The sequence below is a fragment of the Streptomyces sp. NPDC002574 genome (assembly GCF_042889545.1).
GTDB lineage: Bacteria > Actinomycetota > Actinomycetes > Streptomycetales > Streptomycetaceae > Actinacidiphila.
Window position 1 is genome coordinate 109718 of record NZ_JBIARB010000009.1, and the last position, 57540, is coordinate 167257.

General features: G+C 71.8%; 50 protein-coding genes, 1 tRNA gene and 1 pseudogene (2 of these 52 only partly in view). 18 read left to right on the forward strand and 34 right to left on the reverse strand.

Going from position 1 to position 57540, the window contains the following annotated elements; all coding sequences use genetic code 11:
* Positions 1-497 carry the 3' portion of an ABC transporter permease gene (locus ACFYXS_RS23035; RefSeq protein ID WP_389251068.1) on the forward strand. The gene continues 274 nt to the left of window position 1, outside the view, so the window shows 497 of its 771 coding nt (coding positions 275-771); its start codon lies beyond the left edge, outside the window; it ends in the stop codon at positions 495-497.
* A 36-nt stretch (positions 498-533) separates the two neighbouring features.
* Positions 534-1043 carry a DinB family protein gene (locus ACFYXS_RS23040; protein ID WP_389251070.1) on the forward strand — a complete coding sequence of 170 codons (510 nt, stop codon included), beginning with the start codon at positions 534-536 and terminating at the stop codon, positions 1041-1043.
* A 1-nt stretch (position 1044) separates the two neighbouring features.
* Here the strand turns inward: ACFYXS_RS23040 and ACFYXS_RS23045 are convergent, their stop codons facing one another.
* Positions 1045-2325 carry a glycosyl hydrolase family 28-related protein gene (locus tag ACFYXS_RS23045; protein WP_389251072.1) on the reverse strand — a complete coding sequence of 427 codons (1281 nt, stop codon included), beginning with the start codon at positions 2323-2325 and terminating at the stop codon, positions 1045-1047.
* A 61-nt stretch (positions 2326-2386) separates the two neighbouring features.
* On the opposite strand from ACFYXS_RS23045, the gene ACFYXS_RS23050 reads away from it, so the two are divergent.
* Entirely contained in the window at positions 2387-3400 is a 1014-nt protein-coding gene (locus ACFYXS_RS23050; RefSeq protein ID WP_389251074.1) for a heme A synthase, read from the forward strand.
* 16 nt (positions 3401-3416) lie between these two features.
* On the opposite strand, the gene ACFYXS_RS23055 is transcribed toward ACFYXS_RS23050, so the two are convergent.
* From ACFYXS_RS23055 to ACFYXS_RS23070, 4 genes are all read right to left on the reverse strand, one after another.
* A complete protein-coding gene (locus ACFYXS_RS23055) occupies positions 3417-4529 on the reverse strand; it encodes an amidohydrolase family protein (RefSeq protein WP_389251668.1) in 1113 nt (370 codons plus the stop codon).
* The gene (locus tag ACFYXS_RS23060) at positions 4526-5887 is read right to left on the reverse strand and encodes a glutamine synthetase family protein (protein WP_389251076.1); all 1362 of its coding nucleotides are present in this window, start codon (positions 5885-5887) and stop codon (positions 4526-4528) included. Before ACFYXS_RS23060 ends, ACFYXS_RS23055 begins: the two co-directional genes overlap by 4 nt.
* 66 nt (positions 5888-5953) lie before the next feature.
* On the reverse strand, positions 5954-6313 hold the full coding sequence (locus ACFYXS_RS23065; protein WP_389251078.1) for a hypothetical protein: 360 nt from the start codon (positions 6311-6313) through the stop codon (positions 5954-5956).
* 24 nt (positions 6314-6337) lie between these two features.
* Positions 6338-7282, reverse strand: coding sequence for a heme o synthase (locus ACFYXS_RS23070; protein WP_389251080.1), 945 nt, complete (start codon positions 7280-7282; stop codon positions 6338-6340).
* Positions 7283-7688: 406 nt separating this feature from the next.
* Here ACFYXS_RS23070 and tkt point away from each other — a divergent pair, with 406 nt between their 5' ends.
* The 5 genes from tkt to pgl are packed head-to-tail and all read left to right on the forward strand — an operon-like array spanning position 7689 to position 14291.
* Positions 7689-9764, forward strand: coding sequence for a transketolase (tkt, locus tag ACFYXS_RS23075; protein ID WP_389251082.1), 2076 nt, complete (start codon positions 7689-7691; stop codon positions 9762-9764).
* Positions 9765-9800: 36 nt separating this feature from the next.
* The gene (gene tal, locus ACFYXS_RS23080; protein ID WP_389251085.1) at positions 9801-10919 is read left to right on the forward strand and encodes a transaldolase; all 1119 of its coding nucleotides are present in this window, start codon (positions 9801-9803) and stop codon (positions 10917-10919) included.
* A gap of 5 nt (positions 10920-10924) precedes the next feature.
* On the forward strand, positions 10925-12448 hold the full coding sequence (gene zwf, locus ACFYXS_RS23085) for a glucose-6-phosphate dehydrogenase (protein WP_389251087.1): 1524 nt from the start codon (positions 10925-10927) through the stop codon (positions 12446-12448).
* On the forward strand, positions 12445-13512 hold the full coding sequence (gene opcA, locus ACFYXS_RS23090; RefSeq protein WP_389251090.1) for a glucose-6-phosphate dehydrogenase assembly protein OpcA: 1068 nt from the start codon (positions 12445-12447) through the stop codon (positions 13510-13512). The genes zwf and opcA overlap by 4 nt, the downstream gene beginning before the upstream one ends.
* The gene (gene pgl / locus ACFYXS_RS23095; protein ID WP_389251092.1) at positions 13509-14291 is read left to right on the forward strand and encodes a 6-phosphogluconolactonase; all 783 of its coding nucleotides are present in this window, start codon (positions 13509-13511) and stop codon (positions 14289-14291) included. The genes opcA and pgl overlap by 4 nt, the downstream gene beginning before the upstream one ends.
* A 92-nt stretch (positions 14292-14383) precedes the next feature.
* Here the strand turns inward: pgl and pgi are convergent, their stop codons facing one another.
* The 15 genes from pgi to uvrA all read right to left on the reverse strand — a co-directional run bounded on the left by pgi (position 14384) and on the right by uvrA (position 32072).
* Positions 14384-16066, reverse strand: a complete 1683-nt coding sequence (gene pgi, locus ACFYXS_RS23100) for a glucose-6-phosphate isomerase (protein ID WP_389251095.1) — start codon at positions 16064-16066, stop codon at positions 14384-14386.
* Positions 16066-17367, reverse strand: a complete 1302-nt coding sequence (locus tag ACFYXS_RS23105) for an MFS transporter (RefSeq protein ID WP_389251097.1) — start codon at positions 17365-17367, stop codon at positions 16066-16068. Before ACFYXS_RS23105 ends, pgi begins: the two co-directional genes overlap by 1 nt.
* 138 nt (positions 17368-17505) lie before the next feature.
* A complete protein-coding gene (locus ACFYXS_RS23110; RefSeq protein WP_389251099.1) occupies positions 17506-18273 on the reverse strand; it encodes a sugar isomerase domain-containing protein in 768 nt (255 codons plus the stop codon).
* 68 nt (positions 18274-18341) lie between these two features.
* Positions 18342-19322, reverse strand: coding sequence for an N-acetylglucosamine kinase (locus tag ACFYXS_RS23115; RefSeq protein ID WP_389251101.1), 981 nt, complete (start codon positions 19320-19322; stop codon positions 18342-18344).
* A 128-nt stretch (positions 19323-19450) separates the two neighbouring features.
* Positions 19451-19786, reverse strand: a complete 336-nt coding sequence (locus ACFYXS_RS23120) for an RNA polymerase-binding protein RbpA (RefSeq protein ID WP_078862516.1) — start codon at positions 19784-19786, stop codon at positions 19451-19453.
* A gap of 161 nt (positions 19787-19947) precedes the next feature.
* Positions 19948-20184 carry a preprotein translocase subunit SecG gene (gene secG, locus ACFYXS_RS23125; protein ID WP_326576958.1) on the reverse strand — a complete coding sequence of 79 codons (237 nt, stop codon included), beginning with the start codon at positions 20182-20184 and terminating at the stop codon, positions 19948-19950.
* A 130-nt stretch (positions 20185-20314) separates the two neighbouring features.
* Complete coding sequence (tpiA, locus tag ACFYXS_RS23130; protein ID WP_389251104.1) at positions 20315-21091, reverse strand: triose-phosphate isomerase; 777 nt, start codon at positions 21089-21091, stop codon at positions 20315-20317.
* A 3-nt stretch (positions 21092-21094) separates the two neighbouring features.
* A complete protein-coding gene (locus ACFYXS_RS23135) occupies positions 21095-22306 on the reverse strand; it encodes a phosphoglycerate kinase (RefSeq protein WP_389251106.1) in 1212 nt (403 codons plus the stop codon).
* Positions 22307-22458: 152 nt separating this feature from the next.
* Positions 22459-23463, reverse strand: a complete 1005-nt coding sequence (gene gap, locus ACFYXS_RS23140; RefSeq protein ID WP_389251108.1) for a type I glyceraldehyde-3-phosphate dehydrogenase — start codon at positions 23461-23463, stop codon at positions 22459-22461.
* A 182-nt stretch (positions 23464-23645) separates the two neighbouring features.
* Positions 23646-24623 carry a DNA-binding protein WhiA gene (whiA, locus tag ACFYXS_RS23145; protein ID WP_319661180.1) on the reverse strand — a complete coding sequence of 326 codons (978 nt, stop codon included), beginning with the start codon at positions 24621-24623 and terminating at the stop codon, positions 23646-23648.
* A complete protein-coding gene (gene yvcK, locus ACFYXS_RS23150) occupies positions 24614-25621 on the reverse strand; it encodes a uridine diphosphate-N-acetylglucosamine-binding protein YvcK (protein WP_389251111.1) in 1008 nt (335 codons plus the stop codon). The genes whiA and yvcK overlap by 10 nt, the downstream gene beginning before the upstream one ends.
* Complete coding sequence (gene rapZ / locus ACFYXS_RS23155; RefSeq protein ID WP_389251113.1) at positions 25618-26541, reverse strand: RNase adapter RapZ; 924 nt, start codon at positions 26539-26541, stop codon at positions 25618-25620. The genes yvcK and rapZ overlap by 4 nt, the downstream gene beginning before the upstream one ends.
* On the reverse strand, positions 26538-28601 hold the full coding sequence (gene uvrC / locus ACFYXS_RS23160; RefSeq protein WP_389251115.1) for an excinuclease ABC subunit UvrC: 2064 nt from the start codon (positions 28599-28601) through the stop codon (positions 26538-26540). Before uvrC ends, rapZ begins: the two co-directional genes overlap by 4 nt.
* 39 nt (positions 28602-28640) lie before the next feature.
* Positions 28641-29075 (reverse strand): Rieske 2Fe-2S domain-containing protein, encoded by a 435-nt coding sequence (locus ACFYXS_RS23165; RefSeq protein WP_389251117.1) that lies wholly within the window; start codon positions 29073-29075, stop codon positions 28641-28643.
* A gap of 78 nt (positions 29076-29153) precedes the next feature.
* A complete protein-coding gene (gene uvrA / locus ACFYXS_RS23170; protein ID WP_389251121.1) occupies positions 29154-32072 on the reverse strand; it encodes an excinuclease ABC subunit UvrA in 2919 nt (972 codons plus the stop codon).
* 238 nt (positions 32073-32310) lie between these two features.
* Here uvrA and ACFYXS_RS23175 point away from each other — a divergent pair, with 238 nt between their 5' ends.
* From ACFYXS_RS23175 to ACFYXS_RS23185, 3 genes are all read left to right on the forward strand, one after another.
* Complete coding sequence (locus ACFYXS_RS23175) at positions 32311-33042, forward strand: maleylpyruvate isomerase family mycothiol-dependent enzyme (protein WP_389251123.1); 732 nt, start codon at positions 32311-32313, stop codon at positions 33040-33042.
* Positions 33043-33047: 5 nt separating this feature from the next.
* The gene (locus ACFYXS_RS23180) at positions 33048-33704 is read left to right on the forward strand and encodes an MBL fold metallo-hydrolase (protein ID WP_389251125.1); all 657 of its coding nucleotides are present in this window, start codon (positions 33048-33050) and stop codon (positions 33702-33704) included.
* An 88-nt stretch (positions 33705-33792) separates the two neighbouring features.
* A complete protein-coding gene (locus ACFYXS_RS23185) occupies positions 33793-35121 on the forward strand; it encodes an MFS transporter (protein WP_389251670.1) in 1329 nt (442 codons plus the stop codon).
* Between the two features lie 31 nt (positions 35122-35152).
* On the opposite strand, the gene ACFYXS_RS23190 is transcribed toward ACFYXS_RS23185, so the two are convergent.
* From ACFYXS_RS23190 to uvrB, 4 genes are all read right to left on the reverse strand, one after another.
* Positions 35153-36151, reverse strand: coding sequence for a TerC family protein (locus tag ACFYXS_RS23190; protein ID WP_389251127.1), 999 nt, complete (start codon positions 36149-36151; stop codon positions 35153-35155).
* Positions 36152-36425: 274 nt separating this feature from the next.
* On the reverse strand, positions 36426-38228 hold the full coding sequence (locus tag ACFYXS_RS23195; protein ID WP_389251129.1) for a TerD family protein: 1803 nt from the start codon (positions 38226-38228) through the stop codon (positions 36426-36428).
* 31 nt (positions 38229-38259) lie between these two features.
* Positions 38260-38838, reverse strand: coding sequence for a TerD family protein (locus tag ACFYXS_RS23200; RefSeq protein ID WP_319661168.1), 579 nt, complete (start codon positions 38836-38838; stop codon positions 38260-38262).
* A gap of 113 nt (positions 38839-38951) precedes the next feature.
* On the reverse strand, positions 38952-41048 hold the full coding sequence (gene uvrB / locus ACFYXS_RS23205) for an excinuclease ABC subunit UvrB (RefSeq protein ID WP_389251131.1): 2097 nt from the start codon (positions 41046-41048) through the stop codon (positions 38952-38954).
* A 262-nt stretch (positions 41049-41310) separates the two neighbouring features.
* Here uvrB and ACFYXS_RS23210 point away from each other — a divergent pair, with 262 nt between their 5' ends.
* Complete coding sequence (locus ACFYXS_RS23210) at positions 41311-42369, forward strand: chitinase (RefSeq protein WP_389251133.1); 1059 nt, start codon at positions 41311-41313, stop codon at positions 42367-42369.
* Here the strand turns inward: ACFYXS_RS23210 and ACFYXS_RS23215 are convergent.
* Both ACFYXS_RS23215 and ACFYXS_RS23220 read right to left on the reverse strand, forming a co-directional pair.
* Positions 42316-43158: an MHYT domain-containing protein gene (locus tag ACFYXS_RS23215; RefSeq protein WP_389251135.1), complete on the reverse strand. Its 843-nt coding sequence runs from the start codon at positions 43156-43158 to the stop codon at positions 42316-42318. The genes ACFYXS_RS23210 and ACFYXS_RS23215 overlap by 54 nt on opposite strands.
* A 131-nt stretch (positions 43159-43289) precedes the next feature.
* On the reverse strand, positions 43290-44228 hold the full coding sequence (locus tag ACFYXS_RS23220; protein WP_389251137.1) for a hypothetical protein: 939 nt from the start codon (positions 44226-44228) through the stop codon (positions 43290-43292).
* A 177-nt stretch (positions 44229-44405) separates the two neighbouring features.
* Between ACFYXS_RS23220 and ACFYXS_RS23225 the strand changes: the two genes are divergently transcribed.
* Together ACFYXS_RS23225 and ACFYXS_RS23230 are read left to right on the forward strand one after the other, a co-directional pair.
* Entirely contained in the window at positions 44406-44978 is a 573-nt protein-coding gene (locus ACFYXS_RS23225) for a methylated-DNA--[protein]-cysteine S-methyltransferase (RefSeq protein WP_389251139.1), read from the forward strand.
* Positions 44979-45025: 47 nt separating this feature from the next.
* Positions 45026-45844 carry an N-formylglutamate amidohydrolase gene (locus ACFYXS_RS23230; RefSeq protein ID WP_389251141.1) on the forward strand — a complete coding sequence of 273 codons (819 nt, stop codon included), beginning with the start codon at positions 45026-45028 and terminating at the stop codon, positions 45842-45844.
* Between the two features lie 63 nt (positions 45845-45907).
* On the opposite strand, the gene ACFYXS_RS23235 is transcribed toward ACFYXS_RS23230, so the two are convergent.
* The 5 genes from ACFYXS_RS23235 to rpsA form a co-directional block, all read right to left on the reverse strand.
* Positions 45908-46276, reverse strand: coding sequence for a tetratricopeptide repeat protein (locus tag ACFYXS_RS23235; protein ID WP_389251143.1), 369 nt, complete (start codon positions 46274-46276; stop codon positions 45908-45910).
* 100 nt (positions 46277-46376) lie between these two features.
* Positions 46377-47288, reverse strand: coding sequence for a slipin family protein (locus ACFYXS_RS23240; protein WP_389251145.1), 912 nt, complete (start codon positions 47286-47288; stop codon positions 46377-46379).
* Positions 47289-47367: 79 nt separating this feature from the next.
* A complete protein-coding gene (gene coaE / locus ACFYXS_RS23245; RefSeq protein ID WP_389251147.1) occupies positions 47368-47970 on the reverse strand; it encodes a dephospho-CoA kinase in 603 nt (200 codons plus the stop codon).
* 95 nt (positions 47971-48065) lie between these two features.
* Entirely contained in the window at positions 48066-49001 is a 936-nt protein-coding gene (locus ACFYXS_RS23250; protein WP_389251149.1) for a PAC2 family protein, read from the reverse strand.
* A 149-nt stretch (positions 49002-49150) separates the two neighbouring features.
* On the reverse strand, positions 49151-50653 hold the full coding sequence (rpsA, locus tag ACFYXS_RS23255; RefSeq protein WP_389251151.1) for a 30S ribosomal protein S1: 1503 nt from the start codon (positions 50651-50653) through the stop codon (positions 49151-49153).
* 304 nt (positions 50654-50957) lie between these two features.
* Between rpsA and ACFYXS_RS23260 the strand changes: the two genes are divergently transcribed.
* Positions 50958-51809: a class I SAM-dependent methyltransferase gene (locus ACFYXS_RS23260; protein ID WP_389251153.1), complete on the forward strand. Its 852-nt coding sequence runs from the start codon at positions 50958-50960 to the stop codon at positions 51807-51809.
* Entirely contained in the window at positions 51806-54373 is a 2568-nt protein-coding gene (gene hrpB, locus ACFYXS_RS23265; RefSeq protein WP_389251155.1) for an ATP-dependent helicase HrpB, read from the forward strand. The genes ACFYXS_RS23260 and hrpB overlap by 4 nt, the downstream gene beginning before the upstream one ends.
* On the opposite strand, the pseudogene ACFYXS_RS23270 reads toward hrpB, so the two are convergent.
* Together ACFYXS_RS23270 and ACFYXS_RS23275 are read right to left on the reverse strand one after the other, a co-directional pair.
* Positions 54342-55080 (reverse strand): annotated as a pseudogene (locus ACFYXS_RS23270) (helix-turn-helix domain-containing protein). The gene hrpB and the pseudogene ACFYXS_RS23270 overlap by 32 nt on opposite strands.
* Positions 55081-55190: 110 nt before the next feature.
* Positions 55191-55265: transfer RNA gene (locus tag ACFYXS_RS23275), tRNA-Leu, on the reverse strand.
* Positions 55266-55362: 97 nt separating this feature from the next.
* Between ACFYXS_RS23275 and ACFYXS_RS23280 the strand changes: the two genes are divergently transcribed.
* The gene (locus ACFYXS_RS23280; protein WP_389251157.1) at positions 55363-55995 is read left to right on the forward strand and encodes an ANTAR domain-containing response regulator; all 633 of its coding nucleotides are present in this window, start codon (positions 55363-55365) and stop codon (positions 55993-55995) included.
* Positions 55996-56023: 28 nt separating this feature from the next.
* Here ACFYXS_RS23280 and ACFYXS_RS23285 read toward each other — a convergent pair whose 3' ends face one another.
* Positions 56024-56605 (reverse strand): hypothetical protein, encoded by a 582-nt coding sequence (locus tag ACFYXS_RS23285; protein ID WP_389251159.1) that lies wholly within the window; start codon positions 56603-56605, stop codon positions 56024-56026.
* A 222-nt stretch (positions 56606-56827) separates the two neighbouring features.
* Here ACFYXS_RS23285 and ACFYXS_RS23290 point away from each other — a divergent pair, with 222 nt between their 5' ends.
* Positions 56828-57540, forward strand: partial view of a branched-chain amino acid ABC transporter substrate-binding protein gene (locus tag ACFYXS_RS23290; RefSeq protein WP_389251161.1) — the 5' portion only. Its footprint extends 457 nt past the window's final position; 713 of the gene's 1170 nt are visible here — the first part of the coding sequence; its start codon is at positions 56828-56830; its stop codon lies beyond the right edge, outside the window.

A 57540-nucleotide genomic window follows, 5' to 3' on the forward strand; every position in this document is an offset into this window, starting at 1 on the left:
TCGAGCGCCGCTACGGCGTCCTGAAGCGGCTCGCGGCCTCCCCGCTGCCGCGCTGGGCGCTGATGACCGCCAAGACCGGGTCCGTCCTGGTCACCGAGGTGCTGCAGGTCGTCCTGCTGACGGCCATCGCCTTCGCGCTGGGCTGGTCCCCGCACGGCGACCCGCTGTCCGTGCTGCTGCTCCTGGTCCTGGGCACCGCCGCGTTCTCCGGACTCGGCCTGCTCATGGCCGGCACCCTCAAGGCGGAGGCCACACTGGCCGCCGCCAACCTGGTCTTCCTCCTGCTGCTCGTGTGCGGCGGGGTCGTCGTGCCGCTCGACAGATTCCCGGACGGCGTCCGTTCCGTGCTCGAACTCCTGCCGGTCTCCGCCCTGTCGGACGGCCTGCGGGACGTCCTCCAGCACGGCGCGGGCGTGCCCTGGGGCGACCTCGGCATCCTCGCCGTCTGGGCGGTACTGGGCCTGGGCGCGGCGGCCCGCTGGTTCCGCTGGGAGTAGTCTCCGGACCTGATCACCCGAACGGGGGACCCACTTGTGACCGCGGACCACCGCGTAGGACCGCCGAGCCTCGGCGACGAGCGCGAGACGCTGCGGGCGTTCCTGGACTACCACCGGGCGACGCTCGCGATGAAGTGCGAGGGCCTCACCGACGAGGAGCTGCGGCAGCGGTCGATGCCGCCGTCCACGCTGTCGCTGCTCGGCCTGGTCCGGCACATGGCCGAAGTGGAACGCGCCTGGTTCCGCCGGGTGTTCGAGGACCACGACGCGCCGATGGTCTGGTCCGACCGGATCGACTTCCAGGCGGCGTACGACGCGAGCGCGTCGACCCGCGCCGAGGCCTTCGGCGCGTGGGAGGCCGAGGTGGAGACCTCCCGCCGCATCGAGCGCGAGGCCGCCTCGCTCGACCTCGCCGGGCATCAGCCCCGCTGGGGCGAGGACGTCTCGCTGCGGATGGTGATGGTGCACGTCCTGCTGGAGTACGGCCGCCACAACGGGCACGCCGACTTCCTCCGCGAGGGCGTCGACGGCACCGTGGGCGCCTGACTCACGAGGGCGTGACGCAGTCCACGAAGCGCGCGAAGCCGCCGTCCTGCCCGTCGTCGAGGACCAGGAAACCGTCCTCGGGACCGTGGCTCGCCAGCAGGCACATGTCGTAGCGGACGCACACCGGCGGCCGCGCCTCGGCCCGCGTGCGGAACTGGTGCGCGCCGGTGAGCTGGCACGAGTCGTACCGGACCAGGGGTCCGCGCGGGCCGAGGGTGTAGCGGTGGGCCCGCAGACCGGGGGCGAACGACTTGAAGGCGTTGGCGGTGTCGTCGCAGTCGTTGAAGTGGACGGTGCCGCCGGACCACTCGCAGTCGATGACGACGGTGTCCGGGCCGCGCAGCTCGAAGCGGATGTCCTCGGCGTGGAAGCGCTGGACCGAGCTGAAGTGCTGTGAGCGGGGGAAGCGGAAGAAGGCGCTCTCGTACCCGTAGTCGGGGTGCGGGACCGGGCGGCGGCCGGTGACGACGTAGCTCCCGGCGCGGCAGGTGACGGAGCCGCCGTAGGGGAACTCCAGGAAGTTGCCCCACTCGTAGGTGACGTTCATGTCGGTGAACCAGTAGTTGAGGAACTGGTCCTGCTGCTCCGGGTGGGCCGAGCGCCTGGAGAGTCCCGAGTACAGGAACGCCTTCCGGTAGGCGCCGCCGACCCGGCACGCCTCCCAGCGCATCTCGGAGTTGGTGTTGGTGCCGTCGAGCGCGATGCCGTACTCCCACTCCCCCATCCACTCGCAGTCGCCGAAACGGTAGTTCGCCGCGCCGCCGGTGGAGTAGGAGGAGAAGAACGAGGCGCCGGGCGTGCCGGAGGTGAAGCGCAGGCCCTCGAAGGCGATGTTCTGCCACATGTCGTCGTTGACGCACAGGAAGGCGCCGTCGGCCTTCTCCGGCGCGAAGACGATCTCGCTGATGCGCAGCCCGGCGCCCCGGAAGCGCAGGCCGTTCGCCTGGTTGCGGGGGTTGTCGCCGGCCAGCAGCGCGCCGGGCTCGGTGATCAGGTACTTGCCGGGCGGCACGTCGATCACCGTGCGGCCGGTGTGGTCGTCCAGGCGGGACTCGGCGTAGCGGTAGGCGTCGGCGAAGGCGCGGCTGTCGTCGGTGGTGCCGTCGCCCTTGGCGCCGAAGTCGGCGACGACATCGACCACACCGGGGCGGGTGGTGCTCCTCGGCCGCGGTACGGCCTCGGCGGCGGGCGTAGCGGCCGCGCTGCAGGCGGCCGCGCCGATTCCCGTCAACGCCGCGGCGGCGCCCCCGTAGATCAGTTTCCGCCGGTCGACCCCGCTCATGGCCCGATCCCCTCCCCCTGGCCGTCCCCCTCGTGAAGGATTGCACAAGGGGGCGCCTACGATGGTGGCCGTGCCGAATCTCAGCCAAGCAGGCCAAGCCGTGCGAAACCCGCTGGCCTTCATCGCCCAGCGCTGGACCCCGTCCCCCGCGACGGTCCGGCGGGCCGCCATGGCGGCGCTCGTGATGAGCGTGGTCATCGTGGTGACCGGCGGCGCCGTCCGGCTGACCAGCTCGGGGCTCGGCTGCCCGACCTGGCCCAAGTGCACGGCCGACAGCCTCACCGCGACCGGTGCCATGGGCGTGCACGGGGCGATCGAGTTCACCAACCGCATGCTGACGTACGTGCTGTGCGCCGCCGTCGGCTGGGCCATCGTCGCGGCGCGCGCCGCGCAGCCGTGGCGGCGCGGGCTGACCCGCCTGGGCTGGGCGCAGTTCTGGGTCGTCATGGGCAACGCGGTGCTGGGCGGCATCACGGTGCTGACCGGGCTCAACCCCTACACCGTGGCCTCGCACTTCCTGCTGTCCAGCGCCCTCATCGCGGTCGCGCTGCTGACCTGGCAGCGGGCCGGCGAGGGCGACGCGGGCCCCCGCCCGCTGGTCGGCAAGCCGGTGCGGCAGCTGACCTGGCTGCTGGTCGTCGCCTCCGCCGTGCTCATCGCGGTCGGCACCCTGGTGACGGGCGCGGGTCCGCACGCGGGCGACAGCAGCGACGTGCCGCGCGTCCAGGTGAAGTGGGAGACCATCGCCCAGCTCCACGCCGACCTGGCCTGGGTCGTGTGCGGCCTCACCGTCGCGCTGTGGTTCGTCCTGCGCGCCGTCGACGCCCCGGCGGGACCGCGGGCGCGGGTCCGTGACCTCGTCGTCGTGCTGCTGGCCCAGGGTGTCATCGGCTACGTCCAGTACTTCACCAAGCTCCCCGAGGCCTTGGTCGCCGCGCACATGCTGGGCTCGACCCTGGTGTGGATCGCGGTCCTGCGCGTCCTGCTCTCGCTGCGCGAGCGTCCCCTGACCGAGCCGGGCGCGGCCCCCGTGCCCACCGCCGTCTCCGCTCCGGAGCCCGCCCCGGCCGCGTGACGGGCCCGGCTCCGCGTCAGGCCAGCCGGTAGACGCGGCGGGCGTTGTCCGCGGCGACGAGGGCGGCGACGCGGCGCGCGTCGGCGGCGGAACAGGCGCCGTCGGCTACCCAGCCGCCCAGCACGTCCCGCACCGCGGTGCGGAAGGCCTCGGCGCCCACGACGTAGAGCTCGGGGAGCCCGTAGGCGTCGGTCGAGAAGAGCAGCTTGCCGAACGGCGCCAGCTCCAGGAACTCCGCGAGCACCGCGCCCGCCCGGGTGCCGACGTGGGTGAGGGCGAGCCCCACGTCGGCGTGGACGTGCGGGAAGACGTTCGCAAGGTAGGCGGCCTGCCGGTGGTACGGGTAGCAGTGCAGCAGCACCAGATCCGTGCCGAGGCCCGCGGTGGCCCGGACGAAGTCCGTCAGCAGGGCCGGGTCCGCGTGGTCCAGCCGCAGGTCGGGATCGCCGAGACCGGTGTGGAGCTGCAGCGGCAGACCCGTGGCGACGGCCGTCCACAGCAGGTGCCGGATCAGCACGGGGTCGGTGAGCCGGCCGCCGTGTTCGTGCCGCGCGTCGAGCCAGGCCGCGGCGGCGCGCACCACGTCCGCGGTGTCCGGGGGTTCGGGGGCCAGGGCGAGGCCGTGGCGGTAGGCGGCGACCGACTTGAAGCCGAGCGCGGTCGTCGCCGCCTCGTGGACGGCCTCCGCGACCGCCGAGGCGTAGGCCTCCCCACCGGCGCTCGTGTCGGCGACGCGCTCCGCGAGCCGCTCCAGCCGCACGATCTCGTGGGCGTCCGCGCCGCCACCCGCCGCGGCCAGTTCCTCCGGGGTCATCAGGTCGCCGGGCAGCCCGGTGTCCACCAGGTACGTCCCGATGCCAGTGCCCCGCAGCAGCAGCCGCGCGGTCTCGTACGCGCCGAGCTCCCGCCGCCGGGCCAGGTAGTGGGCCGGCGGGCAGTGCGGCTCCAGCCCGAGCAGCGGCGGACACCAGCGGCGCACGGCGAAGCCGGTCTGGGTGTCGAAGAAGGTGGTGCCGGGCGCGGCGGGCGCGTCGGACTCCGTGAGATACGTCTCGAACGAGGCGATGCCGAGGTCGCCCCGGACGACGCCGTGGCAGTGCTGGTCGACCAGCGGCGGCAGCTCGATCACCAGCGCCACCGGGTGGCCTCGGCGAGCTCCTCGGGCCCGAGTTCGGCCAGCGCCTCGGACTCGGCCCGCCGTACGGCCACGATCGCGCCGCACAGCTCCTCGCCGAGCGCCTCGCGCAGCGCGTCGTCGCGGACGAAGTGCCCGACGGCCTCGCTGAGCGAAGTCGGCAGCCGCTCGAGGCCACCGCGTCCGGCCGGGTCGCCGGTCACCGGTTCCGGCAGTGCGGGGCCGCCGTCGAGCACGCCCCGCAGGCCCGCCGCGATGACCGCGCCGGCCAGCAGATAGGGGTTGGCGGCGGCGTCGAAGGGCTTGAGCTCGGCGTGCCCGCCGTCGGGGTCGTCGGGCTCGCCGGGCACCAGGCGCAGCGCGGCCTCGCGGTTCTCCACGCCCCAGCAGCGGTGCGCTCCGGCCCAGTGCGAGGGGACCAGGCGCAGATAGCTCGCCGGGGAGGGCGCCCCGATCGCGCACAGCGCGGGCAGCGCGTCCAGGACGGCGCCGAGGAAGGTGTCCGCGGTCGCACCGAGGCCGTACCGGCCGGTGGGGTCGCGGTGCAGGTTGTGTCCGTTCTCACGCAGGCTCAGATGCAGGTGGCAGCCGTTGCCGACCTGGCCGGCGACGACGGTCGGCGCGAAGGAGGCGCGCAGTCCGTGGGCCGCGCTGACCGCCCGTACGGTCTCGCGGACCAGCACGAGGTCGTCGGCCGCCCCGACGGGGTCGGCCGGCGCGGTGGAGACCTCGAACTGCCCGGGCGCGTACTCCGGGTGGATCTGCAGGACCTCCACGCGCTGCGCGTCGAGGGCGTCGTGGAGTGCCAGCAGGTACGCGGACTGCTCGGTGACCCGGGTCAGTCCGTACGCGGGTCCGCGGCCCGCGACGTCACCGGCCCCGGGACCGCCGTCGTCGCGGACGACGGTCCACTCGGTCTCGAAGCCCATCCGCACTTCCAGGCCGTGGCCGGCGGCCCGGTCGGTCATGCGCCGGGCGAACTGCCGCTGGCAGGCGGGGTGCGGCCGCCCCTGCTGGTCGTAGCGGTCGGCCGGCGCCCAGGCCCAGCCGGGCTGCGCGGCCAGCACGGTGAGACGGTCGAGGTCGGGGAAGAGCCGCAGGTCGCCGTCGGGGCCCCCGATGTGCTCGGAGGTGGTGACGATGTCGTCGGAGGTGAAGACGTCGAAGACCGGTGACATGCCGATCCCGCGGTGCGCCGCGTCCGCGAGCCGGGCGGTGGGCACCGTCTTGGCCCGGCTGATGCCCGCGTTGTCTACCCAGCTGACCGCGACGGCCCGCACGCCGTCGGCGGTGAGCCGCGCCGCGTCCTGGCGGGCCGTCAGCCGCCGTTCGTCCCGTTCTTCCGCGTCCACCCGCACACGCCTCCTCGTACCCGCCGTCCCGGAACCGTTCCATGGTCCTAACGGGCGGGCCCGGCGTCAGGTGTTGGCGGGGCCGCCGATCTGGATTCCGGCCATGCGCCGCCACTCGTAGCGGCCGGTGCGCACCTTGGCGGCGAGGTCGCCGTCGAAGGACTCGTGCAGCGTGATGCCGGAGAGCTCCACGGCCCGTCGCGCGATGTCGAAGGAGGGCGCCACGAGATCGCCCCAGCCGCCGTCCTCGCCCACCAGCACGATGCGGGTGCCGGCCTCGCCGATGTACGCGATCTGGCCCTCGGCGCCGCCGTGACCGCCGGCGAAGCGTCCGATCCGCTTGGCCAGCCGGGCGGCCCGGCGCTCGGCGCGGGCGTGCGCCTTCGGGTCGGCGACCGGGGTGTCTGCTGCCTGGGTGTCTGCCATGACAGGAATGCTACCCGCCGGTAATTAACGGAGGAAGGGGTCCACGGCGACGGCCACGAACAGCAGCGTCGCGTAGGTGATGGACCAGTGGAACAGCCGCATCTCCTTGAGCTTGGCCCCGGCCACGCCCGCCTTGGCCCGCCCGTACAGGGCGTGCGCCTCGACGAGCCAGAAGGCGCCGAGCACCACGGCGGCCGCCGCGTAGAACCAGCCCGTCGCGCCGAGCGGCCACCACAGGGTGAGCGACACCAGCACCATCGCCCAGCTGTAGATGACGATCTGCCGGCCGACGACCACATTGCCCGCGACCACCGGCAGCATGGGGACGCCGACCCGGGCGTAGTCGTCCTTCACCTTCATCGACAGCGGCCAGTAGTGCGGCGGCGTCCAGAAGAAGAGGACGAGGAAGAGGACGAAGGGCGCCCACGCCAGCTCGTCGCGCACCGCGGACCAGCCGATGAGCACCTGCATGCAGCCGGCGATCCCGCCCCACACGATGTTCTGCGCGGTACGCCGCTTCAGGCCCAGCGTGTACACGAAGACGTAGTAGAGGATGGCCACCAGCGACAGCACCGCCGACAGCGGGTTGACCAGCAGCCAGAACCACGCGGTCGAGACCACCGAAAGAGCGATGCCGAAGACCAGGCACTCCCACGGCGCGACCATGCCGGTGACCAGCGGGCGCTGCTCCGTACGGTGCATGAGCGCGTCGATGTCGCGGTCGATGTACATGTTCAGCGCGTTGGCGCCGCCGGCGGACATGTAGCCGCCGATCATCGTCGCCGCGACGAGCCACAGGTCGGGAACGCCGCCCGCCGCCAGGAACATGACCGGAACCGTCGTGATGAGCAACAGCTCGATGATGCGCGGCTTGGTCAGCGCCACGAACGCCATCACACGGGCACCGAACGGCCGGTGACCGTTGATCGACCCGATGGCTCCGGCGGGCCGGGATTCGACGGCCGTCACGAACACCCCTGAGGAAAAGTCCAGCAAGCGGCTCCGCTTGCGCGTACCACGCCACTCTAGACGTAGCGGATACTCCGACCGCGCCGGGGGTGCCACGTGTTGACGCCCGAGCGTCTCCCCGGCGCAAGGGCCGGGTCACCTGACGCTGTTCGATGTTCAACGGGGGTTCAGCGGGCTCCGGCAGGCTTCAAGGTGCTTCAACAGGCGAAGAACCGCCGGGCGGGGCACGCTGGTGACAGCGCCGGTGCCGGGTGGGAATGCGCCTGCCTGCGCATCGGTTCCCCGAGGCGACCGGGCCCATCGCGCCGACATTCGAAAAGGCGCACACCCTTGCGGGGGTAGGCTCGGCAACGCCCGGTGTGCACTTCGTCACCGGCGTATGACATGTGGAGAGGAGCCCTCTCAGGTGAGCACCGAGCCGACCACCGAGCTGGAGTGGAGCGAGCTGGACGGGCGTGCGGTCGACACCGCGCGTGTCCTGGCGATGGATGCCGTGCAGAAGGTCGGCAACGGCCATCCGGGGACGGCCATGAGCCTGGCCCCCGCGGCCTACCTGCTGTTCCAGAAGCTGATGCGGCACGACCCCGCGGACGCCTCGTGGGTGGGCCGGGACCGCTTCGTCCTGTCGCCCGGCCACACGTCCCTGACGCTGTACACCCAGCTGTTCCTGTCCGGGTACGGACTGGAACTTGACGACCTGAAGGCCTTCCGCACCTGGGACTCCCGCACCCCCGGTCACCCGGAGCACGGCCACACCACCGGCGTGGAGACCACCACCGGCCCGCTCGGCCAGGGTGTCGGCAACGCGGTGGGCATGGCGATGGCCGCCCGTTACGAGCGCGGCCTGTTCGACCCGGACGCGGCGCCCGGCGAGTCGGTGTTCGACCACACGATCTGGGCCATCGTCTCCGACGGCGACCTGGAGGAGGGCATCTCCGCGGAGGCCTCCTCGCTGGCCGGTCACCAGAAGCTCGGCAACCTGGTCGCGCTGTACGACGACAACCACATCTCCATCGAGGGCGACACGGCGACCGCCTTCTCCGAGGACGTCCTGAAGCGCTACGAGGCCTACGGCTGGCACGTGCAGCGCATCGACCAGGACCCGTCGGGCGACTTCGACACGAAGAAGCTGTACGCGGCGCTCAAGGCGGCGCAGGCCGTCACCGACCGCCCGTCGATCATCGCCGCCCGCACGATCATCGCCTGGCCGGCCCCGAACGCGCAGAACACCGAGGCCGCCCACGGCTCGGCGCTCGGCGACGCCGAGGTCGCGGCGACCAAGCAGGTCCTCGGCTTCGACCCGGAGCAGCACTTCGAGGTGGCGCCCGAGGTGCTGGCGCACGCCCGCAAGGTCGGCGACCGCGGCCGCGAGGCCCACGCGGAGTGGACCAAGCGCTTCGAGGAGTGGCGTTCGGCCAACCCGGAGCGGGCGGCGACCTTCGACCGCATCCAGGCGGGCGAGCTGCCGGCCGGATGGGAAGAGGCGATCCCGGAGTTCCCCGCGGGCAAGGCCGTGGCGACCCGCAAGGCCTCCGGCGAGGTGCTGAAGGCGCTCGGCGGCATCCTGCCCGAGCTGTGGGGCGGCTCCGCAGACCTCGCCGGCTCGAACAACACCACCATCGACGCCTCGTCGTCCTTCCTGCCCGCGGACAACCCGCTGCCGGAGGCGAACCCGTACGGCCGCACGGTGCACTACGGCATCCGCGAGCACGCCATGGGCTCGACCATGAACGGCATCGCGCTGCACGGCAACACCCGGATCTACGGCGGCACCTTCCTGGTCTTCTCCGACTACATGCGCCCGGCCGTACGTCTGGCCGCGCTCATGAAGCTGCCGACCACCTACGTGTGGACGCACGACTCCATCGGTCTGGGCGAGGACGGCCCGACCCACCAGCCGGTCGAGCACCTGTCCGCGCTGCGCGCCATCCCGGGCCTGAACGTGGTCCGCCCGGCCGACGCCAACGAGACCGCGATCGTGTGGGCGGAGATCACCCGCCGCCACACGGCCAAGCCGGCCCCGCACGGCCTGGCGCTCACCCGGCAGAACGTCCCGACGTACCCGGCCGACGTGAACGCGGCCAAGGGCGGCTACGTACTCCTGGACGCCGAGGGCGGCCGGCCGCAGGTCATCCTGATCGCCACCGGCTCCGAGGTGCAGCTGGCCGTCGAGGCCCGCGAGCAGCTCCAGAGCGAAGGGATCCAGGCGCGCGTCGTGTCCATGCCGTCCGTGGAGTGGTTCGAGGAGCAGGACCAGGCGTACCGCGACAGCGTCCTCCTCCCGGACGTCAAGGCGCGGGTCGCCGTGGAGGCGGGCATCGCCCTGACCTGGTACCGCTTCGTCGGCGACGCGGGCCGGATTGTGTCCCTGGAGCACTTCGGGGCAAGCGCCGATTACAAGGTCCTCTACCGCGAGTTCGGCCTGACCTCCGAGGCGGTCGCCGCCGCCGCGCGCGACTCGATCGCCGCCGCGACCCGCTGACGCACGCATACGACGTATCGAGGAGATGCAAGACTCATGACAGACGCACTCAGGCGCCTCTCCGACGAGGGCGTGGCGATCTGGCTCGACGACCTGTCCCGCAAGCGGATCACCTCCGGCAACCTGGCCGAGCTCCTCGACCAGAGCCACGTGGTGGGCGTGACCACCAATCCGTCCATCTTCCAGAAGGCGATCGCCGGCGGTGACGGCTACGAGCCGCAGGTCACCGACCTCGCCGCCCGCCGGCTGACGGTGGACGAGGCGCTGCGCATGATCACCACCGCCGACGTCCGGGACGCCGCCGACGTGCTGCGCCCGGTGTACGACGCCACCGGCGGCCAGGACGGCCGGGTGTCGATCGAGGTCGACCCGCGTCTCGCCCACAACACCGCCGCCACCATCGCCGAGGCCAAGCAGCTGGCCTGGCTGGTGGACCGCCCGAACACCCTGATCAAGATCCCGGCGACCAAGGCGGGCCTGCCGGCCATCGCCGAGGTGATCGGCAAGGGCATCAGCGTCAACGTCACGCTGATCTTCTCGCTGGAGCGCTACCGCGAGGTCATGGACGCCTACCTGACGGGCCTGGAGAAGGCGAAGGCCGCGGGCCTGGACCTGTCCTTGATCCGTTCCGTGGCGTCCTTCTTCGTGTCCCGCGTGGACAGCGAGATCGACAAGCGCCTGGAGAAGATCGGCACCGACGAGGCCAAGGGCCTCAAGGGCAAGGCCGCCATCGCCAACGCCCGGCTGGCCTACCAGGCCTACGAGGCGGTCTTCTCCTCCGACCGCTGGAAGGCCCTGGAGCACGACGGCGCGCACAAGCAGCGCCCGCTGTGGGCCTCCACCGGTGTGAAGGACCCGGCCTACCCGGACACCATGTACGTGACCGAGCTGGTCGCCCCCGGCGTGGTCAACACCATGCCGGAGGCCACGCTGGAGGCCGTCGCCGACCACGGCGAGATCACCGGCGACACCATCCGCAGCACGTACGAGCAGGCCAAGGCCGAGCTCGACGCGGTCGGCGCGCTCGGCATCTCGTACGACGACGTCGTCCAGCTGCTGGAGGACGAGGGCGTCGAGAAGTTCGAGACCGCCTGGAACGAGTTGCTGGACTCGACCAAGGCGGAGCTCGAGCGCCTGGCGCCGAAGGAGGCGTAACCACGTTGAGCAGCGCCAACCCGCTGCGTGACCCGGTGGACCGACGGCTCCCGCGTATCGCGGGGCCGTCGGGCCTGGTGATCTTCGGGGTCACGGGCGATTTGTCACGCAAAAAGCTGATGCCCGCTGTCTACGACCTCGCCAACCGCGGGCTGCTGCCGCCGGGCTTCTCGCTCGTCGGCTTCGCCCGCCGCGACTGGGCGGACGAGGACTTCGCCCAGGTCGTGCACGACTCGGTGAAGGAGCACGCGCGCACCCCCTTCCGTGAGGAGGTGTGGCAGCAGCTCGCCGAGGGCATGCGCTTCGTGCCCGGTGACTTCGGCGACGACGAGGCGTTCGAGAAGCTCCGCGCCACCGTGGACGAACTGGACAAGGCCCGGGGCACGGGCGGCAACTTCGCCTTCTACCTCTCGGTGCCGCCGAAGTTCTTCCCGAGCGTGGTGCAGCAGCTCAAGAAGCACCGGCTGTCCGACCCGCCCGGGGGATCGTGGCGCCGGGCGGTCATCGAGAAGCCCTTCGGGCACGACCTGGCCAGCGCGCAGGAGCTCAACCGCGTCGTCCACCAGGTCTTCCGCTCCCAGGACGTCTTCCGGATCGACCACTACCTGGGCAAGGAGACGGTCCAGAACATCCTGGCGCTGCGGTTCGCCAACACGATGTTCGAGCCGCTGTGGAACCGCTCGTACGTGGACCACGTGCAGATCACCATGGCCGAGGACATCGGCATCGGCGGTCGCGCGGGCTACTACGACGGCATCGGCGCGGCGCGCGACGTCATCCAGAACCACCTGCTCCAGCTGCTGGCGCTGACCGCCATGGAGGAGCCCGCCTCCTTCGAGGCGAGCTCGCTGGTGCAGGAGAAGCTCAAGGTGCTGCAGGCGGTCAAGCTGCCCGCCGACCTCGGCAAGCACACGGTGCGCGGGCAGTACGCGCACGGGTGGCAGGGCGGCGAGGAGGTGCTCGGCTACCTCGAGGAGGAGGGCATCGACCCCAAGTCCAAGACCGACACCTTCGCCGCCATCAAGCTGGAGATCGACAACCGCCGCTGGGCGGGTGTCCCCTTCTACCTGCGCACCGGCAAGCGGCTCGGCCGGCGGGTCACGGAGATCGCGGTGGTCTTCCAGCGCGCCCCGCACTCGCCGTTCGACAACACCGCGACCGAGGAGCTGGGGCAGAACGCCCTGGTCATCCGCGTGCAGCCGGACGAGGGTGTCACCATCCGGTTCGGCTCCAAGGTGCCCGGCACCTCCATGGAGATCCGGGACGTGACGATGGACTTCGCCTACGGCGAGTCCTTCACCGAGTCCAGCCCGGAGGCGTACGAGCGGCTCATCCTGGATGTGCTGCTCGGCGACGCGAACCTCTTCCCCCGCACCCAGGAGGTCGAGCAGTCCTGGCACATCCTCGACCCGATCGAGGAGTACTGGGACCGGCACGGCAAGCCCGAGCAGTACACGGCGGGCACGTGGGGTCCCAAGGCGGCGGACGAGATGCTCGCACGAGACGGCAGGAGCTGGCGCCGGCCATGAACATCGACCTCACGGAGACCAACTCCAGCAAGATCAACTCTGCGCTCGTCAAGGCGCGGCGGGCGACCGGCAGTCCGGCCGTCGGCATGGTGCTGACCCTCGTCATAGTGACAGACGAGGGCAACCACTACGACGCGCTCAAGTCCGCCTCGGACGCCTCGCGCGAGCACCCCTCGCGCATCCTCGTCGTCATCAAGCGGCCCGGACGCTCCCCCCGCGAGCGCAAGAGCGCCCGGCTGGACGCCGAGGTACGGGTCGGCGGCGAGACCGGCATCGGCGAGACCGTGCTGCTGCGGCTGCACGGCGAACTCGCCGACCACGCCGAGAGCGTCGTCCTGCCGCTGCTGCTGCCGGACGCGCCGGTCGTGGTCTGGTGGCCGGACGAGGCTCCGGTGAACCCCGCGGCGGACCCGCTGGGCGCACTCGCGCAGCGGCGGATCACCGACGCGGCGCAGACCGAGGACCCGGTGGCGTCCCTCGGACTGCGGGCCGAGACCTACACCCCGGGCGACACGGACCTGGCCTGGACCCGCATCACCCCGTGGCGCAGCGTGCTCGCCGCGGCGCTGGACCAGAAGCAGGCCGCGGTCAAGGGCGCCGTCGTCGAGGGCGAGGCCGACAACCCCAGCACGGAACTGCTCGGGCTGTGGCTCGCGCGGCGGCTGGGCGTCCCCGTCCGGCGCAAGGTGTCGGAGGGCCCCGGGATCACGGCCGTACGGCTGGCGACCTCGGAGGGCGAGATCTGCCTGGACCGGCCCAGCGGCTCGCTGGCCGAGCTGGCCATCCCCGGCCAGCCCGACCGGCACGTGGCGCTCCAGCGCCGGGCGACCTCGGACCTCATCGCCGAGGAACTGCGCCGGCTGGACCCGGACGAGGCCTACGCGGCCGCGGTCAAGTTCGGTGTGGACCGGCTGGCCCAGACCGAGGAGACCGTGACCCCCGACGAGGCGGAGGCACGCATCGCCGAGGCGGACGCGGCGGCCGGCAAGGGCGGCGACACCAAGGCCGCTCCGTCGGACACGGGCGGCAAGGCCCCGGCCGGCAAGAGGGCGGCGGCGAAGTGAGCGCTCCCCAGGTCGTGGTCCACCGGGACAAGGAGCTGATGGCGCAGGCCGTGGCGGCCCGGCTGATCACGCGGGTCGTGGACGCCCAGGCCGCCCGGGGCACCGCCTCGGTCGTCCTGACCGGCGGCCGCAACGGCAACGCCCTGCTCGCCGCACTGGCCGGCTCGCCGGCCCGGGACGCGATCGACTGGGCGCGGCTGGACCTGTGGTGGGGTGACGAGCGCTTCCTGCCCGCGGGCGATCCGGAACGCAACGACACCCAGGCCCGGGAGGCCCTGCTCGACGCCGTCCCGGTCGACCCGGCGCGGGTGCACACCATGCCCGTGTCGGACGGCCCCTACGGCAGCGACGCGGACGCGGCGGCCGAGGCCTACGCCGAGGAACTGGCGAGGGCCGCGGGCCCGGAGGACCACGCCCGGGTGCCCTCGTTCGACGTCCTGATGCTGGGCGTCGGACCGGACACCCATGTGGCCTCGCTCTTCCCCGGCCATCCGGGGGTCCGCGAGACCGAGCGCACCGTCGTCGGCGTCCACGGCTCGCCGAAGCCGCCGCCGACGCGTGTGTCGCTCACCCTCCCCGCGATCCGCGCCGCCCGCGAGGTGTGGCTGCTGGCCGCGGGGGAGGACAAGGCCGGTGCCGTCGCCGTCGCCCTGTCGGGGTCCGGCGAGATCCAGGCCCCTGCCGCGGGCGCCCGCGGCCGGTCGCGCACGCTCTGGCTGCTGGACCGCACCGCGGCGGCCAAGCTGCCCCCACAGCTCTACCCGCCGGCGTCGCTGTAGGCGTCGCCGCACGGTCCGGAACACCAACGCCGGGCGGGTCCCTCCCTGAGGGGCCCGCCCGGCGTTCTTGGTGTCCCGGTGCTGTCGGTGTCTCAGCGGCCGCGCAGCGAGCGGTAGTCGGCGACCAGGCCCTTGGTGGAGGCGTCCAGGCCCGCGACGTCCGCGCCCTCGGTCAGGGCGGGCTCCACGCGCTTGGCCAGGACCTTGCCGAGCTCGACACCCCACTGGTCGAAGGAGTCGATGTTCCAGACCGCGCCCTGGACGAAGACCTTCTGCTCGTACAGCGCCACGAGCTGGCCGAGCACCGAGGGGGTCAGCTCGGTCGCCAGGATCGTGGTGGTCGGGTGGTTGCCGCGGAACGTGCGGTGCGGCACCTGCTCCTCGGCCACGCCCTCGGCGCGGACCTCGTCACTGGTCTTGCCGAAGCCCAGCGCCTGCGTCTGGGCGAAGAAGTTCGCCATCAGCAGGTCGTGCTGGGCCGCCAGTCGCGGTTCCAGCTCGCCCAGCGGCCGGGCGAAGCCGATGAAGTCCGCGGGGATGAACTTAGTGCCCTGGTGCAGCAGCTGGTAGTAGGCGTGCTGGCCGTTGGTGCCGGGCGTGCCCCAGACCACCGGCCCGGTCTGCCAGGTGACGGGGTTCCCGTCCCGGTCCACGGACTTGCCGTTGGACTCCATGTCGAGCTGCTGCAGGTAGGCGGGGAACTTCGACAGGTAGTGGCTGTAGGGCAGCACCGCGTGCGACTGGGCGTCGAAGAACTGGCCGTACCAGACGCCGAGCAGGCCCAGCAGCATCGGGACGTTCCGCTCCGGCGGGGCGGTGCGGAAGTGCTCGTCGACCAGGTGGAAGCCGGCCAGCATCTCGCGGAAGTGGTCCGGGCCGATGGCGATCATCAGCGACAGGCCGATGGCGGAGTCGTACGAGTAGCGGCCGCCGACCCAGTCCCAGAACTCGAACATGTTGGCCGTGTCGATGCCGAACTTGGAGACCTCGTCCGCGTTGGTGGACAGCGCCACGAAGTGGAAGCGGACCGGCGAGTCCTCGGCGTCGGCCTGGGTGCCCGACTTGCCGAGGCCGTCCAGCAGCCACTCGCGCGCGGAGGTGGCGTTGGTGATGGTCTCGATGGTGGTGAACGTCTTGGACGCGACGATGAACAGCGTCTCCGCCGGGTCCAGGTCGCGCACGGCCTCGTGCAGGTCCGAGCCGTCCACGTTGGAGACGAAACGGAAGGTCAGCGAGCGGTCGCTGTAGGCCCGCAGGGCCTCGTAGGCCATGGCGGGGCCGAGGTCGGAGCCGCCGATGCCGATGTTCACGACGTTCTTGATGCGGCGTCCGGTCGACCCGACCCACTTGCCGGAGCGCACGGCGCCCGCGAAGTCCGCCATCTTCGCCAGCACCTGGTGGACCGCCGGGATGACGTTCTCGCCGTCGACCTCGACCACGGACGACTTCGGGGCGCGCAGCGCCGTGTGGAGCACCGCGCGGTTCTCGGTGACGTTGATGCGCTCGCCGCGGAACATCGCGTCCCGCAGCTCGGTTACGCCGCAGGCGGCGGCCAGTTCGCGCAGCAGGGTCAGCGTCTCGTCGGTGACCAGGTTCTTGGAGTAGTCCAGATGGAGGTCGCCCACCTGGAGGGTGTAGCGCTCGGCGCGGTCGGGGTCGGCGGCGAACAGCTCCCGCAGGTGGGCGGAGCCCATCTCCTCACGGTGCCTGGCGAGCGCCTGCCACTCCGGCCGCTGCTCGAGACGGGTACGGCCCTGCGTGTTGGTTCCGGACATCAGTCCACTTCTCCTCGTCCTCCGTGCTGCAGGTCCAAACTAGTTGATCCCGCGCCCGCAGGAGATTCACCCCCGGTGTCTGGCGTGGTGACGACGGGTGTCAACGTGGCCGACGCGCACCCGAACAGCGCGGCGGCGAGCAGCGGCGGGGTGCCCAGACCCCAGGCCCCCGCGGCAACACCGCCCATCAGCGCGCCCAGTGGCGCCCCGGCCACGGCCAGGGTGCGTGTGGCGGCGCTGACCCGGCCCAGCAGGGCGTCGGGGGTGCGCCGCTGGAGCAGTGTGGTCTCGTTGACGTTCCAGACCATGCCCAAGGCACCGAACACCGCCATGACGGTGACGGCGACCGCGAGCGAACGCGTCGTGCCGATCAGGACCAGGCACCCTGCCTGGACGGCGAGCCCCGGTATCAGCGCCCGGCCGCGCCCGCCGAACAACGCGGACCACCGCCCGGCGAGCGCTCCCCCGGCCACGCTGCCCACGCCGTACGCGACCAGGACGGCGACATAGCCGGCGTGCCCGGCATGCAATGTGCCGGTCACCTGGAGCACGAGGGTGGCGATGACCGCGCCGACCCCGGTGTTGGCGATGGTGTTCGCCACGCACAGCGCCCGCAGGACCCGGTCCCGCCGCAGGACGCGTATCCCCTCGGCGATGTCCTGCCGCAGTGTGCGCCCCGCGGCCCGCGGCGGCCGCACCGACGCGGGCCGTCGCAGCGAGGCCACCAGCGCCGCCGCGACGGCGTAGGTCACGGCGTCCACGGCGAACGGCGCGGCGGCTGCCAGGCCCAGCAGGACGGGCACCAGCGGTGCCCCGAGGAAGGTGCCCGCCATGGTCTGGCCGGTCATCAGACGGGCGTTGGCACGCCCCAGGGCCTCACCGGGGACGACCGAGGGCAGCAGCGCGGTCGCGGCGTTGTCGAAGAGCGTCTGCAGCGTGGTCAGGGCGAAGGCCAGCACGAGCAGCAGCCCGATGCCCGCCGCGCCGAGCCACACGGCCACCGCGAAGGCCGCCACCAGCACCCCGCGCACCGCGTCCACCGCCCACATGGCCCGCCGCTGGTCCACGCGGTCGGCGACGGCGCCGCCCAGCAAACCGAAGAGCAGCCAGGGCAGGAATCCGGCGGCGGTGACGAGGGAGACCAGCAGCGGCGAGTCGGTGAGCCCCACCGCGAGCAGCGGCAGGGCCGCGCCCCGCAGCCCGTCGCCGAAGCGGGAGACCGCCGCGGCCGTCCACAGCCGTCCGAATCCGCCCCGCCAGGCGGGCGCACGCTCCCCCGCGCGCACGGTCACGCCACTCATGGATCCCCCCGCCGGTCTTCGGTCAGCTGTCACAGACCGTAGCCGGACCCACTGACAACGCACCGTCCGCGCAGGTCAAGTGGGCTGGAGACGCCGGGACGCCGGGGAGGCCGGGGAGGCCGGGGAGGCCGGACGGGATCAGGCGCCGGCGCGGTGCAGTCGCTCGCCGTAGTGCTCCTCCAGGACGAGATTGCGCTCGAAACCGCCCGGCACGTTCGCCGAGACGTACACCGGCGCCTCGAACCCCTCGGCCGTGAGCAGGCCGACGGCCTCGGCCACGGTCATCTGGACGAGCATCGCGGAGGTGATGGTGGAGACCCCGCCCAGCGCCCCGCCGCCGGGCAGCGGCAGCAGCGCGTCGCCGAAGGGGGCGCCGTTGTCGAGGACCGCGTCGGCGAGGTCGGCCAGCCGCTTGCCGCTGGGGTGCAGCGCAGGCACGGCACGGGTGTGTTCCAGGGAGGTCAGCGCGATCAGGGGGTGGCCCTCGGCCTTGACGTGCAGGGCCATGTCGACGATCGAGTTGTTGACCCCGGAGTTGGAGATGATCACGAACAGGTCGCCCGGCCGCGGCGCGGTCAGCTCGTACAACCGCTTGGCCAGGCCCGGGGAGCGCTCCAGCAGGGGGTCGGTGAGCACCGAGCGGTCGTCGCCGCCGCGCAGGACGAGATCGTTGAGGGCGATGCGGTTGGTGGGGATCAGTCCCCCGGCGCGGCCCGCGATCTCCAGCGCGGTGGCCTGCGAGTGCCCGGTGCCGAAGGCCTGGAGCACCCCGTCCGCGGCCACGCAGTCGGCGATCAGGCGGGCCGCCGCCGCCACCGAGTCCTGGTTCGCCTCGACCACCCGGTCGATGGCGGCACGGGCCTCCTCGGCGAACCGGGCAGCACTCGTCGTCACGTCGTCGGCCATGGCCGGTTCCCCCTGAGTCCGGTGATCCAGATGTCCACGGCCACGATGGACGAGAGGTCTAGTCCACGTCAATCCCCCTGCACCTGCATACGGGCCAGCGCCAGAGCGCCCGCGCCGCCGTCCTGCACCGGCAGGACGTGCAGGTCCATCTCCTCCGCGCGGGCCGACACACGCCCCAGCAGCGGCCCCGAGGGGCCCAGCAGGCCGCCGGTGACGACCAGCGGCTCGCCCGCCTGCGGGTCGAGGGCGGCCACGGTCGCCGCGAGTTCGTCGGCGGCGTCGTCCAGCAGGTTGCCGGCCACCTCGTCGCCGTCGCGGTCGGCGGCCACGGCCAGCGGGCTCAGCCGGGCCAGACGGACCGGCGGTTCTGCGTAGACGTAGGGCACCAGGCGGTTGCGCAGTACATGGCACTCGTTGTCGCTGGGGCGCTCCTGGGCCAGGTACGGGCCGCCCGGGGAGTCCAGGTAGTGGGACAGGACGGCCTCCACCAGGGTCGTCCAGGGGCCCCGGCCGTCCAGGGCGCGCACCGCGGCGCGCATCACCTCGCGGCCGAGCCAGAACCCGCTGCCCTCGTCGCCGATGAGCCAGCCGTTGCCGTCCGCCAGCAGGGTCTGGCGGCGCTTCTCGATCCGGGCGGCGACCGCGCCGGTGCCGGCGACCAGCGCCATGCCGTCGGCGGGAACGCCGGGGGCGGAGGCGAAGGCGACCTCGATGTCGCCGCGGACGGTCACATCCAGGGCGCCGATACCCGTACTGTCCAGCGCGGCCCGCAGGCAGGAGGCAGCGAGCCGCCGTCCGACCTCGGGTCCGGTGTCCAGGGCGGCGCCGGCGAAGCCGCCGACGACGGCCGTGACCTCACCCCGGCGGTCCTCCGGGACCGCGCTCCTGAGCGCGTCCGCGAGGTGCTGCGTGAGCGCCACCCGTTCGACGCTCATCGCGTTGCCGGGTCCGCCCTCGCCCTCGCCGAGAACCTGCCCCTCGGGAGCCGCGTCGGCGAGATACGCCCGGGTCCGCGTTCCGCCCGCATCGATGCCGATCACCAGATCCACAACCGCGAGTATACGTTCCCGTTACCCAGTGTCGACCGAACGCGACGGCCCGGACCGCGAAAGGAGGATCTCCTGCTCGCGGGCCGGGCCCGTGGTGAATGTCCTGCCGGACGTGCGGCGGGAACCGCTCAGATCTCGCCCCGGAGCTTGGCGAGCGCCTCGGCGAGGATCGCCTCGCCGTCGGCCGCGCTGCGGCGCTCCCGCACGTACGCGAGGTGCGTCTTGTACGGCTCGGTGCGCGGAGGGGCCGGCGGGTTCTCTTCGTCCTGCCCGGCCGGGAAGCCGCAGCGCGGGCAGTCCCAGGTGTCCGGGATCTGCGCGTCGCTCGCGAAACTCGGCTGCGTCTCGTGCCCGTTGGAGCACCAGAAGGAGATGCGCAGACGCGGCGCGGACTCGCCCCGCTCGGCCTCTCCCATCGGCCCCGCCCCGACCCGACTGCCACGGATCGCGTTGCCACTTGCCACGGTCGTAACTCCCTGCGTGATCGTGCTGCGAGGTCGCCCAGTTTACGGAGACCGGTTCACCCCGCGGCGGCGGGGAGAGGGCACCGTATCCCAAGACGCGCTTCCATGATAAGTCGCGTCGGCGACAAGGCGTCAGTTCTCCCCGGATACGCGGGAGTCGGTCACTTCTGGAACTTGAGCAGAAGACCGAGAGTGACAATGCACGCAAACCACAGCAGACCGATCACAACAGTGATCCGGTCGAGGTTGCGCTCGGCCACCGAGGAACCGCCGACGGACGACTGCATGCCGCCGCCGAACATGTCGGACAGGCCGCCGCCCTTGCCCTTGTGCATCAGCACGAGCAGCAACAGCAGCAGGCTGAAGATGATGAGGGCGATGGAGAACCCGATGACCACAGCTGGACCAACTCTCTCGGTGACCTAGGACGAGGCGGGGGCCGGTCGGCTGGCATGCAGCCTCCGGCCCCCGACAGAGTACTTCGGGCAGGGCCCGACAGCCTACTGCCCGTGTGAACGCGTGATCGCGTTACTGGTCGCGGAAGCGGACGATCTTGACGAACTCCTCCGCGTCGAGCGCCGCGCCGCCCACCAGGGCGCCGTCCACGTCGGGCTGCGCCATGATCGCCGCGACGTTGCCGCTCTTCACGGAGCCGCCGTACTGGATGCGGACCGCGTCGGCCAGCTCCTGGTCGTACAGCTCGGCCAGCCGGCCGCGGATCGCCCCGCAGACCTCCTGGGCGTCCTCGGGGGTGGCGACCTCGCCGGTGCCGATGGCCCAGACCGGCTCGTACGCGATGACCAGGGTCTTCGCCTGCTCGGCCGGGATGTCCTTCAGGGCGCCGTCGAGCTGGGCGAGGGTGAAGGCCACCTGGTTGCCTGCCTTGCGGACGTCCAGGCCCTCGCCGACACAGACGATGGGGGTCAGGTCGTGCCGGAGCGCGGCCTTGACCTTGGCGTTGACGATCTCCTCGTTCTCGCCGTGGTACTGGCGGCGCTCGGAGTGGCCGATGACCACGTACGAGCACTTCAGCTTGGCGATCATCGCGCCGGAGACCTCACCGGTGTACGCACCGGACTCGTGCGCGGACAGGTCCTGCGCACCGTACTTGATCTTCAGCTTGTCCGCCTCGATCAGCGTCTGCACGCCCCTGAGGTCGGTGAACGGCGGCAGGACGACGACCTCGACGGCGTCGAAGTCCTTCTCGTTGAGCGCGAACGCGAGCTTCTGGACGTGGGCGAGAGCCTCGAGGTGGTTGAGGTTCATCTTCCAGTTGCCCGCCATGATCGGCGTGCGCGGGGTCATCGGTCAGTCCTCCAGTGCGGCGAGGCCGGGGAGCGTCTTGCCCTCGAGGTACTCGAGGCTCGCGCCGCCACCGGTCGAGATGTGGCCGAAAGCGTTCTCGTCGAAGCCCAGGATGCGCACGGCCGCGGCGGAGTCGCCGCCGCCGACGACGGTGAACGCCGGGCTGTCGAGGAGCGCCTGGGCGACCGCGCGGGTGCCCTCGGCGTAGTCGGGGTGCTCGAAGACGCCCATGGGCCCGTTCCAGAAGACGGTGGCCGTGTCGGCGAGCTTCGAGGCGAAGAGCTTGCGGGTCTCCGGGCCGATGTCCAGGCCCATCAGGTCGCCGGGGAAGGCGTCGACGGCGACGGTCACGGGGTTGCCGGCGACCGGGTTCTTCAGGTCCGGGAAGGACGGGGCGCCGACGACGTCCACGGGCAGCACGAACTCCACGCCCTTGGCCTTCGCCCGCTCCAGGTACTCCGCGACGACCCCGAGCTGGTCGTCCTGCACCAGGCTCTTGCCGACCTCGTGGCCCTGGGCCTTGAGGAAGGTGAAGAGCATGCCCCCGCCGATCAGGATGCGGTCGGCGCGGTCCAGCAGGTGGTCGATCACGCCGAGCTTGTCGGAGACCTTGGCGCCGCCGAGCACCACCGCGTACGGACGGGCCACGTCCTCGGTGAGCTTCTTCAGCACGCCGACCTCGGTGGCGATCAGCAGGCCCGCGGCGTGCGGCAGCCGGGCCGGCAGGTCGTAGACGGAGGCGTGCTTGCGGTGCACGGCGCCGAAGCCGTCGCCGACGTAGAGCTCCGCGAGCTCGGCCAGCCGGTCGGCGAAGGCACCGCGCTCGGCGTCGTCCTTGCTGGTCTCGCCCGGGTTGAAGCGCAGGTTCTCCAGCAGCGCGACGCCGCCGTCGGCGAGGGCGCCGACCACGGCCCTGGCGTCCTCCCCCACGGTGTCGGTCGCGAACGCGACCGGCGTGCCGAGGAGTTCACCGAGCCGGCGGGCGACCGGCGCCAGCGAGAACTGCGGGTCGGGCGCGCCCTTGGGGCGGCCCAGGTGGGAGGCGACGATCACCTTGGCGCCGGCCGCGACCAGCTTGGTGATGGTCGGGACGACGGCGCGGATGCGGCCGTCGTCGGTGATCGTGTCGCCGAACAGCGGCACATTGAGGTCGGCGCGGACGAAAACGCGCCTGCCGCCGACCCCCTCGTCGATGAGTTCGTCGATCGTCTTCATGGTGAGGACTCTCCTGCCTCGGCCCTGCCGGCGTGGCGGCACGGCGCTCGCGTCATGGGGCAGTCGTGGAAAGGTCATGGGACAGGGCCCGGACGACGACACCGCGTCGTCCGGACCCTGTCCTCATGGCATGGCGGGCTGGGGAGCCGTTGTCAGAGCTGGCCGCCGACGAACACGGTCAGGTCGACGAGGCGGTTGGAGTAGCCCCACTCGTTGTCGTACCAGCCGATGACCTTGACCTGCTTGCCCTGAGCCATCGTCAGGGAGGAGTCGAAGGTGCAGGAGGCCGGCCAGTTGACGATGTCCGAGGACACGATCGGGTCCTCGGTGTACTCCAGGATGCCCTTGAGCTGGCCCTCGGCGGCCTTCTGGAAGGCGGCGTTGACCTCGTCCTTGGTGACCTCGCGCTCGAGCTCGATGACCAGGTCGGTCACGGAGCCGGTCGGGACCGGGACGCGCATGGCGATGCCGTCCAGCTTGCCCTTGAGCTGCGGGAGGACCAGGGCGGTGGCCTTCGCGGCACCGGTCGAGGTCGGGATGATGTTCTCGGCGGCGGCACGGGCGCGACGCAGGTCCTTGTGCGGGAAGTCAAGGATGCGCTGGTCGTTCGTGTACGCGTGCACCGTGGTCATCATGCCCTTGACGATGCCGAAGTTCTCGTCCAGGACCTTCGCCATCGGCGCCACGCAGTTGGTGGTGCAGGAGGCGTTGGAGATGATGTGGTGCTGCGCGGCGTCGTACTTGTCGTTGTTGACGCCCATCACGATCGTGATGTCCTCGTCGGACGCCGGCGCCGAGATGATGACCTTCTTGGCACCACCCTCGATGTGCTTCTTGGCGTCCGCGGCCTTGGTGAAGATGCCGGTGGACTCGATCACGATGTCGACGCCCAGCTCGCCCCACGGGATGTCGGAGGGGTTGCGCTCCGACAGCACCTTGATGGTGTGGCCGTCCACCGTGATGGAGTCGGTGGTGTGGGTGACCTCGGCCTTGAGGCGGCCCAGGATCGTGTCGTACTTGAGCAGGTGTGCCGTGGTGGCGGTGTCGCCCAGGTCGTTGACAGCCACGATCTCGATGTCCGCACCCTGCTCCAGGGCGGCACGGAAGAAGTTACGACCGATGCGACCAAAGCCGTTGATGCCTACGCGGATCGTCACGAACCGATCTCCTCGCTGATGTGCCGGATGCCATTTCGCTCCGGCTGCGACGTATGGGATGTCCCCGACCAAGGACGACCCTACCCCGGCGGGAACCCAGCGGTGACATCGGCACCGCCGGTGCCCGCCCTACGGACGGGTAACCGGGCCCGGCGTGGCCGACGCCGCCTTCTCGGCCGGTCTCAGCCGACCATTTCCTCGGTCAGGTTGGACTCCGTACCGGGGATGCCGATGTCCGACGCGCGCTTGTCGGCCATCGCCAGCAGCCGCCGGATGCGGCCCGCGACCGCGTCCTTGGTGAGCGGCGGCTCCGCCAGCGAGCCGAGCTCCTCCAGCGACGCCTGCTTGTGGTCCATGCGCAGCCGGCCGGCCGCCGCGAGGTGCTCGGGCACCTCCTCGCCGAGGATCTCCAGGGCGCGCTGGACGCGGGCGCCCGCGGCGACCGCCGCGCGGGCGGAGCGGCGCAGGTTCGCGTCGTCGAAGTTGGCGAGGCGGTTGGCCGTGGCGCGCACCTCGCGCCGCATGCGGCGCTCCTCCCAGGCGAGCACGGACTCGTGGGCGCCCAGGCGCGTCAACAGCGCGCCGATGGCATCACCGTCACGGACGACCACGCGATCGACGTTGCGCACCTCGCGGGCCTTCGCCCCGATCTGCAGCCGGCGCGCGGCGCCGACCAGCGCGAGTGCCGCCTCCGGGCCGGGGCAGGTGACCTCCAGGGAGGAGGAACGGCCCGGCTCGGTGAGCGACCCGTGGGCCAGGAAGGCCCCTCGCCAGGCCGCTTCGGCGTCGCACGTCGCACCGGAGACCACCTGCGGCGGCAGTCCGCGGATGGGGCGGCCCCGGCCGTCCACGAGCCCGGTCTGACGGGCCAGCTGGTCGCCTCCGGCGACCACCCGCACGACGAACCGGCTGCCGCGGCGCAGCCCGCCGGGCGCCATGACGACGAGGTCGGAGGAGTGCCCGAAGATCTCCAGGATGTCCTTGCGCAGCCTGCGGGCAGCGATCCCGGTGTCCAGCTCCGCCTCGATCACGATGCGACCGCTGACCAGGTGCAGTCCCCCCGCGAACCTGAGGATCGCCGAGACCTCGGCCTTGCGGCAGCAGGTCCGGGTGACGGGGAGCCGGGAGATCTCGTCCTTCACCGCTGGCGTCATCGCCATGGGCCGATCCTTCCATGCATACGAAAAATCCGGTCGAACGCGGCGGCCAGCAACTCCGGGTCGTGCCGCGGCCCGTCGGGCGCGGCGACCCGGGCCAGCTCCACCGTTCCTGACAACCGCTCGGCTGCTTCTATCAGGCTTCCGCGGTCGGGTACGGCGGCGTCGTCAGCCAGCACCACGTCGATGGTGAGTTTAGGGGCGTGTCGGGCCAAAACCTCCAAGTGACGCTGCGGAGAAAAGCCCTCGGTCTCTCCCGGTTGCGGGGCGAGGTTCAGCGCGAGCACCTTCCGGGCACGGGTCTCCATCAGCGCGGACACCAGATCCGGCACCAGGAGGTGGGGTATCACCGAGGAGAACCAGGACCCGGGTCCCAACACCACCCAGTCGGCGTCCAGCACGGACTGCACGGCCTCCGGAACGGCCGGCGGGTCGTTCGGCACCAGCTGGACCTCCATCACCTCACCGGGGGTGAGCGCGACGGTCGCCTGCCCGTGCACGGTGGAGATGTCGTCCGGCTTCTCCGGGTCGTGCCCGCGCACGGTCGCCGTGAGCTCCAGCGGCACGCCGGACATCGGCAGCACCCGGCCGTGCGCGCCGAGCAGCCGGCCCACCCACTCCAGGGCGGCGACCGGGTCGCCGAGCTGCTCCCACAACGCCACGATCAGCAGGTTGCCCACCGCGTGGCCGTGCAGGTCGCCGTGGCTGACGAAGCGGTGCTGGACGACCTTCGACCAGGTCCGCCCCCAGTCGTCGTCCCCGCACAGCGCCGCGAGCGCCTTGCGCAGGTCGCCGGGGGGCAGCACGCCCATCTCCTGCCGGAGGCGGCCGCTGGAGCCGCCGTCGTCGGCGACGGTGACGACCGCGGTCAGGTCCTGGGTGATCCGGCGCAGCGCCGACAGCGTGGCGGCCAGTCCGTGACCTCCACCGAGCGCCACGACCTTCGGCGCCGCGCCGCTGCGTTGTGCCGACCGGCGCAAGCGCCGAGTCGTCTTCCTCACTCGCGCCCCATGTCCCGGTGGACGACCACCGTCTCCACTCCGTCGGCGGACAGCCGGGCGGCGAGCCGCTCCGACATGGCCACGCTCCGGTGCTTGCCGCCGGTGCAGCCGACGGCGATTGTCACGTAACGCTTGCCCTCGCGCCGGTAGCCCGCGTTGACGATGTGCAGCAACTCCGCGTACCGGTCCAGGAACTCCTTGGCGCCGGGCTGGTTGAAGACGTAGGTGGCGACCTCGTCGTTGAGCCCGGTGAAGGGACGCAGCTCCGGGACCCAGTGCGGGTTGGGCAGGAAGCGGCAGTCGGCGACCAGGTCGGCGTCGACGGGCAGCCCGTACTTGAAGCCGAAGGACATCACCGTGGCCCGCAGCTCCGGCTCCTCCTCCCCGGCGAACTGGGCGTCCATCTTGGCCCGCAGTTCGTGGACGTTGAGGCTGGAGGTGTCGATCACCAGGTCCGCGTCGCCGCGCAGCTCGCTCAGCAGCTCGCGCTCCTTGGCGATGCCGTCCACGATCCGGCCGTCGCCCTGCAGCGGGTGGGGACGGCGGACGGACTCGAAGCGGCGCACCAGCGTGTCGTCGGACGCCTCCAGGAAGAGCACCCGGCGCTTGACGCCCTTGGCGTCCAGGTCCGCCAGGGAGTCGCGCAGGTTGTCGAAGAAGCGCCGGCCGCGGACGTCCACGACGACGGCGATCCGGGCCACGTTGCCCTGGGAGCGGGCGCCGAGGTCCACCATGGTGGGAATGAGGGCCGGCGGCAGGTTGTCCACGACGAACCAGCCGAGGTCCTCCAGGCACTTGGCGGCGTGGCTGCGGCCGGCGCCGGACATGCCCGAGATGATCACGAGTTCGGGGATCGCCTCCGCGGCTTCTCCCGCTCCGCCCGTCGTCACCTGTGATCCGCCTCCGTCGTTCTCGTTCATGATCCCTTCCCCCGTTCCGTGGAGACGGTCACCGGACCGGCCGTCCCCGCTTCTTCCTCAATGATCTCTCCTGTGGCCGTGTTCACGGCCGGCCCGGCCGGGGTGGCCCCGGCCAGGGCCACGAGCACGGCCTCCGCGGTGCGCCGGCCCACACCGGGCACCTCGCAGATCTGCTCGACGGTCGCCGCGCGCAGCCGCTTGAGCGAGCCGAAGTGCTTCAGCAGCGCCTGCCGCCGGCTCTCGCCCAGGCCCGGGACGGAGTCCAGGGCACCGGCCTTCATCGACTTGGACCGCTTGCTGCGCTGGTAGGCGATGGCGAAGCGGTGCGCCTCGTCGCGGACCCGCTGCAGCAGGTACAGGCCCTCGCTGGTGCGCGGCAGGATGACCGGGTCGTCCTCGCCGGGCAGCCAGACCTCCTCCAGGCGCTTGGCGAGACCGCAGACGGCGACCTCCTCCACGCCCAGTTCCTCCAGGGCCCGCCGGGCCGCCGCGACCTGCGGCGCCCCGCCGTCGACGACGACCAGCTGCGGCGGGTAGGCGAACTTGCGCGGCCTGCCGGTCTCCGGGTCGATGGGGCCGCCCGCGACCTCCGGGGCGCCGTCCTCCGCGCCGGCGCCGTCGGCGCCGTCGCCGTTCCCGTCGACCCACTCGCCGGTCCGCTGCTTCTCCAGCAGGTAGCGGCGGAAGCGCCGGGAGACCACCTCGTGCATGGAGCGGACGTCGTCCTGCCCGGCGAAGCTCTTGATCTGGAAGCGCCGGTACTCGCTCTTGCGGGCCAGGCCGTCCTCGAAGACCACCATCGAGGCGACGACGTCGTCCCCCTGGAGGTGGGAGATGTCGAAGCACTCGATGCGCAGCGGCGCCGTGTCCAGGCCGAGCGCCTCGGCGATCTCCTCCAGGGCGCGGGAGCGTGTGGTCAGGTCCGAGGCGCGCCGGGTCTTGTGCAGCGCGAGCGCCTGCAGGGCGTTGCGCTGCACCGTGGCCATCAGGTCCTTCTTGTCGCCGCGCTGCGGAATGCGCAGGCTGACCTGGGAACCGCGGCGCTCGCTGAGCCACTGCTGGACCGGCTCGTACGGCTCGGGGAGCGCGGGGACCAGTACCTCCTTGGGCACCGAGTCGCCCCGCTCCTCGCCGTACAGCTGCTGCAGGGCGTGCTCGACGAGCTCGGGGGTGCCGATCTCCTCGACCCGGTCGGTGACCCAGCCGCGCTGGCCGCGGACCCGGCCGTCGCGGACGTGGAAGATCTGGACCGCGGCCTCCAGCTCGTCCTCGGCGACGGCGATCAGATCGGCGTCGGTCGCGTCCGCCAGGACGACCGCGTTCTTCTCCATGGCGCGTCGGAGGGCCTCTATGTCGTCCCGCAGCCGGGCGGCCTTCTCGTACTCCATCGCGACGGCCGCGTCCTTCATCTGCTGCTCCAGGCGGCGCAGATACGTGCCGGTGCGACCGGCCATGAAGTCGCAGAACTCCTCGGCGAGTTCGCGGTGCTCCTCGGGGGTGACCCGGCCGACGCAGGGCGCGGAGCACTTGCCGATGTAACCGAGCAGGCAGGGGCGGCCGATCTGGGCGGAGCGCTTGAACACCCCGGAGGAGCAGGTGCGCACGGGGAAGACCCGCAGCAGCAGGTCCACGGTCTCGCGGATCGCCCAGGCGTGCGCGTACGGGCCGAAGTAGCGCACACCCTTGCGCTTGGGACCGCGCATGACCTGGACGCGGGGGAATTCCTCGTTCATGGTCACCGCGAGCGACGGATAGCTCTTGTCGTCCCGGTACTTGACGTTGAAGCGGGGGTCGAACTCCTTGATCCAGGAGTACTCCAGCTGCAGCGCCTCGACCTCGGTGGTCACCACCGTCCATTCCACGGAGGCGGCGGTGGTGACCATCGTGCGGGTGCGCTGGTGCAGGTTCGCGATGTCCTGGAAGTAGGAGGAGAGCCGCTGGCGCAGGCTCTTCGCCTTCCCGACGTAGATCACCCGGCCGTGCTGGTCCCGGAACTTGTACACCCCTGGGGATTCCGGGATCTGTCCCGGCTGGGGGCGGTAGCTGGAGGGGTCGGCCATGCCCCCACCCTACTGACTGGCGATGACATTCCCGTGGCCTCAGGCGGACGGACCCGCCACCAGCTTGCCCGCCTCGACCTGAATACCGACGGACGGCAGGGGCCGGGATGCGGGGCCGTGCTCGACGGCGCCGGTGGCGGCGTTGAAACCGCTGCCGTGGCACGGGCAGGAGAGGGTCGTACCGGTCAGCTTGTCGCACACGCAGCCCTGGTGGGTGCACACGGCGCTGTAGGCCTTGTAGACGCCCTTGGTGGGCTGGGCTACGACAACCTTCGCGTCGGCGTACAGCTTGGCGCCGCCGACGGGCACCTCGGAGGCCGCGCCGAGTTCCACGGGGCTGGTCGGCCCGGTGGAGTCGGCGCCGTCCTCGGAGCCCGCGCCGCACGCGGTGAGGCCCAGCCCCGCGACCCCGGCAACGGCCGCGCCCTTCAGGACGGCCCGGCGGCAGGGAGGGAATCCGGTGGTGTCAGCCATTTGCAGAGCTCCGCTTCGGCACGTGAGGAAAAGTCGACCTTGGACCCGACCTTACGTGCCGAAGCTCTGCGCGGACTGTCAGGCCTTGGCCGCTGCCTTCTTCCGGGTGCTGGTCCGCTTGCGGGCGGCCGGCACGGGCGGGGCGTCGGAGATCCGCTCGGAGCCGAGGATGTCCCGCAGGAACTTGCCGGTGTGGCTCGCTCCCACCGCCGCCACCTGCTCGGGCGTGCCTTCGGCGATCACCAGTCCGCCGCCGCTGCCGCCCTCCGGGCCCATGTCGATGACCCAGTCAGCGGTCTTGATCACATCGAGGTTGTGCTCGATGACGATCACGGTGTTGCCCTTCTCCACCAGCCCGGACAGCACCTTGATCAGCTTGCTGATGTCCTCGAAGTGCAGACCCGTGGTCGGCTCGTCCAGGACGTAGACCGTGCGGCCGGTGGACCGCTTCTGCAGCTCCGAGGCGAGCTTGACGCGCTGCGCCTCGCCGCCGGAGAGCGTGGTGGCCGACTGGCCGAGGCGCACGTACCCCAGTCCGACCTCGGTGAGGGTGCGCAGGTGCCGCGCGATGGTCGGCACCGCCTCGAAGAAGTCCAGCCCCTCGGAGATCGGCATGTCCAGGACCTCGGCGATGGACTTGCCCTTGTAGTGGACCTCCAGGGTCTCCCGGTTGTACCGGGCACCGTGGCAGACCTCGCACGGGACGTAGACGTCCGGGAGGAAGTTCATCTCGATCTTGATCGTGCCGTCGCCGGAGCAGTTCTCGCAGCGGCCGCCCTTGACGTTGAAGGAGAAGCGGCCCGGCAGATAGCCGCGCACCTTCGCCTCCATGGTCTCCGCGAAGAGCCGGCGGACGTGGTCGAAGACACCGGTGTACGTCGCCGGGTTGGAGCGTGGCGTGCGCCCGATCGGCGACTGGTCGACGTGGACCACCTTGTCGACGAGGTCGTCCCCGTCGACCCGGGTGTGCCGGCCCGGGACGCCCCGGGCGCCGTTCAGTTCACGCGCCAGGTGGGTGTAGAGGATGTCGTTGACGAGGCTGGACTTGCCGGAACCGGAGACACCGGTGACCGCGGTGAAGACGCCCAGCGGGAAGGACACGTCGATGTCCCGCAGGTTGTTCTCCTTGGCGCCGCGCACCGTCAGCTGCCGGCCTCCCTCGAGCGGACGCCGCATCGGCGGGATCGGGATCTGACGCTTGCCGGCCAGGTACTGACCGGTCAGCGACTCCTCGTTGCGCAGCAACTCCTCCAAAGAACCGCTGTGCACCACCTTGCCGCCGTGCTCACCGGCGCCGGGGCCGATGTCGACCACCCAGTCGGAGGCCTTGATGGTGTCCTCGTCGTGCTCGACCACGATCAGGGTGTTGCCGAGGTCACGCAGCCGCACCAGGGTCTCGATGAGCCGGTGGTTGTCCCGCTGGTGCAGGCCGATGGACGGCTCGTCGAGCACATAGAGCACGCCGACCAGGCCGGAGCCGATCTGCGTGGCCAGCCGGATGCGCTGGGCCTCGCCGCCGGACAGGGTCCCCGCGGCGCGGTTGAGCGAGAGGTAGTCCAGGCCGACGTCGACCAGGAAGCGCAGCCGCTCGTTGACCTCCTTGAGTACTCGCTCGGCGATGGTCTTCTCGCGTGCGCTCAGCTTCATCCCGCGCAGGAACTCCGCGCAGTCGCTGATCGACATCGCGGAGACGTCGGCGATGGACTTGTCCTGGACCGTGACGGCCAGCACGATCGGCTTGAGCCGGGTGCCCTGACAGGTCGGGCAGGGCACCTCGCGCATGTAGCCCTCGAAGCGCTCACGGCTGGAGTCGCTCTCGGACTCCGAGTGCCGCCGCCGCACGAAGGGGATCGCCCCTTCGAAGGCGGTGGTGTAGGAGCGCTCCCGTCCGTAGCGGTTGCGGTAGCGCACCTCGATCTGCGTCCGGTGGCCGTTGAGCAGGGCCTTCTTCGCCCGCTGGGGCAGCCCGGCCCAGGGGATGTCGGTGCGGAAGCCGAGCTCGTCGGCGAGCGCGCCGACCAGGCGCTGGAAGTAGTCCCGGGTGTGGCCGAGCGACCAGGGCGCGATGGCGCCCTCGTCGAGGGACTTGTCCTCGTCGGGGACGACCAGCTCGGGGTCGACCTCCATGCGGGTGCCGATGCCCGTGCAGTCCGGGCAGGCGCCGAAGGGCGAGTTGAAGGAGAAGGAGCGCGGCTCCATCTCCTCGAAGGACAGGTCGTCGTACGGGCAGTAGAGGTGCTCGGAGAACATCCGCTCGCGCTGCGGGTCGTCCTCGGGCAGGTCGACGAAGTCCAGGATGACCATGCCGCCGGACAGGCCCAGCGCGGTCTCGACCGAGTCGGTCAGCCGGCGCTTGGCGCTCTCCTTGACGGTGAGGCGGTCCACGACCACCTCGATGGTGTGCTTCTCCTGCTTCTTCAGCTTCGGCGGCTCGGTCAGCTGGACCGTCGCGCCGTCGACCCGGGCCCGGCTGTAGCCCTTGGTCTGCAGGTCCGCGAAAAGGTCGGCGAACTCGCCCTTGCGCTCGCGGACGAGCGGGGAGAGCACCTGGAACCGGGAGCCCTCCTCCAGCTCCAGCACCCGGTCGACGATCGCCTGCGGCGACTGCCGCGAGATCGGGCGGCCGCACTCGGGGCAGTGCGGCTTGCCGATGCGGGCGAAGAGCAGACGCAGGTAGTCGTAGACCTCGGTGATGGTGCCGACGGTCGAGCGAGGGTTGCGGGAGGTCGACTTCTGGTCGATCGAGACGGCCGGCGACAGGCCTTCGATGAAGTCGACGTCCGGCTTGTCCATCTGTCCCAGGAATTGCCGGGCGTAGGAGGAGAGCGACTCCACGTAGCGGCGCTGCCCCTCGGCGAAGATCGTGTCGAACGCCAGGGACGACTTCCCCGAGCCGGACAGGCCGGTGAAGACGATGAGCGAGTCCCGTGGGAGGTCGAGCGAGACGTTCTTCAGGTTGTGCTCGCGAGCGCCACGGACGGTAAGTCGATCGGCCACGCCAGTGCGTACCTTTCATAGAACAGACAAGGAGCAAGCAGCAACGCCCCCCAGACAGCGTAAACGGGGCGCCGACAGGATTTCTTCCGGTTGCGACGAGATCGAGCCTATAGCACGCACATTCGATTTACGCAGCTGGTGCGGCACCTTCACCCGATCGAGTGTCCCGCGCTAGCGTCTTCTGCACGATGGGGATCACGTGCACCCATCCTGCACCTGTGTGCGACCAGGAGGTCCCGTGTCTGTCCAACGACCCGACCCCGAGCACGATGCGGCCGAGCTGCGCCAAGCCACCGAACGGCTGATCGATGCCGTGTCCGTGCTCCCGCCCACGAGCCTCGCCGAGCCGTCCCGCCTCGCCGGCTGGACCCGCGGCCACGTCCTGACCCACCTGTCCCGCAACGCCGACTCGCTGGTCAACCTGCTCATCTGGGCGCGCACCGGCGAGGAGGTCGCCCAGTACGCCAGCGGTGAGAGCCGCGACCGCGACATCGAGGCCGGTGCCGGGCGCCCGCTCGCCGAGCAACTGGACGACCTGCGCATCTCCACCGCCCGGCTGGCGACCGCGATCGAGGAGACCCCGCCGCAGTGCTGGGCGTCCCAGGTGGTCATGCGCTCGGGCCACGTCATCGCCGCCGCCGAGATCCCCTACGCGCGCCTGATGGAGATCTACTTCCACCACGTCGATCTCGGCATCGGCTACACCTGCGAGCACTTCCCCGTGCCCTTCTCGGTCCGTGAGCTCGCCGCCGTCATCGACGACCTGTCCGGCCGCGAGGGCGTCGCCGCCGTACGCCTGCACGACACCGACAGCGGCGAGAAGTGGGTGATCGGCGCCGCGCTGGAGCCCGACCTGACGGTCAGCGGAGCCCGGCACGCCCTGCTGGCCTGGGTCACCGGCCGTTCCGGCGGCGAGGACCTGAGCGTTCAGCCGGACGTCCCCCTGCCGGTGCTGCCGCCACTAGGCTGAGCCCCATGACGTACAGCGGCGAGGTCAGGGTGGGCGGCGCGCCCGACGTGCACGAACTCAAGGACCTCATCATCACCAAGGTCGCGGTCGGCCCGATGGACAACAACGCGTACGTGCTGCGCTGCCGCGCCACGGACGAGCAGTTGCTCATCGACGCGGCCAACGACGCGCACACGCTGATCGAGGTGGCCGGCAGCGACGGGCTCGGGTCCGTCGTCACCACGCACCGGCACGGCGACCACTGGCAGGCCCTGCAGGCTGTGGTGGACGCCACCGGCGCCCGCACCTATGCCGGCCGGCACGACGCCGAGGGCATCCCGGTCCGCACCGACGTCCCCGTCGAGGACGGCGACACGATCAGCGTCGGCCAGGTCACGCTCACCGCCCGCCACCTGGTGGGCCACACCCCCGGCAGCATCGTCCTGATCTACGACGACCCGCACGGGCACCCGCACGTCTTCACCGGCGACTGCCTGTTCCCGGGCGGCGTCGGCAACACGCACGACAACCCCGACCACTTCACGAGCCTCTTCGAGGGCGTCAAGGCCAAGCTCTTCGACACCCTCCCCGACGAGACCTGGGTCTACCCCGGCCACGGCCGGGACACCACGCTCGGCGACGAGCGTCCGCACCTGACCGAATGGCGCGAACGCGGCTGGTGACCGCCGGCCGCGGGGGTGGCGCCACCGTATCGGCGGCACCACCCCCGCGCACCCGCGTCGTTGGACCGGCGTGCGCACTGATGTCTCCATGACCCGGATCGCCGCGGCCTCGGCGGCCGGGACCGCGATCGAGTTCTACGACTTCTTCGCCTACGGCACCGCGGCCGCCCTCGTGCTGGGCCCGCTGTTCTTCCCCGCCTTCTCCCCCGTCGCCGGGACGCTCGCCGCGTTCGGCACCTTTGCGGTGGGCTTCGTCGCGCGGCCGCTGGGCTCGGTGCTGTTCGGGCACATCGGCGACCGCCTCGGGCGGCGCCCGGTGCTGATGGGCTCCCTGCTGCTGACCGGGGCGGCGACGACCGCCGTGGGCCTGGTGCCCAGCTATGACGCGATCGGCGCGGCCGCGCCCGTGGTCCTGGTGGTGCTGCGCTTCCTGCAGGGGCTCGGGCTCGGCGGCGAATGGGGCGGGGCGGTGCTGCTGGCCGCGGAGCACGCGCCGGCGCGGCGGCGGGGACTGTGGGCGAGCCTGCCGCAGACCGGCCCGGCGGTGGGCTTCGTGCTGGCGAACGGGATCGTGCTGGCGCTGTCGGCGGGGCTGAGCGACGCCGCGTTCCGCTCCTGGGGATGGCGCGTGCCGTTCTGGGCGGCGGGGGCTTTGGCGCTGGCCGGGCTCGCGCTGCGGGCGGCGCTGCCGGAGACCCCGCAGTTCGCACGGGCCGCGGAGCGGGGCGAGCTGTCCCGGGTGCCGCTGGTGGAGCTGCTGCGCGGCCACTGGCGGCTGCTACTGCTCACGGCGGGCGCGATGGCCTGCGGCTACGCCGTCTTCTACACCGTGACCACCTGGTCGCTCTCGTACGCCACCGAGCGGCTCGGCATGGACCGCACCATGGTGCTCGGCTGCGTCCTGGCGGCCGTCGTGGTCAAGGGCGCGGCGACGCCCTGGGTGGGGCTGCTCGGGGACCGCTACGGGCGACGCCCCCTGGCACTCGCCGGCACGGCCGCGATGGGAGTGGTGGTCTTCCCGTACGCGTGGCTGCTGGGCACCGGCTCGCCGGCGGCGCTCGTCCTGGGATCCGCCGCGCAACTGCTGGCCTTCATCGCGGTCTTCGCTGTGCTGGGGGCGTACCTGCCCGAGCTGTACCCGCCGCGGATGCGCTGCACCGGCGCCTCGCTGGGTTACAACCTCGGCGGCATCCTGGGCGGCGCCCTCACCCCGGTCGCGGCGACCCGGCTGTCGGGGGAGGGCGGTGGCGCGCCCTGGGCGGTGGCGGTCTACGTCGCGGTGGTCGCGCTGCTCAGCACGGCCTGCTTCGCGGCGCTTCCGGACCCGCGCCGCGCGGGCAAGGAGACGGAAGAGGCCGCGGGCACAGGGACGGCGACGGGGTCCGTGGCCGTCGGCCACGGACCCCGCGCGAGCTGAGACCTCCCGGTGCCGGAGCCCCGGGGACGGGTCAGGCGTCGACGTGCCGCTCTTCGTCGCTCTCGCTGCGGCCGCGCTCCTCCAGCGCCGCCTGCTTCCTGGACGTCCTCAGGCTGGTCACCGTGGTGACCGCGAGGACCAGGACGATGAAGCCGAGGGAGAACGGGATGCTGATCTCGGGCACGTGGACACCCGACTCGTGCAGCGCGTGCAGCACCAGCTTGACGCCGATGAAGCCGAGGATCACCGACAGCCCGTAGGACAGGTGCACCAGCTTCCGCAGCAGGCCGCCGATGAGGAAGTACAGCTGCCGCAGGCCCATGAGCGCGAAGGCGTTCGCGGTGAAGACGATGTACGGGTCCTGGGTGAGGCCGAAGATCGCGGGGATGGAGTCCAGCGCGAACAGGACGTCGGTGGTGCCGATCGCCAGCATGACCACGAGCATCGGGGTCATGATCCGCTTGCCGTTCTTCTGGATGAACAGCTTGGTGCCGTGGTACCGGTCGGCGACACCGAAGCGCCGCTCGGCGGCCTTGAGCAGCCGGTTCTCCTCGAACTCCTCGTCCTGCTCGTCGGCGCGGGCCTCCTGGATCAGCTTCCAGGCGGTCCAGATGAGGAACGCGCCGAAGAGGTAGAAGATCCAGGCGAAGTTGGCGATGATCGCCGCGCCGGCGGCGATGAAGCCGGCGCGGAGCACCAGCGCGATCAGTACGCCGATCAGCAGGACGCGCTGCTGGTACTGGGTGGGCACCGAGAACTTCGCCATGATCAGGACGAAGACGAAGAGGTTGTCGACGCTGAGCGACTTCTCGGTGATGAAGCCGGCGAAGAACTCGCCCGCGGGCTGGCCTCCGGCGAACATCAGGAGGCCGAGGCCGAAGAGAGCGGCCAGGGTGATCCAGACGACGGTCCAGATCCCCGCCTCCTTGATCGACACGTCATGGGGCTTGCGCCCGATGAAGAAGTCGATGGCGATGAGGGCACCGAGACCGGCGATGGTCAGCACCCAGAGGTTCAAGGACACATCCATGCGATGCCTCCGGCAGATGGGCTGGCAATTGTCAGCGTGATCGCTGCCGGAGGTCTCCTCCACCCGGACGCCTCGCGCTCGGGCCGGTGCCCCGGGGCTGTTCTTTCCCGTGCTGACGGGTGCACCGCGTCAGGAGTACTCCCCTCCGCGTAAAGAACAGTACATGAAATCCCAAGGAAAGGTAAAGACGGTAAAGTGATGGTCAATCAGGTGGGATCGACGCAGGTGCCATCGGCCGAAGGGTGACCCCGTCGGCCGGTGGCCGGCCGGCCGCTCAGCGGCGGCCCCGGTCGTAGGTCCTGCGTGCCGCCGCGACCTGGCGCAGGACCCGCGGCACGACCTGGCTGCCGGGCGGGGCCAGCAGGGGTTCGTACGTCCAGGCGTGGCCGACCCACGGGTCGGCCAGGTGGTCGTCGGGCGACGGGGTCAGCCGCAGCAGTGCGCGCCACAGGGGGTCCAGCACGGGGCCGTACTCCCGGGCGTCCTCGCGGTCGGCGACGAGCAGCAGGTGGACGCCGACCTGGGGCCCCTCGTCGGCCAGGTACCGCAGCTGCGTGATGGTCCGGTCGTCGAAGCCGTACGGGAAGTCGTTGACGACCAGGAGCTGCCGTGCCGGGTCGAAACCGGGCGGCAGCTGCACCGGGCCGCCCGCGTCGAGTGCCATCTGCACCAGGTCGACGCGCTGCGTCAGCCCGGCGACCAGCGCGGCCACCCCCGCGGCTCCCGTGGCGGGCGGTTCACGCAGCGCGCCGGAGTCGGTGAAGGGGGCCAGCGCTCCGGTGGCCGATCCGGCCGGGTCCACCACGTGGACGGCGAACTCCCCCACCGGATGGGAGGCGAGCAGCCGCGCGGCGAGGGCGACGGCCACGTCCACGGCTCCGCGGCGGTCCTGCGCGCTGTCGACCCACAGCCCCCGCTCCAGGGGGAGCCGCACCAGCATGGGGATGCGCAGCTCGGGTCGCTCGGGCAGATGGAGGTCGCCGAGCCGGACCGCGATGGGCGGCTCGGTGGGCGCCGTCCAGCCGTGCCACACCGGGCTCTCCCAGCCCGCGAAGGACGGCGGCAGGGCGGGTTCCACCACGTCGCGCTCGGCGGCCAGCTGTGCCAGGTCCCCGTCCAGGACGGCGCGCGCCCGGTCGACGAGCTCGGCCTGGCGGGCCCTGGCCTGGTCGCGGGCGGCCTCGGCGGCGGGGCCGACCCGGGTGCGCGGATCGGCGAGGACGGCGTCGAGCTCCTGGTCGAGCCGGGACTCGGCGAAGTCGACGGCGCTGCGGTAGGCGGCGATGGCGCGGGACAGGTCCTCGAACATGCCCCAGACCTGGTTGTACAGGCGCTCCTCCATCGTCCAGCCGGCGGCGTCGCCCGCGACGGGTGCCGGGGGGCCCGGGGGCGACGTGCTGCCGGAGGGAGGAGGCGCAGCGTTCGTCGCGGCGCGGCGGGCCGCGGCGTCGTCCGGCAGGGGCCGGTCCCGGGGCGGGACGCGGTCCCGGGGCTGCGACGGCACGGACGGTGCGTTCTGCACCGTCCCGGCCGGCGGTGCGCTCAGGGCGGCGGCCAGCCGGCCGGCGTCGGCCGCGGTGAGTCCCTGGTCGCGCAGGAGTTCGGCGAGCCCGCCCCCATAACCCTGGCCGAGCGCGCGCATCTTCCAGGCGCCCTGGCGGCGGTACAGCTCCAGGGCGACAATGGCGGACTCGCTGCGGAGCCCGGTGACGGTGAAGCTCGCGATCTCGGCGCCGCCGGGGGCGACAAGCGCGAGATGGGGCGCGGCGCAGGCCCCGAACCGGGTGGGCGCGCCGGGGGTGGCGGGCAGCGCGAGCAGGATGTGCACCCGCTCGACGGCCGCCGGGACCGCGTCCAGGTCGACGGCGAGGCGGTGCTCGGCGGCCGGGCCGGGCGACATCCCGATGCCCGGCAGGCCGCCGGAGCCGGGCAGGGCGACCGCGTCGGGGCCGCTCACCCTGCCTTGCCCGTCGCCCAGGGTGGCGCCGGGCACCACCGCCGTACCCGCCGACACCCGGATCTCGACCCGGGTGCCGGGGAGCGGATGGTTCTGTCCGTGGACCAGTTCGGCGGTCATGCCCGCGCCCCCCTGTGCCTGGCCTGCCTGTCTAGAGCGCCGGCAGGATCGCCGGGATGAGGTCCTGGAAGGTGCGGCCGTTGGCCGGGGTGCCGATGGCGGTCATCGACCAGGCCGCGCCGTTGCGCTGCACCTTCGCCATGATCTGCGCGGTGTAGGCGCCGCCCCCGGTGAGGGTGTAGCGGGCCAGTTCCTGCCCGTTGGTCTCGTCGACCAGCCGGCAGAAGGCGTTCTGCACCTCTTGGAAGGTCTGTCCGGTGAAGGAGTTGACCGTGAAGATGATCTGGTCGACGTGCACGGGCACCCGCGCCAGGTCGACCAGGATGGACTCGTCGTCGCCGCCCTGGCCGGCGCCGCCGACCAGGTTGTCGCCGGTGTGCCGGACCGAGCCGTCGTCGCTGACGAGGTGCCGGAAGAACACCACGTCCACGGGCTGCTTGTCGGCAAAGAGCACGGCGGAGGCGTCGAGGTCGATCTCCCGGGTGCGGGAGCCGAACAGGCCACGACGCGGGGCCGCCTGCCAGCCGAGCCCCATGCGCACCGACGTGAGGGTCCCCCCGTCCGTCTTCTGCAGGCTGATCTTCTGACCCTTGGTCATGTTGACCGTCACGCGCTGTCCCCTCTCACCCAGTTTGCCGACGTGCGGTTGCTCCGCACCCTATGGGTAGACGCGCGCCCGGCGCACCGCGGTTCGGCAACCGCGGTGCGCGCCGGGGAACGGTGTCAGGCCACACCCGCCTCCCGCATCTGCCGCAGCTCCTTCTTCAACTCGCCCACCTCGTCGCGCAGTCGGGCCGCGACCTCGAACTGGAGGTCCGCGGCGGCCGTGTGCATCTGGTCGGTCAGCTCCCCGATGAGCTCGGCCAGTTCGGCGGCCGGCAGGCTCTTCTCGGCGCGCTTGCCGCCGGCCTTGCCGGACAGCCCCGGAACGGGCGCCTTGCCGCGCGAGCGCTGGCGGCCGGAGCCCAGCAGCTCCTCGGTGTCGGCGTCCTCACGGGCGAAGGAGTCCATGATGCCGGCGATCTTCTTGCGCAGCGGCTGCGGGTCGATGCCCCGCTCCTCGTTGTACGCGATCTGCTTGGCCCGGCGCCGGTTGGTCTCGTCGATGGCCTTCTCCATGGCCGGGGTGATCTTGTCGGCGTACATGTGCACCTGGCCGGAGACGTTGCGCGCCGCGCGGCCGATGGTCTGGATCAGGGAGGTGCCCGACCGCAGGAAGCCCTCCTTGTCGGCGTCCAGGATGGCCACCAGGGAGACCTCGGGCAGGTCCAGGCCCTCGCGGAGCAGGTTGATGCCGACCAGGACGTCGTACTCGCCCGCGCGCAGCTCCCGCAGGAGTTCCACCCGGCGCAGGGTGTCGATGTCGCTGTGCAGATACCGCACCTGGATGCCGAGTTCCAGCAGGTAGTCGGTGAGGTCCTCGGACATCTTCTTGGTCAGGGTGGTGACCAGGACGCGCTCGTCGCGCTCCGCGCGCAGCCGGATCTCGTGCACCAGGTCGTCGATCTGCCCCTTGGTGGGCTTGACGATCACCTCGGGGTCGACCAGGCCGGTCGGGCGGATGATCTGCTCGACGACGCCGTCGCCGCGGGACAGCTCGTACGGGCCGGGGGTGGCCGACAGGTAGACGGTCTGGCCGACGCGTCCCAGGAACTCCTCCCACTTCAGCGGGCGGTTGTCGAGCGCGGAGGGCAGCCGGAAGCCGTGGTCGACCAGGGTGCGCTTGCGGGAGGCGTCGCCCTCGTACATGGCGCCGATCTGCGGCACGGTGACGTGCGACTCGTCGATGACGAGGAGGAAGTCCTCGGGGAAGTAGTCGATGAGGGTGTCGGGGGCGGAGCCCGTCTCGCGGCCGTCGATGTGCCGCGAGTAGTTCTCGATGCCGGAGCAGGTGCCGATCTGCCGCATCATCTCGATGTCGTACGTGGTGCGCATCCGCAGCCGCTGGGCCTCCAGCAGCTTGCCCTGCTTCTCCATGACGGCCAGCTGCTCGCCCAGCTCCTTCTCGATGCCGGCGATCGCGCGCTCCATCCGCTCGGGGCCGGCGACGTAGTGGGTGGCGGGGAAGACGTACATCTGCTCGTCCTCGGTGATGATCTCGCCGGTGAGCGGGTGCAGTGTGTACAGGGCCTCGATCTCGTCGCCGAACATCTCGATGCGGACGGCGAGCTCCTCGTAGACCGGGAAGATCTCGATGGTGTCGCCGCGCACGCGGAAGGTGCCGCGGGTGAACGCCACGTCGTTGCGCGCGTACTGGATGTCGACGAACTTGCGCAGCAGCGCGTCGCGGTCGATCTCCTGGCCCACTTGGAGGCGGACCATGCGGTCGATGTACTCCTGGGGCGTGCCGAGGCCGTAGATGCAGGACACCGAGGCGACCACGATCACGTCCCTGCGGGTGAGCAGGGAATTGGTGGCCGAGTGGCGCAGCCGCTCGACCTCCTCGTTGATGGAGGAGTCCTTCTCGATGTAGGTGTCCGTCTGCGGGACGTACGCCTCGGGCTGGTAGTAGTCGTAGTACGACACGAAGTACTCGACCGCATTGTTCGGCAGCAGTTCGCGGAATTCGTTGGCGAGCTGGGCGGCCAGGGTCTTGTTGGGCGCCATGACCAGGGTCGGACGCTGCAGCCGCTCGATCATCCAGGCGGTGGTGGCCGACTTTCCGGTGCCGGTGGCGCCGAGCAGGACGACGTCGTTCTGACCGGCGCGGATGCGCCGCTCGAGGTCGTCGATGGCCGTCGGCTGGTCGCCGCTGGGCCGGAAGGGGCTGACGACCTCGAAGGGCGCCACACTGCGTTCGATGTCTGATACGGGCCGCATGGGTCCACGGTACGACCCCCCACTGACAACCGGGCCCGCGCCGGTGGCGGAGCGGGCCCGCCGCCGGCCCGCCGCCGGGCAGGGAGCCGTCACGCGAGCCGTGAGGGGGCGGGACGGGCCTGCACCGGAATACCGCTCTCAATTTCCGTCGGCGAATCATCGGAATCATTCACGAGCGATCAGAAATAAGAGTCCGTGGGAATTTCGCACATGATCCCGGAAAGGCCCGACGGAATTGCCGGGCGCCGATAGCCTCTCCGGCATGAAGCGCCGCACAACAGTCCTGATCGCCGGCCTCGTGACGGCCGCCCTGGCCGCCGGGGCCGCTCACCTCCTCAGGAGTACGGCGCCGGACGGAACCGGCGGCGCGGCGTCGCCCGGCAGCGCGACGCACGTGACGTTCCTGCCGTACGTGGACGCGTCCCAGACCTCGGTCTACAACATGGCGGCGGCCGTCCGGCACAGCGGCGTGGACGGATTCACACTGGGCTTCGTCACCGCGCGCGCCGGATGCGTGCCCTCCTGGGACGGCCGCGACGGGATCGACCACGGCCCCCTGGCCGCCCGCGTCGCCGCCCTGCGCGCCGCGGGCGGCACACTGCGGGTGTCCTTCGGCGGGGCGGACGGTACCGAACTGGCGAGCGCCTGCGACAGCACCGAGGAACTGGCCGCCGCGTACGCCTCGGTGATCGACCGTTACGACCTGACCCGGGTGGACTTCGACATCGAGGGCGCCGCCCTGGCCGACGCGTCCGCCACCACCCGCAGGGCGCGCGCCGTGGCCCGGCTGCAGCAGCGGGCGGAGGCCGCCGGCCGTCCCCTCACCGTCTCCTTCACGCTGCCCGCCATGCCGTCGGGGCTCGCGGACGGCGCCGAGGCGGTGGTGGCCGCGGCCGCGCGCGAGGGCGTGGACGTCGGCGCCGTCAACATCATGGCGATGGACTACGGGCCCACGTACACCGGCGACATGGGCGCGTACGCGGTTCGCGCCGCCACCGCCGCCCAGGCGCGCGTCAAGTCCCTGCTGGGCCTGTCGGACGCGGACGCCTGGCGGGCGCTGGAGGTGACGCCGATGATCGGCGTCAACGATATCGAGGGCGAGGTCTTCACCCTCCAGGACGCAGCCCAACTGTCCGCGTTCGCACGGAAGAAGGGACTGGGCGGACTGTCGATGTGGTCCGCCGACCGCGACCGCGGGTGCGCGGTCGCGGCGGACGGCGGCACCATGGAGGCGGTCTCCGACCGCTGCAGTGGTGTCGGGCAGCGCTCAATGGCGTTCGCGCGGGCGCTCGCGCACTCGGGAGGCGTGGGCAGCGCGTGAGGCGGGGACCGGGCTGTCGGGCCGCTCCACGGTGAACCGCTCAGGGGTGTACGGATCGGGGGTGGGCGGGTCCAGCGCCACGACCACGCCCGCGAGGAGCAGGAAGACCACGGGCCCGATCAGGACCGGCGCGAGCGCGGCGGGACCGGCGCCGCTGGTGCCCTGCCGGGCGCCGTTCAGCAGGTGCACCGTCACCGACGCCATGCCGATGTAGTGCATGCACGTCATGGCCAGGCCCAGGATCAGGCTCGCGGCGAGGCCCCCGGCCAGGCCGCGGATCGCCACCGCGCACCACAGGGCGATCGTCGCGGCGACCACCGCGACCCCGACGGCCAGGGCCACGGTCGGTGTGGAGTACTCCAGGCCGGCGTGCAGCCGCATGCCCCGCATACCCAAGTAGTGCATGCCGGCGATCCCGAGGCCCATGACGACGCCTCCGGTGAGGAGCGCCGGCACGGTGCGGCCCAGGTAGCCGACCGCGAACACGCCGACACCGACGACGAGTACGGCGACCAGCAGGCTCGCGAGCGTCGTCACCAGGTCGTAGGAGATGGACACCCCGCCGACGGTGAAGCCCATCATCCCGATGAAGTGCATGGTCCAGATGCCCGAGCCGATGGCCGCGGCACCGAGCGCGAGCCAGCCGGCCCGCCGCGAGGGGTGCATCGCCAGTGCGCGCGTGATGCAGCGCAGCCCGAGGCCGGCGCCCAAGCAGGCCATTAAGTAGCCCGCCACCGGTGTGGCCCACCCGTAGGTGAACCCGTTGACCATTCCGTACGTGCCGCCCACGGCACCCTCCCCTTGCCCGTCGGCCCCCGTGGTCACCCCCGCGCGGCACACGCTAGGTCACCGACGGTGTCCGCGCGGCCACCTCGCGCCGACTTCATCCCGCGGAAACCCACACGTCATCCACGCCTCCCTCACATCGCCCCCGGAAGCGCCGTGATCCGTTCCAGCGGCCCGTAAGGACCGCCTTCCAACGCGGCCCGCAGGGCGGCGACCACCTCGCCCGGGGCGCGGGCCAGGGCGGCCGGCGCGACGCGCAGCACCCGCAGGCCCAGCGCCTCCCAGCGGGCGCGCCCGCCGCCGGGGCCGAGGTCCAGCACCAGCCCGTCGCGTGCCCAGTAGGCGTCCGGGGAGCCGACGAACGCGCCGTCGAGGTGCAGGGCGGGACGCCAGAGCGGCTGCCTCAGGCCGGATCTGGCCACCAGGGCGCGCGCCAGAGGGCCGGCGGCGGGCGGCCGGGCCTCGTTCGCCAGCGACTCCAGCAGGGCGGCCACGCCCGGGCGGCGAGCGAGCACCGCCTCACCCAGCTCGGCGGCGACTATGCCGGCCGGCACGCCCATCACCACGACCAGCTCCTGTACGACGTCACGGGCCCACTCGGGGTCGATGGACTCCCGCAGGGCGTCCGCGGCCGCCCGCACCACCGGGGCCACGGGCACCCCGTCCACCACGTCGGGCGCCGGCAGCGCACGGGCGTGATGGACCCGCACCCAGGTGTGGGTGCGGATGCGCCGGTCACTGGGGACGAGGACGTCGACCACCGGCAGCCCCGGCGGGAGCGCGGCGGCGGCCACACCGTGCAGCCGCAGCGCCGCCGCCCCGGTGATCATGGCCCGGGTCAGCGGGTGCCCGGCGAACGCCAGGGCCGCCCGGGACCGCTGGGCGGCGCTGAGCGGACCGGAGTGCAGCACCGCGACCCGGGGCAGCGGCCGCTGCCACCTGCCCCCGGGCCGGCAGCGCTCGCGCACCAGGCGCTGCGGCACGCCGGCTTCGGCGAGCTGGGCGACGGTGGCCACCCGGTCCTGCTCGCGGGCGAGTTTGCGCAGGGCCGCGGAGTAGTCGTTTCGCGTCATGCGAGCCCCATCCCCCACCGTGGCCACTCGACTACCTTCTGTGACAGAGCTGTCGAGAACCGCCACCCTCGCGAGTGGCCGCGCGGCGCGGTGTTGCCGGGCGGGCGGCCCGGCGGGGCAGCCGCAGGACACCGCGGCCGCGGCCCGCTGTCGGTGCCCCCGCCTAGGCTGGTGCACGTGACGAATCCCGAGACCTCGACGCGCGCGGTGGCCTGGACGGTGGCGGACACCGCGGTCGGTCCGCTGCTGCTGGCCGCCACCGAGAAGGGCCTGGTCCACGTCGCGTTCCGGGCCGACGAGGCGACCACCGGCGCCGCCCTGGAGCGCCTCGCCTCCCGGCTCGGCGTCACGCCCGAGCACCTGCCCGACGGCCCGGCGGGCGACCGGCTGCGCGAGGCGGTGGAGCAGGTCGAGGCGTACTTCAGCGGCACCCTGCGGGCGTTCACGCTCGCACTGGACTGGTCGCTGAGCTCCGGCTTCCACCGCAGGGTGCTGCGCGAACTGGCGGGAGGCGTTCCGTTCGGCAGCGTCGTCGGCTACCAGGACCTGGCGAACCGCGTCGGGGAGCCCGGCGCCGCGCGGGCCGTCGGCGTGGCCATGGCCTCCAACCCGCTGCCGGTCGTCGTCCCCTGCCATCGCGTGCTGGAGAGCGACGGCGGGATCGGGGGCTTCGGCGGCGACCTGCGGATGCTGGACATCAAGCGCTCGTTGCTGGCGAAGGAAGGCGTCCTGCCCGAGCCGCTGTTCTGACGGCCGCGCACAGGGCACGACGGGTCCGGCAGGAGGGGGACGACAGCATGGACACGCACGACAGGGGCCGAACGCCGCCCTTCCGCGTCGAGAAGGGGGCGCCCGGTTCGCCGGTGCTGTTGCACGTGCCGCACAGCGCACGGGCGGTACCGGCACGGGTCCGCGAGCGGATCCTGCTCGATGACCCCCAACTGGACGCCGAGCTCGACCGTATGACGGACTCCCACACAGCGCTGCTCGCCGAGCGGGCCGCCGCGGGCACGGGCGCCTGGCGCTTCGTCAACGAGGTGTCCCGGCTGGTCGTGGACCCCGAACGGTTCCCCGACGAACGCGAGGAGATGCGCGCCGTCGGCATGGGCGCCGTCTACACCCGTACCTCGCGCCTGACGCCGCTGCGCGAGGACGACGCCGCGCACGAACAGGCGCTGCTGGACGTCTACTTCCGCCCCTACGCCGCGGCGATGACCGCCGCCGTACAGGACCGGCTGGACGCCGCGGGCCGGGCCGTCGTCATCGACGTGCACTCCTACCCGAGCGCACCGCTGCCCTACGAGCTGCACGGCGACGGCCCCCGGCCGCCGGTGTGCCTGGGCACCGATGCCTTCCACACCCCGCCATGGCTGTCGGCCGCGGCGCGGGAGGCCTTCGCCGGATGCGGTGGGGTCGGGCTGGACTCGCCGTTCTCCGGCACCTATGTGCCGCTCGAGTACTACCGGGCGACAGCCGATGTGTCCGCGCTGATGGTCGAGATCCGGCGGGACGTCTACATGGACGAGCCCGGTGGCGCCCCCCACGCCGGCCTCGACCTCGTCGCCGGGGCACTGGCCGCGCTGATCGAGCTCATCGAGGCGGGTCCCGCCGGCTGACCTCGCGTCCGGTGGCCGCGGCGCGCCGCACGGGCCGGAGCCCGGCGGCGGTCCCCGCTCCGCTCAGTCGGAGTCGGGGAACCGGGCGGCCTGCAGATAGTCCGGCTTGGGGTCGAGCGCCGCGGCGAGCCGGAAATGCCGCCGCGCCTCCCCGTCCCGGCCCGCCCGCTCCAGAGTGCGGCCGAGCGCGAAGTGCGCGAACGCGTTGTCCGGCTCGCGCTCCAGGACGACCTGGAACTCCAGCTCGGCCGGGCGCAGCTGCGCGGCCAGGAAGAAAGCCCGCGCCCTCAGCAGACGGGCAGCGGTGTTCTCGGGGTGCACGGCGATGACCGAGTCCAGCAGCTTCACCGCCCCGCGCGCGTCCCGCACCTCGAGGAGCTTCTCCGCCGCGCGGAAGTCGATCACGTGGTTCTCGGGGCTCTGCTCGGGCACAGCCGCCTCCTTCCCCGGGCATTCAATACGTCACAACTACCCAACATCACCACCCGCATATGCATTCCCCACAGGATCCGGCCCGACCCCGCCACGGACGTCACGCCTCCTCCGCGACCGGGCGCCCCTCCTCCAGAGCCGCGGGCTTCACCTGTCCCCGCGGCGCCCGCAGTGCCGCCGGGGCGACGACCCCGGTACCGCCGGCCTCGACCGCCTCCGCGGCCGGCGCGGCAGCCTCCTGCGGCCGGTCCGTACCCGAAGCCCGCTCGAAGAACCGCAGCATCTCCACGGGGAACGGCATCACCAGCGTGGAGTTCTTCTCCGCCGCCACCTCGACCACGGTCTGCAGCAGACGCAACTGCATCGCGGCCGGCGTCTGGTCCATCGCCAGAGCCGCCTGCGCGAGCTTCTCCGAGGCCTGCAGCTCACCGTCGGCGGTGATGATGCGGGCCCGCCGCTCCCGGTCGGCCTCGGCCTGCCGGGCCATGGACCGCTTCATCGACTCCGGCAGCGCCACGTCCTTGATCTCCACCCGGTCGATGTGGATGCCCCACTCGACGGCGGGGGTGGCCAGCAGCAGTTCCAGGCCCTCGTGGATCGCCTCGCGGCCCGAGAGCAGGTCGTCCAGCTCGCTCTTGCCGATCACCGACCGCAGCGAGGTCTGGGCGACCTGCAACATGGCGAACTGGTAGTTCTGCACGTGCACGGTGGCCTTGATCGGATCGACGACGCGGAAGTACAGCACCGCGTCCACCCGCACCGAGACGTTGTCCCGGGTGATGCCCTCCTGCGAGGGCACCGGCATGGTGACCACCTGCATGTTGACCTTGGTCATCCGGTCGACGAACGGCACGAGCATCCGCGGTCCCGGCTCCTTGGCCGCCGCCCGCACCCGCCCGAGGCGGTAGACCACACCGCGCTCGTACTGCTTGATCACGCGGAAACCGCTCTTCAGACCCACCAGGACCAGCACCGCGGCAACCACCGCGAGCACGACCGACACGCCTTCCATCCCCATCCCCCTCTGTCCGCACTGTCCACGGGTGCAGCGAAGCTACTGCTCCTCGGACGCCGGTGGAGGGGGTGCCGGATCAGCTCTTGACGATATTTTGACGCAACTGCTCCCACAGCCGCCGGACCTGAGGTTCCAACGCCTCCAGCGGGCCGTCGTTGTCGATCACCACATCGGCGATCGACAGCCGTTCCGCGCGGTCCGCCTGGGCCGCCATACGGGACCGCGCCTCGTCCTCGGTCATACCGCGCAGCCGCACCAGCCGGTCCAGCTGGGTGTCCGGGGCGGCGTCCACCACCACGACCACGTCGTACAGCGGGGCCAGCTTGTTCTCCGCCAGCAGGGGCACGTCGTTCACCACGACGGCATCGGGCCCGGCACCCGCCTCCAGTTCCGCGGAGCGCTCCCGGACCAGCGGGTGGACGATCGCGTTGAGCGCCCGCAGCCGCTCGGGGTCGGAGAAGACGATGCCCCCGAGCCGGGGCCGGTCCAGGCTGCCGTCGGCGGTCAGCACGTCCTCGCCGAACTCGGCGACGACCGCCGCCAGGCCGGGCGTGCCCGGCTCCACGACCTCCCGCGCGATGCGATCCGCGTCGATCAGCACCGCCCCGTACGAGGACAGCAGCCGCGACACCTCGCTCTTGCCCGCCCCGATCCCGCCCGTCAGCCCCACAGTGACCATGGCGCGAGACTACCGGTGCCCCCTCCCCCGGACGAGCCGGGTCCCGGGCCGGCCGGGGAGACCCGCATCAGGAACCCCGGATCAGGAACCGCGGCTCAGGAACCGTCGTCCTCGCGGTCGGCCAGGAAGCGCTCGAACTCCGCCGCCAGATCGTCCGCCGACGGCAGGTCCACCGGCTCGGCGATGAGGTTGTCCCGGGTCTGCCCGCCGGCCAGCGCGTCGTACTGGTTCTCCAGCCCGCGCACGACCGACACCAGCTCCGCGTCGCCCTCCTCGACCTGCCGGTCGACCTCCGCCCGGACGGTGTGCGCCTCGGTGCGCAGCGCGTGGGCCACCTGCGGCAGCACCAGCCCCGTCGCCGCCGTCAGCGCCTCCACCACGGCGAGTGCCGAATCCGGGTAGCCGGAACGGGCCAGATAGTGCGGCACATGGGCGGCGATGCCCAGCACATCACGCCCCGACTCCGCGAGCCGCAGCTCGATCAGCGACTCCGCGCTGCCGGGCACCTGCGCCTCGTCGAACCAGCTGCGGTGCCCCGGCATCAGATCCAGCCGGTTGCCGTGCGGCGTCAACCCGACCGGGCGCGTGTGCGGGACACCCATCGGAATGCCGTGGAAATTGAGCGCCAGCCGCACCCCCAGCCGCTCCACGATCTCCACGACCGCGGCGGCGAACCGCTCCCACTCCACGTCCGGCTCCTGGCCCGACAGCAGCAGGAAGGGGGCGCCGGTGCTGTCGCGCACCAGGCGCAGGGCGATCTCCGGGGCGTCGTAGGCCGTCCAGTGATCGCGCTGGAACGTCATCAGCGGGCGCCGGGCGCGGTAGTCCACCAGCCGGTCGGCGTCGAAACGCGCCACCACCTGGTGCTCCTGGCGCTCCAGCAGTTCCTCGACCACCTGGGCGCCGGTCTCCCCGGCGTCGATGTACCCGTCGAAGTGGTACAGCAGCACGGGCCCGGTCTCGCCGAACGCCTCGTCGACGGCCTCTGCCCCGCCCGGCTCGTATGCGTACAGCCCCTGGGGATCCAGCACCGTGCACCCTTCTTTCGCTCTGATCAACTTCTGGTCCAACGAAGGGCGCACCCCCCGCATTCCCACGGCGACGCCCCGGAACGCGGAACGACCCGCCCCCCAGAGGGGAACGGGCCGTTCCGTCATACCCGGGGCCGGAGCCCCTGCGATCAGCTCTGGCCGCCGGCCAGCTTCTCGCGGAGCGCGGCGAGCGCCTCGTCCGACGCGAGCGCGCCCGAGGTGTCGCTGGACTCCGAGGAGTACGAACCACCGGCGGGGCCACCGGCCGCCGGAGCGGCCTGGGCACCCTCGGCCGCAGCCTCGGCGTCGGCCTCGCGGGACTTGATGACCTGGGCCTGGTGCTGCTCGAAGCGGGACTGCGCCTCGGCGTACTGGTGCTCCCACGCCTCACGCTGGGTCTCGTAGCCCTCGAGCCAGTCGTTGGCCTCGGGGTCGAAGCCCTCGGGGTAGATGTAGTTGCCCTGGTCGTCGTAGGACGCGGCCATGCCGTACAGGGTCGGGTCGAACTCGACCGAGGCCGGGTCGGCACCGAAGGACTCGTTGGCCTGCTTCAGCGAGAGGCTGATGCGACGGCGCTCGAGGTCGATGTCGATGACCTTGACGAAGATCTCGTCGTTGACCTGGACGACCTGCTCCGGGATCTCCACGTGGCGCTCGGCCAGCTCGGAGATGTGGACCAGACCCTCGATGCCCTCGTCCACCCGGACGAACGCACCGAACGGCACCAGCTTGGTGACCTTGCCGGGGACGACCTGGCCGATCTGGTGCGTACGGGCGAACTGCTGCCACGGGTCTTCCTGGGTCGCCTTCAGCGACAGGGAGACGCGCTCGCGGTCCATGTCGACGTCCAGGACCTCGACCGTGACCTCCTGGCCGACCTCGACGACCTCGGAGGGGTGGTCGATGTGCTTCCAGGACAGCTCGGACACGTGCACGAGGCCGTCCACGCCACCCAGGTCCACGAAGGCACCGAAGTTGACGATGGAGGAGACGACGCCGGAGCGCACCTGACCCTTCTGGAGGGTGGTGAGGAAGGTCTGACGGACCTCGCTCTGGGTCTGCTCGAGCCACGCGCGGCGGGACAGGACCACGTTGTTGCGGTTCTTGTCCAGCTCGATGATCTTGGCCTCGAGCTCCTTGCCGACGTACGGCTGGAGGTCGCGGACACGACGCATCTCGACGAGCGACGCGGGGAGGAAGCCGCGGAGGCCGATGTCGAGGATGAGACCACCCTTGACGACCTCGATGACGGTACCGGTGACGATCCCGTCCTCTTCCTTGATCTTCTCGATCGTGCCCCAGGCACGCTCGTACTGAGCGCGCTTCTTGGACAGGATCAGGCGGCCCTCCTTGTCCTCCTTCTGGAGAACAAGGGCCTCGATCTCGTCGCCCACGGCGACGACGTCATTGGGGTCGACGTCGTGCTTGATCGAAAGCTCGCGCGAAGGGATGACGCCCTCGGTCTTGTAACCGATGTCGAGCAGGACCTCGTCCCGGTCGACCTTCACGATGACGCCGTCGACGATGTCGCCGTCGTTGAAGTACTTGATCGTCTCGTCGATCGCGGCGAGGAAGGCTTCCTCGTTACCGATGTCGTTGACCGCCACCTGCGGGGTGGTACGAGGGGCCTGGGCCTCGATGCTGCTCGTCATTAGGAAAAGGGCTCCGGTGCGGACATGAAGTCGTAGGTACTGCTACGCCGTAAGCCCGTTTCGCTCCTGCCGATTCCGGACAGCCCACAAGGCCGAGAGGTTTACAACAGATGTGAGCGCAGCCTGCTCCGTCCGAGGCGCGCAGGCTCGCAGCGCAACTTGTAGCATACGGGGGCAGCCGGGCACGGTCAATGCGCGAAGAGCACACCACGGGCAGAACACCCCGTACCGGGCACTGGCACATCCACGTGCTGCGGCAACACCGCAGCCACAGGTCACCACAGAGGGTACGACGACCACCGCGATGATCCAAGCACCGCCCCCCCAGCCCGTCCCGGAAGAAGCCGAAGCCACCCGCCGTGTCGCGGGAAGCACGGAGAGCAGCCGCGCCAACCGCGGCTGGTGGGACCGCAACGCAGACGAGTACCAGACCGACCACGGCGCGTTCCTCGGCGACGCCGAATTCGTGTGGGGACCCGAGGGGCTGAACGAGGAGGACGCCCGACTTCTCGGCCCCGCCGAGCAGCTCGCGGGCGCCGCCGTCCTCGAGATCGGCGCCGGCGCCGCCCAGTGCTCCCGCTGGCTCGCCGCACAGGGCGCCCGCCCGGTCGCCCTCGACCTCTCCCACCGCCAGCTCCAGCACGCCCGCCGCATCGACGACCAGCACGCCCCGGGCACCCCCGCGCCGCCGCTGCCCCTCGTACAGGCCGACGCGAGCGCCCTCCCCTTCGCCGACGCGGTCTTCGACCTCGCCTGCTCCGCCTACGGCGCGCTCCCCTTCATCGCCGACAGCGCCCGTGTCATGCGCGAGGTCCGGCGCGTCCTGCGCCCCGGCGGCCGCTGGATCTTCTCCGTGACCCACCCCCTGCGCTGGGCCTTCCCCGACGAACCCGGCCCCGAGGGCCTGACCGCCTCCGCGTCCTACTTCGACCGCACCCCCTACGTCGAACAGGACGAGAACGGCCGTGCCGTCTACGTCGAACACCACCGCACCCTCGGCGACCGGATCCGCGAGCTGACCGCCGCCGGCTTCGTCCTCACCGACCTCGTCGAACCCGAATGGCCCGCCTGGAACACCGAGGAATGGGGCGGCTGGTCACCCCTGCGCGGCCGGCTCATCCCCGGCACGGCGATCTTCGTCTGCACCGCCGGATGACCCGCCCCCGGTCGACCCCGTCCACCCCGGCGATCCCCCGGCAGGACGCCCTCGCCGCCCTCCCCGTCCGCACCGCCCTGCCCGCCCTGCGCGACGCACTCGACGGCCACGGCTGCGCCGTGCTCGCCGCCCCGCCCGGCACCGGGAAGACCACCCTCGTCCCGCTCGCCCTCGCCGGCCTCACCGGCGACGGACCCACCCGCCGGGTGATCGTCGCCGAACCCCGCCGCATGGCCGCCAGAGCCGCCGCCCGGCGCATGGCCTGGCTCCTCGGCGAAGAACCCGGCGACCGCGTCGGATTCACCGTCCGCGGCGAACGCAAGGTCTCCCCCCGCACCCTCGTCGAGGTCGTCACCACCGGAGTCCTGCTGCAACGCCTCCAACGCGACCAGGAACTCCCCGGCACCGACACCGTCCTGCTCGACGAATGCCACGAACGGCACCTCGACGCCGACACCGCCATGGCCTTCCTGCTGGACGTCCGCGCCGCCCTCCGCCCCGACCTGCGCATCGTCGCCGCCTCCGCCACCACGGACGCCGACGCCTGGTCCCGGCTCCTGGACGACGCACCCGTGGTCCGCGCCGATGGCCGCACCCACCCCGTCGACCTCACCTACGCGCCACCCCCGCGCGGCATCCGCCCCGCGCACGGCATGCGCGTCGACCCCGCGCTGCTCGACCACGTCGCCGCCACCGTGCGCACCGCACTGCGCGACCACGACGGCGACATCCTGTGCTTCCTGCCCGGCACCGGCGAGATCGCCCGCGTCGCCGGACTCCTCGGCGGCGACCACGGCCTCCACGCCGACGTGCTCCAACTCCACGGCCAGGCCCCCGCGGCCGTACAGGAAAGCGTCCTGCGCGGCGGCGACGGCACCCGGCGCCGCGTCGTCCTCACCACCTCCGTCGCCGAATCCAGCCTCACCGTGCCCGGCGTCCGCATCGTCGTCGACTCCGGACTCGCCCGCGAACCCCGCACCGACCACGCCCGCGGCCTCGGCTCCCTCACCACCGTCCGGGCCTCCCACGCCACCGCCGCCCAACGCCTCGGCCGCGCCGGCCGCGAAGCCCCCGGCCACGCCTACCGCTGCTGGAACCAGGCCGACGACACCGGCCGCCCCCGCTACCCCTCCCCCGAGATCGCCATCGCCGACCTCACCCAGTTCGCCCTCCAGGCCGCCGCCTGGGGCGACCCCGACGCCACCGGGCTCGCGCTCCTCGACGCACCCCCCGCGGGCGCCCTCGCCGCCGCACGCGACGTCCTCACCGCCATCGGCGCCACCCGCCCCGACGGCCACCCCACCGACCACGGCACCCGCATGGCCCGCGTCGGCCTCCACCCCCGCCTCGCCCGCGCCCTCCTCGACGGTGCGCCCCGCGTCGGCACCCGGCGCGCCGCCGACATCGTCGCCCTCATCGCCGAAGAACCCCCGCGCGACTACGGCGACGACCTCACCACCGCCTGGCGCACCGCCCGCCACGCCCACGACGCCTACGCCGCACGCTGGCGCGCCGAAACCCGCCGCCTCGCCGCCGCGGCCCCCGACCACCCCCCGGGCACCCTCACCGACGACACCGCCGCCGGCCTCGTCACCGCCCTCGCCTTCCCCGAACGCGTCGCCCGCCGCCGCGCCGGCAGCTACCTCATGGCCTCCGGCACCGCCGCCGACCTCACCCCCGGTACCCGCCTCGGCACCCCCGACTGGCTCGCCGTCGCCGTCGCCGACCGCCCCGCCGGCGCACCCTCCGCCCGCGTCCGGCTCGCCACCGTCATCGACGAGGACACCGCCCGCACCGCCGCCGCGCCGCTCCTCGCCGCCCACGACGACGTCTCCTGGGCCGACGGCGACATCACCGCCCACCACACCGTCCGCCTCGGCGCCATCGAGCTCAGCACCCGCCCCCTCGCCTCCCCCGACCCCGGCCTCCTGCGCGCCGCCCTCCTCGACGGCCTGCGCCGCGAAGGCACCGGCCTGCTCCGCTGGTCCCGCGACGCCAGCACCCTCCGGCAACGCCTCGCCTTCCTCCACCGCGAACTCGGCGCCCCCTGGCCCGACGTCTCCGACGACGCCCTCCTGGAGCGCGCCGACGAATGGCTCGCCCCCGAACTCGCCCGCGCCCGGCGCCGCGCCGACCTCAGCCGCATCGACGCCGGCGACGCCCTCTCCCGCCTCCTCCCCTGGGCCGGCGGCGAAGCGGCCCGGCTCGGCGAACTCGCCCCGGAACGCCTGGAGATCCCCTCCGGCTCCCGCGTCCGCGTCTCCTACGACGAGGACCGGCCCGTCCTCGCCGCCAAGCTCCAGGAACTCTTCGGCTGGACCACCACCCCGCGCATCGCGGACGGCCGCGTCCCCCTCGTCGTCCACCTCCTGTCCCCCGCCGGCCGCCCCGCCGCCGTTACCTCCGACCTCGCCTCCTTCTGGCGCGAGGGCTACCGCGCCGTCCGCGCGGAACTGCGCGGGCGCTACCCGAAGCACCCCTGGCCGGAGGACCCGTCGACGGCCGCGGCGACGCGGCACACGAAGGCGCGGCTCAGTACTTCGGACCGACGAAGCGGTCCATGAGGGCGACGGAGTCCTTGCGGGCGACGGAGATGTTGCAGGCGTTCGCCTGCCGCCACGCGACGCCGAGCGTGTCCAGGGTGTCGGTGTACAGCCGCCGGATGTCGACGGACTTGTTGGTGAAGAAGTACCGCGGGTACTCGTAGCGCCTGAGCTCCCCCGCGACGATCCGCGTCGTCCAGTCGGTGATCCGGCAGCCGTCTGAATGGATGAGACCCCGGGCGAACTCCCACGGGTACGCGTCCACGACGGCCTGCTGCCACGGCTCCAGGGCGATGGGCCGCTCGTGCTTCTTTCCCGCGCCGTGCTGCGGGAACAGGCACGGCCAATGGGGGCCGTAGGACGTGACCATGGTGCAGCCCTGGGCGTGGACGCGGCAGACGGAGTTCCCGGGGCAGACGGCCCGGACCGCCTCCTCGCAGGCGTCGATCAGCCCGGGCCAGGCGTCGCCGCAGGCAATTCGGAGGGTGTAGCCACCACGCGGCTGCGCGCTGATGCAGCCGTCGCCGAGGTAGAGGCCGAGCAGATACACGTAGGCAGGGCCCGAAGCGCGGCCTGGGCAGTCCTGAACGCGCCGCAGGGGCTCGATGCGGACGCACCAGCCGCGGATGGCGGAACGGGATATACCGGTCATCCGGCTGACGGCCATTGAGGCTGTGCCCCTGGGAGACGAGCTCGACGGCTCGACGGCGTTCTGCGAGGTCGTACACGTTTCCGACGATGGTGCCGAAGGCGCTCGCCGGGCCTCATTCGAAGCCTTGTTCACCCCAACCAGTGAAGATCGCCAACCGGTCGGTCCACCTTGGAAACGAAGGTAAAGTGCCCCGGGTCGGATTCGAACCGACACTGTATGGGTTTTGAATCCATTGCCTGCTGCCAGTTGGGCTACCGGGGCCTTTCGAAACGAAGGACAGTCTAGCCCCTCCGCACCTCAAACATACCGCAGCTAGGTAGGCTCTATACCCAGCACCTGCCTTGGAACGAGGAGTCCCGTGAGCGCCGCCGAGCCCGAGCCCGTTGACGAGCACACGCACGTACCGCCGCACACCACGCGCGTGGTGATCGCCGAGGACGAGGCTCTGATCAGGCTCGACCTCAAGGAGATGCTGGAGGAAGAGGGCTACTCCGTGGTCGGGGAGGCGGGCGACGGCGAGACGGCCGTGGCGCTGGCCGAGGAGCTCCGGCCGGATCTGGTGATCCTGGATGTGAAGATGCCGGTTCTCGACGGCATCTCGGCGGCGGAGCGGATCGCGAAGAACAAGATCGCGCCGGTGCTGATGCTGACCGCGTTCTCGCAGCGGGAGCTGGTGGAGCGGGCGCGGGACGCCGGTGCGATGGCGTACCTGGTCAAGCCGTTCAGCAAGAGCGATGTGGTGCCGGCCATCGAGATGGCGGTGTCGCGGTTCACGGAGTTGCGGGCGCTGGAGGCCGAGGTCGCGGACCTGAGTCTGCGGCTGGAGACCCGGAAGCTGGTGGACCGGGCGAAGAGCGTGCTGCAGACGAAGTACGGGCTGAGTGAGCCGGCGGCGTTCCGGTGGATCCAGAAGACGTCGATGGATCGCCGGATGACGATGCAGGCGGTGGCCCAGGCGGTGCTGGACGAGGTGGACGGCGCGCCCAAGTAGGCGTCTGGAGCAGGGGTTTGAGCGGCCGTCAGGCCGAGTGGTCCGGCCAGTCGAGTCGGGGCAGGGGGATGTCCGCAGCGGGCATCCCTTTGTCGTCGGTGACGGCGAGGTGGTCGACGGCGGCGTTCTTGGGGATGTCGAACCAGAGGTCGTACTGGGCGCTGTCGTGGGCGCCGATGTCGAGGGTGAGCGGCTGGCGTTTGATCTGCATGGCCTCCCAGTCCATGGAGTGCCGGGTTCCGTCGGCGAGGACGAGGCGCTGGTCGTCGTTGTCGAGGTGGGCGCTGACGGCGTCGTCGACGGTGACGTCGATCCTGATGCGGCAGAGCCGGCCTTTGGCGGGGTGTTCGGCGTGGGTGCCGACGATGACGGCGATTCCGCAACGCAGCGCGGTGGCGCGGAAGTCGAGGTTCCCGGGGTGGACGGCGGGGGCGTCGAGGGCGATCTCCAGCTGACGCAGGGGGTGTTGGGGGGCCGGCGGCGTCGTGTCGGGCCAGAGCGCGGCGGCGCCGAGGGCGGTGGCCAGGGCGCCCGTGAGGGCGGCTGTCGCGGCGACGGCGGGCAGGTGTCGGGCACCTTGCGGCGCAGTGTCGCCATTTCGGGCATTCAACCGCACTTCTCCCCCTGGACTCGTCCGGTTACCGGTAAGGACCGTTCTGTTTCCGGCACATGACCGAGGTCACTGTACGATCACATCTCTTCCCTCGGCCTATCTGTGTGCCTGATCAGCGGATTACATTCCCGCCAACCCGCGTGGCTCCCACGCGGTCGCAAAGCGGAGGGCCTACGGCTCGCCGACTGTAATCACATTGGGCGGATCCAGGGGGTCGTAGTGCTCAACAAGAAGCTCGTCAAGCTTGCTCTTCCGGTGGCCGTTGGCGCTCTTGCGCTCACCGCGTGCGGTGGCGGCAAGGACGACAGCAGCAATGGTGGCAAGCCGACGTTCTCCATCGGCTTCCAGGGTCCGTTGTCGGGCGACAACAGCGCGCTGGGCATCAACGAGGACAACGGCCTGAAGCTGGCCGTGGAAGAGGCCAACGCCAAGGGCGACCTGCCCTTCACGCTGAAGGTCGTGGACGGCGACGACCAGGGTCTTCCGGACCAGTCGCCCGCCGCTGCCCAGAAGCTCATCGGTGACACCAGCGTCGTGGCCGTGGTCGGCCCGGCGTTCTCGGGTCCGACCAAGGCGGCCGGTGGACTGTACGCGCAGGCGACGCTTGCCGCGGTGACGCCTTCGGCGACCAACCCGGACCTGACGAACCAGGGCTTCACGTCGTTCCTGCGCGGTGCGCCGAACGACAACGAGCAGGGTGCCGGCATGGCCGAGTACCTGTCGAAGAAGGTGAAGGCCAAGAAGGTCTTCGTCATCGACGACAAGAGCGAGTACGGCGTGGGTCTGGCGAAGGTCGCCATCGACAGCCTGAAGGCCGCGGGTGTGGAGGTCCAGACGGACTCCGTCCCGGCGAAGACCCCGGACTACACGGCCGCCGCGACCACGGTGGTCAACTCCAAGGCCGACGCGCTGATCTACGCGGGTTACTACGC

Excerpts from the sequence above, each read along its gene's own strand:
- coaE (WP_389251147.1), bottom strand. The coding sequence starts at position 47,970 with ATGGTCACTGTGGGGCTGACGGGCGGGATCGGGGCGGGCAAGAGCGAG.
- ACFYXS_RS23190 (WP_389251127.1), bottom strand. The coding sequence starts at position 36,151 with ATGGATGTGTCCTTGAACCTCTGGGTGCTGACCATCGCCGGTCTCGGT.
- ACFYXS_RS23050 (WP_389251074.1), top strand. The coding sequence starts at position 2,387 with ATGGTGGCCGTGCCGAATCTCAGCCAAGCAGGCCAAGCCGTGCGAAAC.
- ACFYXS_RS23220 (WP_389251137.1), bottom strand. The coding sequence starts at position 44,228 with ATGACGCGAAACGACTACTCCGCGGCCCTGCGCAAACTCGCCCGCGAG.
- uvrB (WP_389251131.1), bottom strand. The coding sequence starts at position 41,048 with ATGCGGCCCGTATCAGACATCGAACGCAGTGTGGCGCCCTTCGAGGTC.
- ACFYXS_RS23180 (WP_389251125.1), top strand. The coding sequence starts at position 33,048 with ATGACGTACAGCGGCGAGGTCAGGGTGGGCGGCGCGCCCGACGTGCAC.
- tal (WP_389251085.1), top strand. The coding sequence starts at position 9,801 with ATGACAGACGCACTCAGGCGCCTCTCCGACGAGGGCGTGGCGATCTGG.
- pgi (WP_389251095.1), bottom strand. The coding sequence starts at position 16,066 with ATGTCCGGAACCAACACGCAGGGCCGTACCCGTCTCGAGCAGCGGCCG.
- tpiA (WP_389251104.1), bottom strand. The coding sequence starts at position 21,091 with ATGACCCCGCGCACGCCGATCATGGCGGGCAACTGGAAGATGAACCTC.
- ACFYXS_RS23260 (WP_389251153.1), top strand. The coding sequence starts at position 50,958 with ATGATCCAAGCACCGCCCCCCCAGCCCGTCCCGGAAGAAGCCGAAGCC.
- ACFYXS_RS23045 (WP_389251072.1), bottom strand. The coding sequence starts at position 2,325 with ATGAGCGGGGTCGACCGGCGGAAACTGATCTACGGGGGCGCCGCCGCG.
- ACFYXS_RS23210 (WP_389251133.1), top strand. The coding sequence starts at position 41,311 with ATGAAGCGCCGCACAACAGTCCTGATCGCCGGCCTCGTGACGGCCGCC.
- ACFYXS_RS23185 (WP_389251670.1), top strand. The coding sequence starts at position 33,793 with ATGACCCGGATCGCCGCGGCCTCGGCGGCCGGGACCGCGATCGAGTTC.
- ACFYXS_RS23110 (WP_389251099.1), bottom strand. The coding sequence starts at position 18,273 with ATGGCCGACGACGTGACGACGAGTGCTGCCCGGTTCGCCGAGGAGGCC.
- ACFYXS_RS23240 (WP_389251145.1), bottom strand. The coding sequence starts at position 47,288 with ATGGAAGGCGTGTCGGTCGTGCTCGCGGTGGTTGCCGCGGTGCTGGTC.
- ACFYXS_RS23135 (WP_389251106.1), bottom strand. The coding sequence starts at position 22,306 with ATGAAGACGATCGACGAACTCATCGACGAGGGGGTCGGCGGCAGGCGC.
- whiA (WP_319661180.1), bottom strand. The coding sequence starts at position 24,623 with ATGGCGATGACGCCAGCGGTGAAGGACGAGATCTCCCGGCTCCCCGTC.
- uvrC (WP_389251115.1), bottom strand. The coding sequence starts at position 28,601 with ATGGCCGACCCCTCCAGCTACCGCCCCCAGCCGGGACAGATCCCGGAA.
- ACFYXS_RS23230 (WP_389251141.1), top strand. The coding sequence starts at position 45,026 with ATGGACACGCACGACAGGGGCCGAACGCCGCCCTTCCGCGTCGAGAAG.
- ACFYXS_RS23065 (WP_389251078.1), bottom strand. The coding sequence starts at position 6,313 with ATGGCAGACACCCAGGCAGCAGACACCCCGGTCGCCGACCCGAAGGCG.
- opcA (WP_389251090.1), top strand. The coding sequence starts at position 12,445 with ATGAACATCGACCTCACGGAGACCAACTCCAGCAAGATCAACTCTGCG.
- hrpB (WP_389251155.1), top strand. The coding sequence starts at position 51,806 with ATGACCCGCCCCCGGTCGACCCCGTCCACCCCGGCGATCCCCCGGCAG.
- ACFYXS_RS23105 (WP_389251097.1), bottom strand. The coding sequence starts at position 17,367 with ATGAGTGGCGTGACCGTGCGCGCGGGGGAGCGTGCGCCCGCCTGGCGG.
- rpsA (WP_389251151.1), bottom strand. The coding sequence starts at position 50,653 with ATGACGAGCAGCATCGAGGCCCAGGCCCCTCGTACCACCCCGCAGGTG.
- ACFYXS_RS23195 (WP_389251129.1), bottom strand. The coding sequence starts at position 38,228 with ATGACCGCCGAACTGGTCCACGGACAGAACCATCCGCTCCCCGGCACC.
- rapZ (WP_389251113.1), bottom strand. The coding sequence starts at position 26,541 with ATGAACGAGAACGACGGAGGCGGATCACAGGTGACGACGGGCGGAGCG.
- ACFYXS_RS23165 (WP_389251117.1), bottom strand. The coding sequence starts at position 29,075 with ATGGCTGACACCACCGGATTCCCTCCCTGCCGCCGGGCCGTCCTGAAG.